Source organism: Luteimonas sp. 9C (assembly GCF_902506295.1).
Classification (GTDB): domain Bacteria; phylum Pseudomonadota; class Gammaproteobacteria; order Xanthomonadales; family Xanthomonadaceae; genus Luteimonas.
Genome location: NZ_LR733312.1, coordinates 2,559,761 through 2,614,965, shown reverse-complemented (window position 1 = coordinate 2,614,965; position 55,205 = coordinate 2,559,761). Strand labels below are relative to the sequence as shown.

Genomic DNA, 55,205 nt, shown 5'->3' with positions numbered 1-55,205 from the left:
GCATCGGCCGACAACACCGCGTCGCGGGCACGGAAGAAGGACGGCTGGAACGTCACACCGACGCGGTCGCGGGCGGTCGGATCGGCGCCGGCCTCAAGGAAGCGCACCACCCAGCCGGTCGCGTTGATGCGCGCGGCCTTGTGCAGCAGGGTTGCGCCGAAGGCGTCGGTCGCGTCCGCGCGCGCGCCGGCCTCGAGCAGCAGCCGGATGTTCTCGTCGTTGCGCGCTTCGAGCGCATTGAACAGCGGTGTCTCGCCGTTCTTGGTGTTGGGTGTGTCGGCGGACGCGCCCCCGGCCAGCAACGCCTTGAGATAGCTGGCGTCGTCCTGCATCGCCGCCAGATGCACGGCGGTGTTGCCGTTGGCGGCGCCGGTGGTGGCGTCTGCACCAGCCTCGAGCAGCGCCTGGAACGCCCGTCGGTCGCCGCGCAGGATCGCGGCCTGCAGCAGGGGCGAACCCTGCGCGTCCTTGGCGTTGGGATTGGCGCCATCGGCGATCAGGCGTCCGATCTCGGCGGCATCGCCCGCGCTCGCGGCGCGCGACAGCGCGGAAGCGGCGGGATCGGTGGCGTGGTCCTGGGTCATGCTCGTTCCTTGTCTGGCGCAGGCGCCGCTGGCAGCCAGTGCCAACACGATGCAGGCGATGATCCGCCACTGCGGAAATGGCGCGATCGAAGCGACACCCATCATGTCGAGGCCTCCGAAGCGGTACAAGCCATCAGCCTAGCCCGACCGGCAGTCGGGCGTCGTGACAGGGCGCGGGAATCCCGGGCGCAACTGCAGCCCCGAATCGCGGCACTCAACGGAACCAGTTGACCGGGTTGAGGTTTTCGCCGGCCCAGCGCGCGCCATCGGACAGACGATCACCGGTCCAGCTGGCGGCATCGCCGACCGCGCGTGCGCCATCGGCAATGCGGTTGCCGGTCCAGGTCACGCCATCGACCACGCGGTCGCCGACCCACTGGGCGCCGTCACCGGCGCGATCGATGACCCACTCGGCGCCATCACCGACCTTGTCCAGACCCCACTGCGCGCCGTCGCCGACGGTATCGGCCACGGTGTCGACCGCGCGGCCGGTCCATTCGACGCCACTAGCGACGGCATCGAACGGCGCATCGAACCCGGTGCGGTCGCCGAGATCCCGCAACACGCTGCCGCCGAGGTTGGCGACGTTCTCGACCACATCACCGGCGGTGCCCAGGGTATTGGAGATCGCATCGCCACCGAGGCCGACCACACCGTCGACCACGTCACCGGCGATGCTGAAGGTGCCGCCGACATAGCGGCCATTGCCGTAGTCGTTCTGCACCGCGTCGGTGATGCCGCTGACAGCTTCGGTCACCGTCGAGCGCCCATCGGAATAGAGCCCGCCGATGCCGTTGGCCAGCGATCCGATCTGGTTGAGGTTGTGCTCGCCGATGTTCTCGATCGTGCCGAGCACGAGGCCCAGATTGGTACCGGAGCGGTCGGCCGGCGCTTGCGCCTCGTGCTGGCGCAGCGCTTCGACGTAGGACGGGTTGTCGCCACCGCCGCCGTGCAGGCCGAGCATGTCGAAGCGGCCCATGCCTTCCGGCGGCGCGACGCGCAGCTCGGTGCCGACCGCGTTCGGCGGCGAAATCGGCAGGACGGCGATCGGCAGATCCTGCTGCGCGAGGGTCAGCGGATCGCCATCGACGACGTAGCGGCGGATCTGGCCGCTGTCGGCGATCTCGCCGCGCGCGGCATTCGGATTGAAGCCCAGACCCGCCAGCGTGTTGTTGCTCAGGCCGGACGCGTTGAAGGTCACGCCCGGTACGTCGGTCGCCAGCATCGCAGCCGAGGCGAGACCGCCACCCAGCGAGTGGCCGGTGATCGCGACGTTGCCTGTCCCGAAGGTGTCCACCGCGATGTTCGCCAGCTCCATGGCCTGCGAATACTGCGCGGTCTGCATGCCCAGACCCTGGCCGCCGTTCGCGCGCGAATCGCCGCCCGCGCCCAGGCCCCAGCTGTCGGTGCCGCGATAGGCGACGACGTACTGGCCGTCGGCGTTCTGGTAGATCGCCGCATCGAAACCGGTCTGCGCGTCGTGCAGCGCGTCCGGCGAGATCGGAATCTGGTTGCCCTGCGCATCCACGAGATGCGTGCCGTCGGCGCTGGGTTCGAGACGGTTCCATCCGGCGGCCTGCAGATCGGCCTCGGCCGCGGTGCCGGTGACGCCGTCGGGGCCGGTCAGCGTGTAGCTGTCGTTCGCCATCAGGGCGAACTGCAGGTCCTGCCCGGGTTGCGGCGTCGTGCCGCGGACCGAACCGGCGAAGCTGCCATCGCCGCGCGGGAAGCCTGCGCTGGTGTCGACATTCGCAGGCGTGCGCGGTACCAGCGCGGCAGAGGTCTGCAGCGCGGGGTCGAGCGCGAAATCACGGAACGGATCGACCGGATTGCTGTTGCCGGATACCGGGGACAGGCTCATGGCGCGCACCTACGGAAGCGAATGTCCCGACAATAGGTGGCCCGGACGGCGCCGGACAGCTGGTGCGGACCCTAGGTGATCGCGCGGGTGTTCAGGGCGACGGCAGACTCAGCCCGTCGCGGCGACGTTCGCTTCCAGCGGCACGCCGTTGGCCTTGAGCCAGGCGACGATCTCGCGCCGCTCGGCGCGGGCGCGGTCATTGAGCAGGTGCGCCGGGAAACCGAAGTACTCGTGCTGGAAGGTCACACCGCGCGAATTCTCCGCCTGCGGCCGGGCGCCCTTGCGCAGCAGGGCGAGGATCGCCGCGCCGCCGTTGGTGCGGCCGGCGACATGCAGCGGCGTGTCACCGTTGCGATCGGCGAGGTTGGGATCGGCGCCGGCGTCGAGCAGTACCTCGGCCTGGCCGACGGTCGGCGACAGCAGCGCCTGCATCAGCGGCGTGGCGCCGGTGTGCGGGTTGGCAGCGTCGACATCGCCGCCCTTGGCGATCACCGCACGCAGGATCGCCGGATCGCCGGAGAATGCCGCCGCATGCACCGGCGTATCGCCCCGCGCGTTGACACGGTCGGGATCGGCGCCGCCATCGAGCAGCGCCGCCACGCTGGTCGCGCGGCGCTGGCGGATCGCTTCCATCAGCAGCGTCTCGCCATCGCTGCCCGGCGTGTCGGGCGCGACATGTTCGAGCTGTCGGCGGATCTCGGCGGCATCGCCGCGGCGGACGGCATCGGCCAGTGGCGCCGTCGTCGGCGAATTGAATGCGTCGTTGCTCATGGACGGCTGTGCACACCCTGCGGCGCAGAGGAGAAGGAGGGTCGAAGACAGGGCACGGAGGCGGATCATGTCAGCGCCCGATCATACGCACGGCACATGCGTGGTCCGTGAGTCTCAGCGGCCGAACAGGCCACCGACGAAGTTCGTCGCGCCCTGCGCCACCCAGCCCGCGCCATCGGCCAAGGTCTCGGTCACCTGGCCGGTCACGTCGGTGGTGAATTCGGCCACATCGCCGGCGCCATCGATCACGGTCGACAGCGCGCTGCCGCCCCAGCCACCGACGTTGCGATCGACCACGCCGGCCAGCTGGTCGGCATAGCCGTCGATGGTGTCTCCGGCGGAATTGAACGCGCCTTCGGCGAAGTCACCGGCCAGACTGACGCCGCCCTGCACGTACTGGCCGTTGGCGAATTCGTTGGCGACCACGGTGTCGACGTCGGTCGCGAAGTCATGCACGTTGCGGGCGTAGTCGTCCTTGGTCGCATCGGGCAGCAGGTTCTGCAGATCACGGCCGGTGGACGACGGATTCTGGTAGCCCGCCTGCCATGGCTGCGCGTCGATCATGCCAGCGGTCAGCGCATTGGGGCTGTGGCTGATGCCGGCATAGGCGACGTTGCCGATCAGGCCCGCCAGCGGCATCACGGCACCGGTCAGCGGATGCCGGGCGATTTCCACACCGGTGTTGATCGCATCACTCTGCGACTGTGAGAAGCCTTCGATCGGTCCGTAGTTGGAGAACATGCTGTTCGCGTCGGCCGCGGCCGGGTTGACCACGATCTGCGTGCCCAGCGCATCCGGCGCGACGATGCCGGTCACCCAGCTGTCCTGCGCATTGGTCAGTGCATCGCTGGACAGCGAATAGGCGCGGATCTGGCCGCCTTCGGCGCTGTCGCGGGCGGACTGCGGATCGATGCCCATGCGGTCGAGCGTGTTGGGATGGATGCCCGACGCATCGAACGTGACGGCGGAAATGCCGCTGGCCAGCGCGCCCACACTGGCGAGACCACCGCCTTGCGAATGGCCGGTGATCGCGAGATTGGAGGAATTGGCGCCGTTGTCGCCGAACACGTTCGCGAACTCGCGCGCGGTATTCACCGCGGTGAGACTGAACTTGTCGCCGTCGTTGGTCTCGTAGCCGAGACCCTGGCGGAAATTGTTGTCCCAGTCCGCGCCGCCTTCGGCCGTGCCGCGATAGGACAGCACGTAGTTGCCGGCGCCGTCGGTGTAGACCTCGGCGCGGAACTCCTGATCGTTGGTCGGCACTGCATCGTTGGCGCCGAGGTACTGCAGACGCCAGGCCTGTGGATCGGCGACGCCCAAGTCCATCAGCTGCTGGTCGCTGACCGCATCCCAGCCTGGCGGCGGCGCACCGCGCGTGCCGTAGACGGCCGTGGCGAGCTGCGACAGCGTGACGTCGAAGGGCTGCGCCTGCGTGCCGCTGGCGACTTCGTCGAGGGTGCTGCCTGCGGGAATCGCATACGGGCTGGTGCCGCCCTGCCCTTGGCCCTGTTGCGGCGCGGTGCCCGGCGCCTGGACCTGCGGGTGATAGCTGGTGTCCGGGCGGTACGGGCCGTTCTGCGGCGGGGGCAGCGGCGAGCCGTATGACTGGAGCGGCGTCTGTTGCGGACGCCAGGTGTCCTGGAGACCACCGATGCCATCGCCAATGGTCAGGGACATGTCCGTGCTCCACCCGGGGATATCGAGGCATTCACGCTATCCCGGACAGCGGGGATTGCCATCTAGGGCCGATCCTAGGGCGTCCGGCCCGTCTGGATCCGACCGGGGACCCGCGCTGCTCGCCCGCGCACGCGCGACGGGCGCACGCTGTCGCCACTCCGCTGCGAACGCGCGGTGCTCGCGCACGTGTCTTTCCCGCCCGCATGTGATGCGGACAGATCGCCTTCCGACGGGACATGCGCTTCGGACAACCCGCACGCACACGGTGCAGTCGCCGTCGTCGGTGCCGGATGTCCCTGCATGACCCAGGGCGTCATCGCTCCATGGCGTCGCGCCGATGCGGCGCGAATCCGGGAGGCCCGTCTGCCCGCTTTCAGTCCGTCCCGGGGTCCAGCCGCACCTGATGCGCCTGCAGCCACGCGACGACCGCCTCGCGCTGCGCACGCGCCGCCGCGTTGAGGCGGGCGTCGGGCGTCTTGAAGAAGAAGCGCTGGAAGGTGGCGCCCTGGCTGTTTTTCGCCAGCGGATCGGCGCCGGCATCCAGCAGGGCCAGCACGTGATCGCCGGCATTGATCATCGCGGCCTTGTGCAGCGGCGTGTTGCCGGTGCGATCCGCCGCGCCCGGATTCGCGCCCGCCGCGAGCAGCATGCGGAATTGCGCGTCGGTGCGCGGACCGGTCGCGCCGGCCAGAGGCGTGGCGTTGGTCTCGCCATGCCGGGCATCGGGATCGCCGCGGCGATCGAGCACGATCCGCAAATAGTCCGGATCGTCTGCGATCGCGGCGCCGTGCACGGCCGTCGCACCGCCAAGGCCGGGGGCGTTCGGATCGGCGCCGGCATCGAGCAGCGCCTTCAGCGCATCCTTGGCCTGCGCCAGCATCGCGATCTGCAGCAGGTTCACGTCCTGCTCGCCGCGCGCATTGGGATCGGCGCCGGCCTGCACCTGGGCGCGCACGGCCTGGGCATCGTCGGCGGCGACGGCATCGGCCAGCGCACCTGCGCGGGCATCGGTGAAAGCGGCTCGAGCGTCCATGGCGTCTCCACTGCAGGCGGCGCCGGACAGCATCAGCAACAGGCTCAGGACTGCGGCGCGCATGCCGGCATTCTCACACAGCGGCCATGGGCATCCGGACGTCACGGATCAGATCAGTTCGCCCACGGCTGCTGCTGCGACAGCGCCTCGATCACCACGTCCTGCATGTGCTTGGCGATGCTGTGGGAGACGATCGACACCGGATTGAAACGGTCGAAGCCGGTCAGCGGCGATGGATCATCGAGCACGATCTCGTGACCGGGTGCATCGGGAATGGCGTTGACGCCCCAGATGTCCTGCTGCGCGGTGGTCAGGGCTTCGCCATCGACGTTGTAGCGGCGGATCTGCCCGTCGGCGGCGTCGGCCTTGGCGATCGCGGGATCCAGGCCCAGGCCTTCGATGGTGCGGTCGTGCACGCCGGAGGCGTTGAAGGTCACCGCGGCGCCGTCGACGGCCATCGCCGCGGTGGCGGCCAGCCCCCCGCCGAGCGAATGTCCGGTGATCGCCAGATCGTCGCCGTAGGCGGCCGACGCCAGCTGCGCCAGCTGCACCGCCTCGTCGTACTGCTCGGATTCCCAACCCAAGCCCTGGCGGAAGTTCGCCGCCGTCCAGTCCTTCAGATCGTTCGAGCCTGCGAACGCCAGCACGTGGTTGCCGTCGCCATCGGTGTAGATGCCGGCCCGGAATCCGCTTTCCGGATTCTCCAGCAACGCCGGATCGATACCCGCCGCCATCAGGTCCACATCGCTGACCCGGCTCCAGTCACCGACCTGCTGCACGGACGGGTCGTAGACCGCGGTCGAAATCTGCATCAGGTCCAGGTCGATCGCCCTGGATTCCTGACCGCGCACTTGGCTGTCGAACGACGCCGCATTCGCGGCATTGCCGCCTGCGGCGAACAGCGCACCGAGTTGCGGGTGATAGCCCGGTTCGAGCTGGTAGCTGCCGGTCGGGATCGACGGCGTGGTCTGCGGCTGCGTGCGCATCGCATCCATCGACGAAACTGCCTGCAGAGTGGATTGCGCGACATTCGACGACTGGACGCTGAAGCTCATGACCATCTCCGCAGGACCGATGGATCCACCCTAGGCATACACGGCGCGCGTCGACAGCTGGGGTGGACCCCAGTTCGACAGGCGCTCGTATTCATTCCAAGCAGAGCGCTCGTCCGATTGCCTGACATCACACGGCACGGGTGCACCACCGTTGAGCAGTGAGTAGGCCTGGCGGGCCCCGACCCTTCCTCGCCTATCGCTCGGGTCCGCAAGCCTCTTGCGTCGATATCTCGGCACCCGGTCGTCCCGCCCTAGTCTGCTCAGACACTGCAGTTTCAAAGTCCTGGCCGGTAGATGCTCGGGAGAATGCTTCTAACGCAGCCCGCAGTGCGTCCGGATCGCCTTGGCGCGCGACGGTCAGCAGGGCATCAAGCGGCGTTCCTGCTGGCTGCGCATTCTCAGGAACGGACCGCGCAGATGCCTGTGCATGTACTGCGCGATCAAGCGCGTTATGCGTCAATGGACCAACCACACCATCCGTCTGCAACCCGTGTTCCGTCTGAAACGTGCGCACTGCCTCCGCCGTGCGAGGTCCGAATACGCCGTCTGCCTCCAGGGGCGCTCCACGGCTGTCACTGAATCCCAGTGCGGCCAGTCCGGCTTGCAGTTCACGGACACCTTGGCCACGCTGGCCTTCACGCACCAGTTCGGAGGCAGCTCCAACCTCCGCTTCTGCTGGAGCTGATTGCATATGCGAATCGGATTGCGCGCCCGTACGGTCGAAGTTGAATTCCGCTTCGACAAATTTCGTGTACCTATCGAGCAACGGCATCACCTTGTCTTCTGACAGACGGAGACCGCCGTAGTCCCGGACCGGGCCATCGTGGTGGTACTTGTAGATGTAGATCCCCCCCTGTCCACGCCTGTCTGCGAGTTCACGGTTGTCAATGAAATGGGAGACCAAGGCGCGTGCTTGCGCGTCTGCATCGAAGCGATTCGCCGTGCCGAGGCCGTATGCCTCGCCGGTGTCGTCGATGAACTGTCCCACCCCCGAGGCAGACGTCGTGCCGGCCGCAGCGTCGGGATTGAAACCGGATTCCACACGCGCGATGGCGAGCACGTGGGCGGTTTCCCGTGCGCTGAGACCCGCCTCTTTCGATCTTGCAACCAGTAGATCGATCACGTGCGACTGTGTTTCCGGACTGGCATCGCCCCAGATCCGGGAGTTGCCGGAAACTCGCTCCTGGGTGTCATCAATCGGCTCCGGGTAATGACTTCGGGGATGAAGCTGTGAAGCCCTGTAGGGGGCACCCTTGGGTTGAATCATGTCGTGATAGATGTTCGGCATCCTTGCCACTCCTTCCCGGGGTTTGGAATCTGTCAATCAGTTTGGTTCTGCCGCGCTTGCGTTGTCGCCTTGACCTCGCAAGCTTGGGCCCTCCACATCCAGGGGCCTTGGACGCGGCGCGTGCTGAATCTTGGGTTGATGCAAGTCGAGCTGCTTCGAGACCTGCGTATAGCCTTCGTTATTGGGATACAGCGACCCCGCACTGCCGAGCATCGCCGGCTGGCTCTGATTCAACGGAACTCCGTCGGCGTCGTAGATGAAGAACCATTCGCAGATGTTGCATCCGATCAGCGGCTCGCCGTATTCAACAACCAGGTATTCGCCACCTCTCGTTGAGCGAGCACACCCCATCCCGACAGGGACGTAGTCAGCCATGCCCTCCGGTTTGGGCAGCGTCTGTGGCCGCGATCCATGAGTCCGTTCGATGACCGCCGCATCGCCATCCCCAACGAGGGAAAAGCGATGGTCGCCGCACTGCAATTCGAAATGCGCGGCGGGTCGTTCCGTCTCGGGTGCCGGTACCCGGCCTCCAGAAGCCACGCCCCCTTTTGGGGAGGCCGAGGCCGGACCTCGTTCTGAACATGCGAGTGCAAGTGGCAGCATCAAGAACGTCAATGATCGGTGTGCCGTTTTCATACATGTCCTTGGTCGGTCGCGCCTGCGCCGATGTGTCAATGCAATGTTGGCGCGGTTGGAAGCGTTTGAGGATCGAAGTCGGAGAATCCGATTTCTCCGAAATCCGCGACGGTCAGCTCTGCCTGCTTCTGAGCGCCGGTCTGGGTGTCCGTCACGCCGCGGACCACTTGCTCGAGCTGCCAGGTCGCTCGCTCCGGTGCATACCGGAAAACGTAGACGCTGAACCAACGCTCGCGTGACCCGCCGGCCACCGCCAGGGTCACGGTGCCCGCCTCGATCCGGGCGTAGGCGTACGGGTCACCCGTCATGCCGCCGCAGCGCTCGCACGGCACGATGCGCGCGTTCTCTGCCGCCTTCCGCAGTTGACCCGATGCATCACGGGTCAGCAGAACGACCATGCGCGCAGGACCCTCGCCGAGCGGTTGCGTGTCCGGAGTCGCTGGCGAGAACACGATCAGTGCGTCGGACGTACCGCGCCCTGTCAGGTCGCCATGCACGGTATCCACGAGGGTTGCGCCCTGCGGAAGGAAGGCGGCCGGATCATTCGCGCCCGACGTTGCACTGGTTGGCGATACATGGGTTTGCGGCGGATGCGTGCGCGACGCATCCGCAGGTGTTGCATCACCTTCTGCGGCCTGTGTCGAGACCGGACCCTCCTGGGCGGCACATCCGAAAAGAAGGACGGAAGAGAACAGCGCAGACATGCTGGGCACATACATCGACGATTCCTTGCAGAAACCTGGCGTTTTAATGGCAGCGGGGGCGATCTCAGATCGACTCGTCGACCACGCGCTGCAGTTGCCAACACGGTGACTGGCCGAAGAGATAGCGCTGCTGGTCGCTGGTATCGGGCGTGCGGATGCGCACTTCCGTCCGACCTTCTGCGGTTGGCGCGATGTCGTAGACGCGACCGCGACCGCCCAGCAGATCCAGGCGCGGCATCACCGGCCAGACCACGTCCGCCAATGCGACTTCCTGCACGACCCGACGCGGCTCCGGCCCAGCCGCGGTGTCGTAACGCTCGACGACGAGCGGATTCGACGTGGTCAGTTCCTGGAACGCGATCTCTCGACCGAAGCGTTCGATGAAGGCGTCGAAGTTCTCGATCGGACAGGCGGCTGCCGGTTCCGCCTGCGTTGCGGCGGCTGGCGGGCCTGCCGGATTCGAAGCGGGCGCGCAGGCCGCAAGTACGAGCGCAAGGCTGACGAGTACGACGCGATGTGCGCGCAGAGGGCTCGAGATCGTGCCGATGCTGCACGCTGGATCCGGATGACTTTCGACCCTGCATCCTGGATCGATGCGGCCGAATTCCGGTTTCGGTCCGCGCACAGCAGTGGTGCGCCGCTTCGAGGCTTTCTTCGAGACCGCACGAGTTCCGGCCCCTGGATTTCTCGCATCCATTTTTGTCTGCACTCCTCTGGCGTCGTCACGACCGCAAGCGCGACGTCGTCGCCCTGGCCGTTGAGCATCGACGATTCCCGCCGTCGAAACGCGCGAAAGGGTTCTCAGTTCGGCAGACGCGCGTGTCGGCGACTGTCGCGACGGCATGTCCGACAAGCCCGGACGCGGCCGCGTCACGCCGGTGCGCAGCGTTACTTCACCGTCTGCGGCTCGAACAGCAGATCCTGGTAGTCGTAGCTGAAATCCGCGGTCGGCGAGATGGCCTGCATGCGGATCTGCGCGACCTTGCCTTCCGCGTCCAGCGCGAAGGCGACCGACGCGGGTTCGATCGCCGCATCGTCCCAGGCCACCCGGAAGGTGTCGTACTGCCAGTGGGTCAGCGTGCCCACCATGCCGGGCGTCTGGCGGAAGTCGATCCGCAGCCTGCCGCCCGTCTCGGTGATGGCGATCGGGCCGTACCAGGCGTCGGCGTAGGGCCCGACGTAGCCCGCTGGCGACAGCGATGGCCGCGTTGCCCTGCGGACCTGCGCGCCGGTCGCGTCCAGCGCGGCCAGGCCGTCGGCGAGGCGCGCCTGGTTCCAGGTGGCGAATGCCGCGACCCAGTCGCGGGGCTCGAAGCCGAGGTAATGGTCGAGCAGCTCGAAACCCAGCCCCCGCAGGACGTCGACGTCTTCGGAATTGATCTGCAGCGAGATGCCGAGGTTCCGCTCGGGCACCAGCACGGTGAAGGCCAGCACGCCGAACACCGCGCCGCCGTGCTGGATGACTTTGATGCCGCGGTAGTCCTGCACGTTCCAGCCCAGCGCATAGCCGGAGAACTGGGGGGTGATGTCGGTGATCGGCGCCGGGTAAGGGCGGATCGGTACAGGTACCTGCGGCGTCCACATCTCGTGCGCCGAAGCTTCGCTGTACAGCCGGCCGCGATCGTCCGGCAGCGCGCCGAGCGCGAGCTGCACCTGCAGCCAGCGCGCGAAGTCCTGCGCGCTCCAGGACAACCCGCCCGCGGCGGCACCGACCTGGCCCAGGCCTTCCCGCTCGGGCAGCAGCTGTTGTGGGCCGAGGCCGCGCAGGCGCGGATCCAGGCGCGCGTGCGGCTGCGCGCGGTTCTCGGTCGCGAAGCGATCGTCCTCGTGACTGGTCGCGGTGCGCATCTGCAACGGCGCGAAGATGCGCTCGCGCACGAAGGTTTCCCAGTCCTGTCCGCTGACCGCTGCCACCACTTCGCCGGCGACGATGTAGAGGATGTTGTCGTAGGCGTAACCGCTGCGGAAACTCGTGGCCGGCGGGATGTGCCGCAGTGCGCGCACGATGTCGGCGCGGCTGCGCGATGTGCGGGGAATGAACAGCAGGTCGCCCGCGCCGAGGCCCAGGCCACTGCGGTGCAGCAGCAGATCGCGCACCGTCATCTCGCGCGTGACCCAGGGATCGTACATGCGGAAATCGGGCATATGATCGATGACCCGGTCGTCCCAGCCGAGCTTGCCGTCGTCGACGAGGATCGCGAGCGCCGCCGCCGTCACCGCCTTGCCGGTCGAACCGGTCGGGAAGATCGTGTCGGCGTCCACCCGCTCCGGCGCGCCGAGCCGGCGCACGCCATAGCCTTTGGCGTGCACGATCTCGCCGTCCTCGACGATCGCGATCGCCATGCCCGGCACGTCGCGGGATAGCATCGCGGCTTCGACCCGCGCATCGAAACCGGCAGGCGGCGCCGCAACGGCGGTGAGGACGCACAGCGACAGAAACACTCCGGCGATGGCCGGCAGAGGGTTCGGCATGACAGCGTCTCCCGTCCTCGCGGACGTCTCGTTCAAGGCAGGGGGGTCACGTCGATCGACCTGCGGCGCCACAGCAGCCATACGCCCCATGTCATCAGCGGCATGACGTAAATCGCCAGGAAATACCAGGTCAGCGTGCCGTAGCCCTTGGCGATCAGGTCGACCAGGCCCACGGCCGTGGCGGCATACACCGCGATCAGCATGACGCCGACCGCAAGCGCCGGCCGCAGCGCGCGCGGCATCGGACGCTGCCGCTCCGCCCATGTGTTGGCGACACGTTCGTTGAGGGCGTGCAACAGCGCGACGCCGGTGTCCACCAGCGTCAGCATCACCGCGATCTGGAACACCCACTCGAACCACGGCGCCTGCAATTTCGCCAGCAGGAACGCCGACGGCAGGGCCTCGGCGCCGATCTCCCGGTAGTAGCCCATCATCGCGATGTAGAACACCACGCCCGGCAGCATGCCCAGTGGTCCTGCCAGCGCGCCGGCGGCGAGCGCTTCGCGGCGACGGCCGAAGTGGCGCACGCAGAACAGCACCGCGGGAATGGTGGCGACGTTGTAGCCGGCGTAGGTCACGCCGGCCTTGAACCACCCGGCCTCGACCGGCACCGACGCAAAGTTCGTCCCGATGCGGTCGCCGAATGCCACCACCGCCCAGATCACGAACGCCACGTAGACCAGATACAGATAGCCGACCGAGGCGACCAGGAATTTTTCGATCGCCGCGGTGCCGCAGAACAGCAGCGCGCCCGTGGCGGCGATCATCGCCAGCGAGCCCGCCACCTTCGGCAGGCCGAACAGGCTGAAGGCGATCTCGCCGGCGGCCGCGCCCATGACCGCAAGGATCACCAGCATCAGCAGCACGTAGCCGATCTCGAACGCGAACCAGCCGCGGCCCAGCAGCACCTTGAAGAACGCGCGGTAATCCCAGGCGCGGGCGACGCGGGCCAGCTCGAAGCTGACCATCAGCACGCCGCTCCACACCAGCATGCTGACCATCATGCCGAGCAGGCCGCCCCAGGGGCCGGCCGGCAGGAAGAACTCGACCAGTTCGCGCCCGGTCGCATACCCGCCGGCGATCACCGCCGCCTGGAACACGAAGCCCGGCAACAGGTAACGCTGGAACCAGCTGGCCCGGCCCGTCATGCGAGACAGGCGTCGACCAGGCGATCGAAGGCCGCGCCGCCGCGGACCGGATCGGCGACCGGCAGGCCCAGCCGGGCAGCAGTGGATGCGATCGCGTCCTGCGCGTCCGCATCGTCGAGCGACGCGGTGTTGAGGCTGACGCCCGCGCAGCGGATCGCGGGATTGGTGCGCGCGCCCAGCCGCAGCGCGAGGTCGATGGTCTCCTCGATCGACGGCACCCGGTAATGCGCATGGCCGAGCATGTGGTCGCGTCCGACTGCGTGGCAGACGACGATGACGTCCGGCTGGCTGCCGTGCAACAGCGACAGCGACACGCCCGCATAAGCCGGATGCGACAGCGAGCCCTGACCCTCGACGACGTCCCAGTGCGCCGGATCCGCGTCGGGTGACAGGAATTCCGCCGCGCCCGCCGCGAAGTCCGCGATCACCGCGTCCATCGGCACGCCCGCACCGGCGATCAGGATGCCGGTCTGCCCGCTGGCGCGGAACGTGGCGTCGAGGCCGCGTTCGCGGAACGCGCGGGCCAGCGACAGGGCGGTGTATTTCTTGCCCAGCGCACAGTCGGTGCCCACGGTGAGCAGACGCTTGCCGGTGCGCTTGCGGCCGTTGGCGACGGGCAGCTCCGCCGGCGGTTCGCGCACGTCGACCAGACGCCGGCCATGCACGACCGCGGCGTTGCGCAGCACATCGATGCTGCTCAGCCTGGCATGCATGCCGCCGACGAGGTCGAGCCCGGCCTGCAACGCATCCAGCAGCGAGGGCACCCAGGCCGCTGGAATCCGGCCGCCGGGATTGGCGACGCCGATGACCAGCGCGCGCGCGCCCAGCGCACGGGCCTGCGTGGGCGTCAGCCACGGCAGGCCGGTGCTGACGGTCGCGCCCGGACACGCGAACTCGCCCAGGCAACGGTCGGGTGCCCAGTCGCGCAAACCGAATGCGGTCTTCGCATAGCCGGGTTCGACGATGTCCCCGAGAAACAGCAGATACGGCTGCGGCAACGCCTCGGGAGCGTGCGGCGCGACGGCGGCAATGGACATGGGGCCGGGTCCGGTCGGCTCAGAACCGGACGTCGAATTCGACGCCGAACGTCCGCGGCTGGATCGGCACCGCGGCCAGGTACGCCAGCGTGCCGCTGAGCGCGCCGGCCGCCGGCGTCATCGACGAGTAGCCGCCTTCGCCGGTGACGTTGCTGACGTAGGCACGCAGCTCCCAGCGCTCGCGCCCGACGCCGGCGTAGAGGTCGAGCGCGCGGTAGCTGTCGAGCCGCAGCGGCGCGGTCACCTCTTCCTGCAACACCGTGGACGGGTCGCCCGGCGCGGTGACGCGCTGGCGCTCGGTGGTGTCGCTCAGGCGATCGCCGGTGAAGCGCAGCACGCCGCCCACCTGGCCGGACAGGCCCTGCGATGTCGTGAACGCGTACTCGGCGGTCGCCGCCCACGACAATGTGGGCACGTAGGGCATGCGATCGCCGGCCAGACCAGTGTTGAGCACGACGTCGAACGCGCCCTGCGGGATGACCGTGGCTTCGAAATCGTTCTTCACCCGCGCCTTGGTGTAGGCCGCATTGAGACCGAGCGACAGGGCCTCGGTGGCGCGGAACTGGGACGCCAGCTCCAGACCTTCGCTGCTCGCCTCGCCGCCGTTGACCAGGCCGCCGATGCCGTTGAACGACGAGGCCACCTGGATGTCGTCCCAGTCGATGCGGAATGCCGACACGTCGACCTGCACGCGGCGGTCCGCGGTCTGGGATTTCAGGCCGACCTCGTAGCTGGCCAGCATCGAGGAATCCACGCTCGGCGGAATCCCCGGCAGCGCGACGTTCGGGCCGCCGGGCTGGTAGCCGGTGGCGACGCGTGCGTACAGCATCGTGTCGTCGGCGAGCTTGAACTGCGGGCTCAGGCTCCAGGTGAACACGTCCTCGCGCGACGCACCCGGCGCATCGCCGATCGGCGCCAGGATGCCCTCGCTGACGTTCTGGCTGAACCACTGGTCGTTGCGCGCCTGGCGCAGGCCGGCGTCGATCTTGAAGCGCTCGCCGAACCGCCACGAGGCGTTGGCGAACAGCGCGACTTCCTTGTAGGTACTCGGCAGGTCGATCACCGCGAGGGTGCCGAACATCGCGTCGAAAGGCGCCGGCAGCGGCGACCCGTCGCGCTGGCCCAGCGCGGCGACCTGGCGCTGCTGCGCGTCTTCCTTGGTGTAGAACACGCCCGCCATCCACTCGAAGCGGCCGCCGGTCTTGGAGCTGAAGCGGAACTCCTGGGTCACCTTGTCGAGGTCGAAGGTGTAACGCACGTTGGAGCTGCCGGGCTCGGGGAACCCCAGCAGCAGGTCGGCCACCTCGCCGAACTGCACCGTGGTGTCGATCTGGTCGAGGGTCTCGGTGTTCGACCAGCCGGTCGCGGACACGAGATCGGCCCAGCCCAGATCCCAGTTCACGCTGAGCGAGGTCAGCGTGAGTTCCTTGGTGAACGGCTGCCGCTGCCAGTTCCGGCCTTCGAATTCGCCACCGAGGGGCGCGTAGGAATCGGGCGCGAGGGCGACCACGGCCCGGTCGTCGGCCTCGATGCGCTGGTGCAGGACCGCAAGGTCCACGTCGACCGCGTCGCCGTCCCAGGCCAGCGCCGCACGCCCGCCGATCTGCTCGCTGTCGTTGATGTCGCGACGGCCGTCGACGGCGTTGTCGGTGTAGCCCGGCAGGCCGTTGCGCGCGAAGCTCAGGCGCAGGCCGAGGCGGTCTTCCTGCAGCGGCACGCCGACGCCGATGCGGCCGTTCCAGTCCTGCCCGCCGTCCGAGACCGAGCGCAGGCCCACGCCGGCACGGAACTCGCGGTTGACCGGGTCCGGCGGGCGGGTGACGTACTTGAGCAGGCCGCCGATCGCGCCGGCGCCGTACAGCGTGCCCTGCGGTCCGCGCAGGACTTCGACACGGCTGATGTCGTAGGGCAGCAGGTCCAGCATCAGCGAGCCGGCGCTCTGGTAGATGCCGCTCGAGCCGACCGGTACCTCGTCGATGTAGGTCGCCACCGTCGCGCCCGACGACAGCGTCGAGATGCCGCGCAGCGAGACCGAGGTCAGGCCGGGCGTGCCGCTGCTCTGCACCTGCATGCCGGGAATCAGCGCGGCGTAGTCGGTCAGCGAACTCGCGGACATGTTCTCCAGCTGGCGTTCGCCGATGACGCTGATCGACGCGCCGACGTCGCGGACGTTCTCCACGCGCTTGTTCGCGGTGACCACCACCGAATCGAGGGTCACCGCCTCCTCCGCGGCCGTCGGGGGACGTTCCTGGGCCAGCGCGGATCCAGCGGCGGCGCAGGCCAGCGTGCTGGCGATGGCGAGCGACAACGGTGAGCGGAACCACGGACGTGCGGATCGGAACGCGTGCATCGGTTGTCTCCCCAGACGATTATCCTGATCAGGGATCATGATCCTAATCAGAGAATTGTCAACACGGTTGGAGAAGCCGGTAGAAAGCCGGGGCCCGACGGCTCACGGCGTGCCCGCCGCCCCGCCCTGCCAGCCCGGCCCGCGGACGACGCGCCCCGGTGTGGCGCCCGTATGCGCGCCATCGCGCAGCACCTGGACGCCATTGACGAAGACGTCGCCGACGCCGCTGGCGAACTGCTGCGGGGCGTCGTAGGTGGCGTGATCGATGATCGTCGCCGGGTCGAACACCACGATGTCGGCATAGCAGCCGGGTTGCAGACAGCCACGCTGTTCCAGCTTCCAGTTCGCGGCCGGCAGTCCGGTCAGGCGGTGGATGCCCTCCTCCAGCGGCATCAGGCCGCGGTCGCGCACGTAGTGCCCCAGGAAGCGCGCGACGTTGCCGTAGGCCCGCGGATGCGTGCTGGATTTGAGGAACACGCCCTCGGGCGCCGACGATTCGGCGTCCGATCCCAGGCTGACCCACGGCTGCTTCAGGCCGAGCTCGACGTTGTCCTCGCTCATCAAGAAGTAGGCCGTGCCGATCCGGGAATCGTCCTCGATGATCAGATCGATCGCGGTGTCCTCGGGCGAGGTGCCGCGCTCGCGCGCAACGTCGGCGAGGCTGCGCCCGCTCAGCGGCTTGAGCGCCGGATTGTGGAAGTCGAGCAGCAGCAGGCGGTCGTCGGCGCCGGCCAGCAGCCGCAGGTTTTCCCAGTCGACGTCCGGATTGCGCATGTCGGCGAGCACGCGTGCGCGGATCGCAGGGTCGCGCAGCCGCGCGATCATCGCGTCGTGGCCGCCGGCCTGGACCCACGGCGGCAGGCTCGCGGTCAGGCCGGTGCCGCCGGCGGTGTAGGCATACATGTCGGCGCTGACCTGCAGGCCTTCGGCGCGCGCTTCGTCGATCCGGGCGATGGCCTGCGCCATCTTCGGCCAGTTCTTCTCGCCCGCGGCCTTGAGGTGGTACACCCCGGCGCGTTGTCCGGTGGCGCGCGCGATGGCGATGGTCTCGTCGAGCGCCTCGAGAAAGCGGTCGGCCTCGCTGCGCATGTGCGAGACATAGCCGCCGCCCGATTCGGCCGCGGCCTGCGCCAGGGCGACCAGTTCGGTGGTGTCGGCGAACGTCGCCGGTGGATAGATCAGGGAACTGCCGACGCCGAGCGCACCTTCGCGCATTGCCGCGCGCACCACGTCCTGCATGCCGGCGAGCTGCGCGGGGGTCGGGGTGACGTCGTCTTCGCCGAGTTCGTGGATGCGTACCGTGGTCGCACCGACGAACGAGGCGACGTTCGGCGTGATGCCGCGCTGCTCGAGGAACTCGAGATATCCGCCGAACGAGGTCCACGGCATGTCGTAGCGGAGGTCGCCCTGCTGCTTGAGCGCGTCGGCCTTCATGCGCGCGTTGACCGGTCCCATCGACCAGCCTTCGCCGAAGATCTCCAGCGTGATGCCCTGCCGGGTGTCGCTCATGCCGCGGCCGTCGACGATCAGGGATTCGGTCGCCCAGCTCAGCGTGTTGATGAAGCCCGGGGACACCGCGCGGCCCTGCGCGTCGAGCGTGGTGCCGGCGACGGCGGCGCTGCCCGGCGGCAGCAGCGCCGCGATGCGGTCGCCGCGTACGGCCACGTCGACGCGCTGCGGCGGTGCGCCGGTGCCGTCGTAGACCAGGCCGTTGCGGATCAGCAGGTCGTAGGGGGCGGACGCCGCGGTGGATCCGGGCGTCGTGCTGCAACCGGCCAGCGCGAGCGCACACGCGGACGCCAGCAGGACAGGGGTCAGTCGATACATCGTCGGTCTCCAAACATCCGATGCGGACATTCCCGGCTGTCCGCGAACCCGGCGCGCGCGGGTGCGCGCGCCGTCCCATCCCGTTGCCCGCTCACGATGCCAGCGATTCGAACAGACCGATGCCCACGAAGTTGCCGAGCACATAGCCCAGCACGCCCGTGGCGACGGCCGGCACCGCCAGTCGCCGCCAGCCGAACAGCACCGCGAACGCGATCGCGATCGGTGGTCCGCCGATGCAGGCTGAGGACGCGATGACGATCTCGGCGTGGTTGAGCCGGCACAGCCGGGCGCCGGCCAGAATGAAGAGGATGTGGACCGCGAAGATGATCAGCACGTAGGCGAACAAGGCCGGCGCCGCGCCCAGCATCGCGCCGATGTCGGCGCCCGCGCCCAGCAGCGCGAAGAACAGGTACATGAACAGGGTGGCGGCCAGTTCCGGTCCCGCGATCGTGCGCAGCCAGCGCCGGCCGAGCGTGGCGATCGCGACCATCAGCAGGGTGATGTAGAGGATCGCGTAGGCCGATTGCCCCAGCGCGTCCGCGATCGCGGTGCCCGCCGCGCAGGCCAGTGCGGCCAGCCCCAGCGCCAGCGCCAGATCGATGACCGTGGGCACGCGCTGCGCCGTGTCGGCCTGATCGACGGCCTCGGTCAGGCGGTGCGCACGCCATGCGAAGTGGCGGCGGAAGACCGCCCACGACGCCGCTGCTCCGACCATCAGCAGGTAGCCCAGCCCGACCACGTTGTCGATGGCCACGCCCGCGGCCAGCGCGCTCGGGTCGCGGAAGCCGATGGCGTCGGCGACTGCCGCGAAGTTCAACGAGCCGCCGACGTAGGTCGCGCTGAACACTGCGGCGTACTGCGCTTCGAACGGCCCCAGGTCGAGCAGCTGCGCGCCCAGCCACGCGCCGGCCGCCACCCCGACCGCGCCGAACAGGAACGCCACCAGCGTGCGTCCGCCTTCGACCACGATGCTGACCAGGTCGGCGCGCAGCAGGAACAGCGCGATCGCCAGCGGCACCAGATAGGTCCAGATGGCCCCGTAGACCGGCGCCGACGCCGGAATGATCCGGAAGTGGGCCAGCACGATCGCGATCGCGATGACCAGCATCACGCCGGAGACGCGGCGACCGAGCCGTGTCTTCTCGAGCAGCGCGCCGATCGCGGTGATGCCGAAGAACACCGCGAGCAGCGCGAACGCGTTGTCGGCGGGCACCAGCGACGTCGCGCTCGCGGGGCTCATGCGGCGTCCGGCCCCCAGACCTCGTCACCGCACCAGATGTGCCCGTCGGTGTAACGCACCGACGGCGTGCGGTCCTGCCGGAGGAAGATCGGCCCGTCCAGATCCACCACGTCGCAGAACTGCCCCAGCACGAACGCGGGCGCCGCCGCCAGGCTGGTGCCGCACATGTTGCCGACCATGACCTGCTTGCCGAGTGCGCGCGCGCGGCGCGCCATCAGCAGTCCTTCGGTCAGGCCGCCGCACTTGTCGAGCTTGATGTTGATTACGTCGAAGTGGTGGTGGCGCGCTTCGAGCTCGGCGAGATCGAGGATGCTTTCGTCGGCGGCGAACGGCAGCGCGCGCGCGATGCCGTCGAGCTCGTGCTCGCGGTCGCGGACGCAGGGCTGTTCCAGCAACGCCACGCCCGCGTCCAGCAATGCCGGCAGCAGGCCCGGCAGCGATGCGCCGTCGTAGCCCTGGTTGGCGTCGACGCCGATCCACGCCGCCGGACAGCGCGCACGCACCGCGCGCACGCGCGCCGCGTCGAGGTGCGCATCGCCGGTCAGCTTCAGCTTCAGCGCGCGCGCCTGCGTGTAGGCCGCGGCGCGGTCGGCCATGACGGCGGGATCGTCGGCGCCGACGGTGAAGGTGGTCAGCAGCGGCCGCACGCCGTCGAGACCGGCGAGCCGCCACACCGGCACGCCGGCCTGCTGCGCTTCGAGTTCCCACAACGCGGCGTCGAGTGCATTGCGGGCGCCACCGGCGGGCAGCAGCGTGCGCAGCGTCTCGCGATCGAGCCCCGCCTCGATGCGCGGCCGCATCGCCTCCAGCGTGGCCAGCATCGTGTCGGGATGATCGTGCGTGTAGTAGACGCCGGCGGCTTCGCCGCGTCCGACCTGCGCGCCGGCGCGCAACGTCACCACCGTCGCCGGCATCGCCTCGAAGACGTGTCCGGCGATCCGGAACGGCGCCGACAGCGGCAGGGGTTCGTTGTGCAGCTCGAGTTCGACCGGCTGGGCAGTCACGCGGGTTCCTCGTCGAGGCAGGGGCGAACGCACCAGCGGCGGATGCCGCCGGTGCGTCGGGTCGTCAGTAGTTCGCGCCGAAGCCGATGACGTGATGGGCGAAGCCGATCCACAGCAGGAACAGGCAGGCCAGCGCCAGCAGCACGGCCCACAGCCTGGCCAGCACGCGACGCCGGCCGCGCAGCACCTGCCAGGCGTTCCAGACCGCGACCGCCGCGCCGAGCGGCAGCACCACGGTGGCGAACAGCCGCACGGCGATGATCAGGACATCGGTGTCCGGGCTGGTCATCGCGAGGTTACTCAGCATTCCTACCACCAGCGCCAGGGCGGCGCCGGTCGCCAGCAGGACCAGCAGCGCGGCGATCCGCACCAGGCGATGCGCGCGGGCATCAGTGCCGGCCAGCCGGTAGGGCGCGCCGTAGTAACGACGCACCAGCGCCGAGACCGGCCAGGCCAGGACCGTCAGCAGCAGCACGACGAGGCTGGCGACCAGCAGCGGCATCGACAGTGCGCGCCAGGCCGAGATGCGCTCGAACACCATGATCGGCGCATACGGCTCCATGGTGAAGCGCACCACCCGACCGTCGACGACGTCGGCCGCCAGGCGGTCCGTGCTGTCGCGGTCCTGCCACACGTAGGGTGCGATCTCGCGCCACTGCTTGGGTGCGCCGCTCGCGCCCGTCGCCATCGCCACGGTGATCGTGCCGTCGGCGTTGGCGACCACCTTGACCGGGCCCAGCATGTTGGCCAGCGAGACGAAGTTGCTGTCCGGCCGGCGGCTGCTCGTGTACGTGCCGGCGATCTGCTGCGCATGCGCCTTGGCGTCGGCCTCCGGCACGCCGGGCGTCCGCGCGGGCGTGCCCGGCAGATAGCGGTCGGCGAAGCCGCGCGACAGCGCGTTGCGGATGTGGCCGGTGGCGCCGTCGCGGCCGGAACTGTTCATCGACACGAACAGGCCGATGCCGTCGTCGAGGAACAGCTGCAGGTCGCTGTGGAACCACTGCGTGTCGCCGCCATGCGAGATCGCACGATGGCCGTTGACCGAGGTTTCGTAGAACCCCAGCATCATGCGGTTGAGCGGGCCGATCGAGGCCTGCGCGGTCGAATGCATCTGGCGCGCGGTGTCCGCGCGCAGGATCCGCGCATCGCCCAGTGCCCCGTCCTGCAGGTGCGCGATCATGAAACGGCCCATGTCGGCGCCGGTGGAGGCTAGGCTGCCGGCCGGCGCCAGGCTGATGAATTCGTAGGGCTTGGCCTCGCCGTCGGAGGCCGTCGCATAGCCCTTCGACATGTTCGCCAGCAACGGCGCCCGCAGCGGCTGGCGGAAGCTCGAACGGTCCATGCCGAGCGGCTGGAAGATGTGGCGCTCGATGTAGTCGTCGAAGGATTCACCCGACACGCGCTCGACGATGTAGCCGGCCAGCGCGGTCGCATAGTTCGAATAGGCGGGCGTGGCACCGGGCACGTGGATGCGTTCGGGCACCCAGTACTTGAGGGCGTCGCCGAGCGGCGTGATCTCGTCGGGATCGGCGGTGATCAGCGCGCGGATCTGTTCTTCGAAGCCGGTGGTGTGGGTCATCGCCTGGCGCAGCGTGACCGGCGTGCCGTCGCGCGCCGGGATCTCGAAATCGAGGTACTGGTTGACGTCGGCGTCGAGGTCCAGCTTGCCCTGCTCGACCAGCTGCATCACCGCCGTCCAGGTGAAGAGCTTGGACACCGAGCCCGGGCGGAACAGCGTGGCGGCAGGATCGACCGGCGTGCGCGCGGCGACGTCGGCGTGGCCGTAGCCCTTCTGCACCAGCACCTCGCCGTCCTTGACCACCACGACGACGGCACCGGCGATGTCGCCCGCGGCCAGCGCGTAGGGCACGAAGCCGTCCAGCCAGGCTTCGGCATCCGCGGCCGTCAGCGCAGGCGCGCCGTCCGGTGTGACCATTGCCGGGGCCACCGCGCCGGCAGCGTCGACCGGGGCCGCGGCAGGCGCGGTGGGCACGCTCACGGGCGCAGGCGGAATCGTCGGGTCCTGCGCCGCGGCGACGGCCAGGCCCGTCATGCACAGCCCAGCCAACAGGAAGGTTCGAATCACGCGCATCGCACTGCCCCGGTTTGTCCTGATTGGCGATAGTGATCCTAATCAGAGAATTGTCAACCGTGCCGGAAGTCCCCATATCGGCCGCTGGCGCAGGGCGACAGATGCCGCGGCGCCTTTCCACCGGTCGCCCGCTGAGGCGATGATGATCCCGAAACGAACACGAACGGACCCCAGACGGATGACAGCGCAACACCCCACCATCGGCCACCTGCTGCGCTCGCTGCGCGCGCGCAAAGGCTGGACGCTCAAGCAGATGAGCGCGCATTCGGGCATCCCGCTGTCGACGCTGTCCAAGGTCGAGCACGACCGGCTGACGTTGACCTACGACAAGCTGCTGCAGCTCAGCCAGCGCCTGCAGCTGCGCATGTCGGAGCTGTTCGCCGAGGAAGACGCCGCGCCCGAGCCGCCGGTCACCGCGCGACGCAGCATCGGCCGCGTCGACGATGCGATCCGCATCACCACGCCGAACTACGACTACTACTACCTGTGCCCGGAACTGCGCCGCAAACGCATGATCCCGGTGCTGACCCGCGTGCGGGCGAAGACCATCGCCGAGTTCGGCGCTCTCGTGCACCACTCCGGCGAGGAGTACATCCACGTGCTCGAAGGCCGCATGGAAGTGCACACCGAGTTCTACGATCCGATCGTGCTCGAGACCGGCGAAGGCGTGTACATCGACTCGAACATGGGCCATGCCTACATCGCCGCCGAGGGCTGCGACGAGGTGCTGCTGCTGGGCGTGTGCTCGAGCGCCGACGAGCAGCTGATGGAATCCCTGCTCACGCTGCATGCCGAAGAGGGCGCTGCGCAGCAAGCACCTGCGCGCCCCGAGACAGCCGCCGCGCCGCCCAGGCGCGTGGCCAGGAAGCCGGCGAAGCCCCCCGCCAAGCGCTGACCGCGCGCCGCGGCGTGGCCGTCGGCGCCAGCACGTCGGCCAAGCGCAGGCGGTATCGTGTGCGCTCACCAGAACCGGGAATCCCGATGTCTCGATCCACTCCGGGCGTCCGCGTCCGCCTGCTTCCCGTCCTGTTGCTGATCGCCGTGCCGGTCCTGCCCGCCCTCGCCGCGGACCGCATCACCGGCCAGCCCTTCGCGACGCGCAGCGAGGTGCACGCACCGCACGCGATGGCCGCGACCTCGCATCCGCTCGCCACCCAGATCGCGCTCGACACGATGAAGGCCGGCGGCAGCGCGGTCGATGCGGCGATCGCGGCCAATGCCGCGCTGGGACTGATGGAGCCGACCGGCAACGGCATCGGCGGCGACCTGTTCGCGATCGTCTGGGATCCGAAGACGAAACGTCTCTACGGTTATGACGGCTCGGGCCGCTCGCCGCAGTCGCTGACCCTGGCCGAGTTCCAGCGCCGTGGCCTGACCGACATTCCGCCGCACGGGCCACTGCCGGTCACCGTGCCGGGCGCGGTCGACGGCTGGTTCGCGCTGCATGGCCGCTTCGGCACGCGCCCGATGGCCGACAACCTGGCACCTGCGATCCGCTACGCGCGCGAAGGCCATCCCGTGCACGAAGTCATCGCCTACTACTGGGACCGTTCCGTGCCGCGCCTGGGCAAGTGGCCGGGCTTCACCGAACAGTTCACGATTCAGGGCCGCGCGCCGCGCAGTGGCGAGACCTGGCGCAATCCGAACCTCGCGAACACGCTGCAGGCGATCGCCGACGGGGGCCGCGACGCGTTCTACAAGGGCGACATCGCACGCACCATCGGCGACTACTTCGCCGCGAACGACGGCTTCCTGTCCTACGACGACCTGGCCGCGCACACCGGCAACTGGGTCGAGCCGGTGTCGACGACGTATCGCGGTGTCGAACTGTGGGAACTGCCGCCGAGCGGACAGGGCATCGCCGCGCTGCAGATCCTCAACCTGCTGGAACCCTACGACCTGAAGTCCTACGGCTTCGGCAGTCCCGAGCACGTGCATCTGTTCGTCGAGGCCAAGAAGCTGGCGTTCGCCGACCGCGCGCGCTGGTACGCCGATCCGGCCTTCCATCCGGCGCCGGTCGAGCGCCTGATTTCCAAGGACTACGCCCGCGAGCGTGGCGCGCTGATCTCGATGGCCACCGCGCTGCGCGAGGTGCAGCCGGGCACGCCGAAGCAGCTCGACGAAGGCGACACGATCTACCTGACGACGGCCGACGCCGACGGCATGATGGTCTCGCTGATCCAGTCCAACTACCGCGGCATGGGCAGCGGCATGGCGCCGCCGGGCCTGGGCTTCATCCTGCAGGATCGCGGCGAACAGTTCGTCCTGCGCGAGGATCATCCCAACGGCTACGCGCCGGGCAAGCGCCCGTTCCACACCATCATTCCCGCATTCGCGACGAAGGACGGCGCGCCGTGGCTGAGCTTCGGCGTGATGGGCGGCGCGATGCAGCCGCAGGGCCATGTGCAGATCCTGATCAACATGCTCGACTTCGGCATGAACCTGCAGGAAGCCGGCGACGCGCCGCGCATCCAGCACGACGGCTCGACCGAGCCCGCCGGCCAGAACACTGCGATGACCGACGGCGGCGAAGTGGATCTGGAGACCGGCTTTCCGTACGAGACCGTGCGCGCGCTGATGCAGAAAGGCCACTCGGTGCGCTTCTCGCACGGCCCCTACGGCGGCTACCAGGCCATCATGAAGAACCCCTACGGCGGCTGGACCGGCGCCAGCGAATCGCGCAAGGACGGGCAGGCCGCAGGCTACTGACCTAGTGCCTGCGCGCGGGTCGTCTCGCCACCGCATGCACGGGGCGGGACGACAGGCGGCGATGGCGCGCGGCGGGACGGGTGCTGATCGCGGTCGCGCGCGTCGCACGGGCGCGACCACGCCAGGCACGCGTCACTGCGGATGATCCGCCGCTCACTCGCGCGCGTGTCGAGCGAGCCCCGACCGCTGCGCCGGGCATCACCTCCCGATCGACGTCAGGCAAACCACGATCGACAGCGCGGCGCGTGTCTGCACGCCTGCGCCTCGCGCAGTCGCGACCTCGGGCGGACCACCGGCGCCGGTATGCTGGGCGCCTCTTTCCGGCCAGGCATCCGCATGATCCGTCCCGTTCTCGCGGTTGCGTGTGCGCTTGCACTGCTCGTCCCCGTCGCGCACGCGCAGGCGCCGTACGCGCGCTTCGACGACGCGCCCGTCGCGCAACAACAGGACACGACGGCCGATGCCGCATGGCGCAGCTGGTCGCATCGCAGCGCAGCCGCCCTGGCCGCCACCGGACAGCCGCGCGAACTGGCGTTCGCAGCCGTGCTGCGCGGGCTTGCCGATGCGCCTCCGGAACAGGCCGACACCGACACGCCTTCGCAGCCCGCAACGCCGGACGCACAGGCCAGCGCCTGGCGCCGCGACGCCGCAGCGCGCGCCGGCAGCGATGTCCTCGCCAACGCCCTGCTGGCGTACAGCGCCGATGAAGCGACGCGTCTGCGCGCCGCGCAGCGCTGGCTCGGCGCCGAACCCCAGAATCTCGCGCCGCTGCTGATGCGTGGCGGCGGCGTCGACGCGTTGCTCGCCGATGCGCGCGTCGCGACGCGATTCGAACTCGGCATGCTCGACCAGGTGCGCTGGATGCAGGCCGCACTGCTGCGCACACCGCCGACGCCGGCAGAGCGCATCGCACTCGCCGAGGCCGGCGACTTCGTGCCGACCGAACAGGCCGCGATCACCGCGATGGGGCTGTGGGCCGCGGTCGCAGTCCCCGGCCTCGACCCGCTGATGCAGGGCTGCACTGCCGAGATGGCCGCCGCGAATGCCACCCGCGCGCGCGACTGCCGCCATGTCGCCGACCTCATGGCCGACGCTTCGGATACCCAGCTCGGCGAGATGCTCGGCCTGGCCCTGCTCGAACGCCTGGCCACCACGCAGGCCGAACGTGCCGGCGCGCAGGACCGGCGCCGCGCGTTCGACTGGCGAATGCTCGAATGGGGCCGCGCCAACGCGGCCCTGCCGCGCGACGGCGCCGGTCAGTTCGTGCGGTTTCTCGCCGACCCGTCGGTCCGCACCGAGGCTGATCTCACCGCACGCGCGCTGCAGGCTGCCGGCATTCCACTCGACCCGCCTGCGGGCTGGCAGCCGCCGCGCTGAGGCATCCGGCCGCGCCGTCCGCGGCGCCGCATCCCCTGTTCAGCGCAATCGCGCAGGCGCACACTCGCGCCAGCGTCGGCGCCGCGCCGCCGCACGGGGACGGAGAGATTCGATGCGGAACATGCACACGGCTTGCGGCCTGCTGGCCGCGGCGCTGCTCGTCTGCGCCAGCGGCCCGGTCGCCGCGCAGGGCCACAGCCGCTTCACCCTCGGCGCGGGTTTCACGCCCGATCCGCAGACCGGGACCGGCGAGACCGGCGGCGCCACGCAGGCCACGCGGTTCGGACCGCAGTGCAGCGGCGTCATCGATGCCAGCCCCGATCACACCATCCAGGTGACCTCGCCGCTCGACCTGCGTCTGTCGGTCGAGAGCACCACCGACTCCACACTGGTCGTCGTCGGACCCGCCGGCGTGTTCTGCGACGACGACAGCGCCGGCCAGCTCGATGCACAGGTCGACGCGCGGCTCACGCCCGGCGAGTACGCCGTCTACGTGGGGCATATCGAACAGCCCGGCCGCTACACGCTGACCCTCACCGAAGGCAGCGGCGTCGCCGCGACCGGCGACGGGCAGTACGCGAACTTCACGCTCGGCGCCGGCTTCACCCCCGATCCGCAGACCGGCACCGGCGAGACCGGCGGCGGTGTCGAGGCCAGCCGCTACGGCGCGCACTGCGCCGGCATGATCGATTCCACGCCCGACCATCGCCTGACGATCACTTCGACCGTCACGTTGCGCCTGGCCGTCAGCAGCACGACCGATTCCAGTCTCGTCGTGACCGGACCGGGCAAGGTGCTGTGCGACGACGACGGCGCCGGCGCGCTCGACGCCGCGGTCGTCGATACCTTCCGCCCCGGCGAGTACGAGATCTACGTCGGCCATCTCGGCCAGGCCGGGACGTACCGGCTGGAGATCAGCGAGACGGAGTGAGCGCGTGGCCGCGGACAGCGGACGTTCTGACCGATGCATTCGGGGTCGCTTCCCGCAACACGCGACCTCCGCGTTCGGAAGAGAAGTTGAACGTGTAGCGCAGCCGGATCGGGACCGCATCGACTTCGACGCCATCGCTCTCGCAGCGGGGGTCCGAATCCGGGTCGATGCCGGTGGGGAACGTGCAGATTGCGGCGCCCAGGTAGCGCCAGCTGCGCAGCGTCGCGGTGATCGCATCGACGAATGGGATCGCGGCCGTATCGGCGGGATCCGCACACTCGATGTCCTCACGATCGGCCCCGATGTCCTCGACCACGCCGTCGGCGCCCACGACGAAACCGACGCACAGCCGCAGCTCGCCCTCGAGACGCGCGCCTTCCGGGAACGGCGGGTCTGGATCATGGATCGGCGCGGCCATCAGAAAGCGCTGATTCGATTCGACCGCGTGCACCTGCGCCATCGGCGGCAACACCATGGCGCGTTCCACCTGTTTGATGCGATGACTGCACGCGGCAAGTGCCGTGAGCACGCATACCGCAATTCCGACGTGTGCAGTGTATCGGGTCTTCATCCGGACTCCTGCCATTCGATACCTGAGTTCGCGCCGCCCCTCAATCCGCCGGCACCGTCCGTTCGCGCGCCCAGCTGCGCAGGGCGTCGACCTGCTCGCGCATCATCACCGACAGCGGGCGGGTGTCGCGCAGCGATTCGACGAGCATGGCTTGCGACAGCGGCGCGCCCACGGCGTGGGCCGCGTACAGCGCGGCGACGATGGCCTGTTCGATCTCGGCGCCGGAGAACCCGTCGGCCTCGATCGCGAGGAGCGGCAGGTCGAAGTCCGCGACATCGAAGCCGCGACGTGCGAGGTGCACGGCGAACACCTCGGCGCGCACGTCCGCGCCGGGCAGATCGACGAAGAAGGTCTCGTCGAAACGGCCTTTGCGCAGCAGTTCCGGCGGCAGGTCGTGGACCTGGTTGGCAGTCGCGACCAGGAACACCTTCGACTTGCGCTCCGCCATCCAGGTCAGCAGGAAGCCGAGCACGCGGCGCGACACGCCGCCGTCGCTGTCGCCGCTGGAGGCCAGGCCCTTCTCGATCTCGTCGATCCACAGTACGCAGGGCGCGAGCTGTTCGGTCGAGGCGATCGCGTCGCGCAGGTTGCGCTCGGTCTCGCCGTGGTACTTGTCGTAGAGCGTCCCGAAATCCAGCCGCACCAGCGGCACGCCGAAACCACCGGCGATGGCCTTGGCCAGCAGCGACTTGCCGCAGCCCTGCACGCCGAGCAGCAACACACCCTTGGGCGGATCGAGACCGGGCGGCGCGTCGCCTTCGACGAACACGCGGCGTCGCTGCTCGACCCAGCGCTTGAGCCGGCGCGCACCGGCGACATCGGCGAAGCCGGCGGTGTCGTATTCGTAATGCAGATGCCCGCTCTTGTTGAGCAGTTCGAACTTGAGTTTGGCCAGCGCCGGCAGGTCGTCGTGCGCGAGCGCGCCGTCGGCGTGGATCAGCTGACGGGTGATCCGGCGCGCGTCGCCCAGCGACAGGCCCTGCAGGTTGCGTACGATCTGGCGCACCGCATCGGCGTCGGCCTCGACGCGCCGGCCGCCGTGCTCCTGCTGATAGGCGGTGGCTTCCTCGCGCACCAGTTTCAGCAGCGCATCGGCATCGGGCAGGCGCGGGCGGAAGCGCACGGCCATGGTGTCGAGATCCGCCGGCAGTTCGACCTTGTGGCCGACCAGCACGATCACGTGCGGCAGGCAATGGCGGCGCTGTACCAGGTCGCGCAGCTGGCGCTGGGTGCCGGCGTAGCCGAGATAGGGATGGAAATCGAGCAGCAGGTAGATGCCGCGCTGGTCGGCGTCGCGGATCGCGGCCAGCGTGTTGCTGGCATCGGCGGCGGTGTCGGTCTCCGATTCGCCGTCCAGATCGACGCGGCGCAGGCCCTCGGTGATCGTCCAGCGGTACAGCGCGCGCCAGACCTGCACCAGCGACTGCCGGAACAGCTCGACCGCGCGCGGCTCGTCGGGCGTCTCGACGACGATCAACGGCGTATTGGCCCGGATCAGCGCGGCCAGGTCCTGCAGTTCACTCATGGGCGCGGCGCGCTCGCATTCGGGGAGGTCGATGTTAAACGTGCGGCGACGACCTGCGGTCGCGGGCGCCGCACGGCCGGTGTACGCTCGATGCGAACCGACCCGGAGACTGCGATGAAGACGGTACTGGTGGCCAGCTCCAAGGGCGGCGTCGGCAAGACCACGATCGCCACCCATCTCGCCGCGCACGCCGCGCTGGCCGGCGAGTCGACGGTGCTGGTCGATGCCGATCCGCAGCAGTCATCGACGCGCTGGGCCGAGCGCCGCGCCGGGCTCGAGGCCGCCGTGTTGCCGGTCGACGGCAGCGCGCGGCACAAGAAGGTGCTGGCCTCGATTCCCGACGGCGCGACGCGGCTGGTGATCGACGCACCCGCGGGCGCGATGGCCGACGACCTCGATGCGTATCTGGAGACCGCCGATGCGATCGTCGTGCCGGTGCTGCCGTCGGCGCTCGACATCGATGCGACCGTCGGCTTCCTCAACACGCTGGCCAAGCATCCGCGCGTGCGTCGTGGCCAGACCCGCGTGGGCCTGGTCGCCAACCGCCTGCGTCCGCACACCAACGCCTCGCAGCAGGCGCTCGCGCTGCTGGCGCAGTGGCCGTATCCGGTGATCGCGCAACTGCGCGACAGCCAGGCCTACGTGATGCTGGTCGGACTGGGCAAGAGCCTGTTCGATTACCATTCGGCGCAGGTGCGCGATCACCAGGACGACTGGGCATCCCTGCTCAAATGGGTCCGGAAGTAGCCGGTCCGCCGGCGCGTTCACCGCATCCGAACGCGTCGCCCGTCATGAAGTCACCAAACGAGGCTGCCGACCGCACATGCGCGAACTGATTCTGCTCCGCCACGCACACGCCGATCCCGCCCTGCCCGGGCAGGCCGATATCGACCGCCCCCTGTCGGCCGAAGGTCTGGCCGAAGCGGAGGCAGCGGGCCGCTGGCTGCGCGAGAAGGGCCTGACCCCCGACTGCGTGCTCTGCTCGCCCGCGCGCCGCACCCGCGAAACGCTCGAGGCGGTGCTCGCGGCGATCGGTTACGTCGACCAGCGCCTGGAACAGGGCATCTACGAGGCCACGCCCGGCGCGCTGGCGACGCTGCTCGACGAGCATCGCGACACCGGCCGCCTGCTGCTGGTCGGTCACAACCCGGGCCTGGAGCGTCTGGCCGCGCTGCTGCACAGCGGCCAGACCGGCGAATACCGGGGCATGCCGCCCGCGGGCATCGCGGTGCTGACCCTGCCCACGGGCGCCGCGGTCGAGCCTGCCGTCGCCGAGCTCTCGGCGTTCTGGTGGCCATAGGCGCGCAGGCGCCTGCTTCGTCCCACGCCGCTTCGCCCATGGTCCACGCTGCCGGCCTGCTGCTGCGTACGCTGGCAGGCCTGTGTCTGTCGTCGGTCTGCGTCGCATCCGCATGGGCCACGGCGGACGCGCCCGGCCAGTCGCTGGTGCTCGATACGAAGCGCTCGGAGATCGGCTTCAATCTCAGGACGCGCTGGGGCCAGCAGCTCGCGGGCCGCTTCGACGACTGGCGCGGCGACATCGCCGTGCTCGGTGACGGCCGCCATCAGGTGCGGCTGATCCTGGACGCGGGCAGTGTCGAAATCATCGACAGCCGCGCCTATACGCGCGTCACCCGCGGGCCGGGCGTGTTCGACGCCGCACGCTTTCCGGAAGTCCGCTTCGTGTCCGACCCCTACCCCGCCACGCTGGCCCGCGATGGCGGCGAGATGACCGGCATCCTCAGCATCCGGGGCGTGCAGCGCCGCGAGACCTTCCGGATCGCGGCGGCCGAATGCGCGCGGCCGGGGCTCGATTGCGACGTCATCGGCGAAGGCGACGTGCGCCGCAGCCAGTACGCAATGGATCGCTGGAGCTATGCGCTCGCCGACCAGGTGCGCTTCACGCTGCGGATCCGCGCACTGGACGCACGTTGATGCACGCGATCACCCGCACCCTGCTGCTCGCGTTGACGCTGGCGACCGCGGCCTGCACCACGCTGTCGCCGGCCAAGCGCGACGCCGCCGCGCACATCGCGGTCGAAGCCCGCTCCACCGAGGTCACCTGCGCACGCGCGGACGCCTGCGCGGCGCCGTCGCCGCTGCGCGATCTCGCCACGCAGGCCGTGGCACGCAGCACGCCGGCCGCGCCGCGGCACTACGCGCTGCTGCTCGAATACGGCCAGGACGCGCTGCTCGCGCGGCTGGACCTGATCCGCGGCGCGCAGCGCACGATCGACGTGCAGACCTACATCTTCGACGAGGACGACGCCGGTCACCTCGTGCTCGAGGAACTGCTGTCGGCCGCGCGGCGTGGCGTGCAGGTGCGGTTGCTGGTCGACCAGCTGGCGGCGATGCGCACGGTCGAGACCCTGACCGCACTTGCCGGCGCGCACACCAACTTCGAGATGCGGGTCTACAACCCGGTGCTGGGACGTGCGCGCATCAGCTATCCGCAGTACGCACTGGCCGCGGCGTGCTGCTGGCGCCGGCTCAACCAGCGCATGCACAGCAAGGCACTGCTGATCGACGGCATGGTGGGGATCACCGGCGGACGCAACTACCAGGACGATTACTTCGACTGGAGCGACAGCTTCAACTTCCGCGACCGTGACGTGCTGATCGCCGGCCCTGTGGTCGAGGCGATGGAGGAGAACTTCGTCGCGTTCTGGCACGCGCCGCTGAGCACGCCCGTCGAACAGCTGACCGATGTGGGTCGACACCTGCTGCGCAGCGGCGTGCCGCCAGTGTCGTTCCAGGATTACGAACGGCCGCGGCGGGTCGAGGCGATCCTCGAAGACGCCGGCGATGCGACGCTGGTGCGCGAGCGCCTGGTCGACGCCGCGCTGCCGGTCGGCCCGGTCGAGTTCATCGGCGACCTGCCCTCCAAGCACCGCCGCAACCGCGAGGCGGCGAAGGCCGCGAGCGCTTCGACCCCGCGCCTGCGCGAACTGATCGAATCGGCGCAGGACGAAGTGCTGCTGCAGACGCCCTATCTCGTGCTGTCGAAGCCGGCCGAACAGATGTTCTCCGATCTGCACGCGCGCTCCGACGCGCCGCAGGTGGTGGTGTCGACCAACAGCCTGGCGGCGACCGATTCGTTCATCACCTACGCGCTGTCGTACAAGTACAAGCGCCGCCATCTGCGCGACTTCGGGTTCCACATCTACGAGTACAAACCGTTTCCGGAAGATGCGCCGATCGATCTCGAGGTCACCGGCGCGGTGGGCATTTCGTGGAACGCCGACGGCAGCGTCAACATCGACGAAAGTGGCGTCGAGGGCGTCGCGACGACGCGCGAGGACATCATCGCCGCGCGGCCGGCCAGCGCCCCGCCGCTGACGCGCGAGTATTCGGCGCTGCGGTATGCGGGCATCGGCGTGAACCGGCGCGTGCCGCTCGACCGCACGGGCCTGCGCATGGGTCTGCACGCGAAGTCGCTGGTGGTCGATGCGCGCATCGGCGTGGTCGGCACGCACAACTTCGACCCGCGTGGCGACAACCTCAACACTGAAAGCGCCGTGGTCATCGACGACGCGCGCTTCGCGCAGCGCCTGGCGGACAGCATCCGCCGCGACATGTCGCCGGAGAACGCCTGGACGATCGCGCGACGCGACCCGCCGCCCGTGTTCTCGGGCGTCGACTACTCGATGGCCAAGGTGTCCGAGCGCTTGCCGATCTTCGACCTGTGGCCGACGCGCTACGCGACCAGTTTCGAGTTCCAGCCCGGGCCGGACTGCCCGGCGCCACTCGCGCCGGATGCACCGGGCTTCCGCGAGTGCTACGTCGCGGTCGGTGATTTTCCCCAGGTCAGCCTGGGCTTCCGGAGTCTGCTGACCCGCATCTTCACCGCGTTCGGCGCGGGCCTGGTGCCGATCCTCTGATCCGCCCGGACGCTGCAGCGCGGCGGCACCCGCCCCCGTGCGCCAGCCGCATCTCTCCACGGCCGCACTGACCCGCGGCGGCGCCCTGACGCCGTCGCCGCTCGGCTGAGCGCCCGCTGGCCTGCCCGAGCGTGTCCGGTGGGTCGCGGTCACGTGCCGCCCTGCCCGCCGTCCTGGATATCGAAGCCGGATCGCAGGTTCGGCATTAAATGAACAAACACTGAACATAAATGATGAATTCGCGGGATATGACTTCTTGCACGTGGTGTTATCGAACAGTGGTGTTGTAGTCTACCAACACACCGAAGCACAACGACCCCGAGGACACCGCCATGCAGACCCAGACCACCGCCGCCGCCCGCAACGCCAACGCCGCACTCGTCCGCCCGTTCGGCCTCGGCTACGGCCGCAGCAGCAGCTACGGCGCACCGCGCAGCTACAGCAGCGCTCCGGCGCCCGCCCGTTTCCGCGTCGCCTGATCCCACCGCACCCATCTCACCAGGAATTCCGCCATGTCCCGTCTGCACGCCATCGTCCATGCCGCCGCGCACCTCGCCCCGCCCGTCGACCGTCATCCGCCCCGCCAGTTCGGTCTCGGCTACGGCCACAGCAGCGGCTACGGCACCCCCCGCAGCTACGCCGCCGCGTCGGTCCCCGCGCGCTTCCGCGTCGCCTGATCCACACCCCGTCCATTCCGGAGATCCGCCATGACCCGCATGCACGCCATCGTCGAAGCCGCCGCCCACCTCGTCCCCGCGGTCGCCGCCCGTCCCGTCCGCCAGGCCGGTACCGGCTACGGCACCAGCAGCAGCTACGGCACCCCGCGCAGCTATGTCACCAACGCCGGGCCCGCGCGCTTCCGCGTCGCCTGATCCGCGATCGCCCGATCGCCACCCGGCGCCTGAAGCGTTCCGTCGATCCTCAGGAGTTCCGCCATGTTCCGCATCCACCGCAGCACCGACGCCGCCGTCCCGACCTGCCTCGCCGCGCCTGCGCGGTTCCATGTCCAGGTCCGCACCGCGCACCGTCCCGACGACATCCCGTTCCGGCTCGAAGTCCGCGACAGCGCCATGCCAGCGCGTTTCCACATCGCCTGACCGGCATCGCCGATCGACCACGGCCCACTGCGACCGGTACGCGCGCCATCGCGACGCGCCATCCCGCCGGTCGCGCTGCGCGGCGTCGCGCAACGGCCTAAGCTGCCGGGTTTCCCCCGGAGCCTTCTGCGCATGTTCCGCAGCGACACCACGCTCGACCAGCTCAACGCGATGTCCGCCGATACGGCGATTGCCGCGCTGGGCATCGTCTTCACCGAAATCGGCCCCGACTTCCTGCGCGCCACCATGCCCGTCGACGCACGCACCCATCAGCCGTTCGGACTGCTGCACGGCGGCGCGTCCGCGCTGCTGGCCGAAACGCTCGGCAGCAGCGCCGGCGGTCTGTCCGCGCCCGAGGGCTGCGGGGTCGTCGGCATCGAGATCAACGCCAACCATCTGCGCGGCGTGCGCGCCGGTCTGGTGACCGGCACCGCGCGTCCGCTGCATGTCGGTCGCAGTACCCAGGTGTGGGAAATCCGCATCGAGGATGCCAAGGACAAGCTGGTGTGCATCTCGCGCCTCACGCTCGCGGTCGTGCCGAAGCCGTGAGTCCATCCGCGCAGCGCGCCGTGCCGCGTTTGGGTATCGTGCACCGATGAGTTCCTCTTCCGTTCGCGCCGACGCCGGCGACACGCCGGCGCGCGTGTTGCGTTACTGCGTGCGCGTGCCGGTGCTGGTCTGGCACCTGGGCATCCATCTGCCGATCCTGCTGCTGTCGATGCTGCCGCCGATCGGCCGGCGCCGGCTGCGCAGCGGCGAGCGCATCGACCACCGCATGATCCGCTGGTGGCAGGGCGCCCTGATGGCGATCTTCGGCTTCCGCCTCTCGCGCACCGGCACGCCGCTGCCGGGTGCGGTGCTGTTCGTCGCCAACCACGTGAGCTGGGTCGACATCGTGGCGCTGCACAGCCAGCGCATGGTCGGCTTCGTCGCCAAGCGCGAGATCGCCGCCTGGCCGGTGGTCGGCTGGCTGGCCGCACGCGGCGAGACCATCTTCCACCAACGGGGCAGTACCGAATCGCTGGGCGGTGTGCTGGACGAGATGGTGGCGCGGCTGCGCGATGGACGTCCGGTCGCGGTGTTTCCCGAAGGCCGCACGCGCGATGGCGATACGGTCGGCCCGTTCCATGCACGCATCTTCCTGGCGGCGGTCGAAGCCGACGTCGCGGTGCAGCCGGTGGCGCTGCGGTACGGGCGCCACGGGTCGGCGCAGACCATCGTCGCCTTCGGTCCGCGCGAATCGTTCTTCGCCAACTTCGTGCGCCTGCTGGGCGAGCCCGCGCGCGATGCGGAGGTGATGTTCCTCGAACCGATCCTGCCCGGCAATGCGGAGGGCCGCCGGCATCTCGCCGAGGTGTCGCGCACCCGCATCGTCGCGGCGCTGGATGCACGGGCGTGAATCCCGCGCGTCCGTCGCCGGAGACGGATGCGGCGCCGGCCGCCGATGGCATGCGCGTGGGCGGCAGCGATTACGCGCCGCCGTTCTGGCTGCGCAATCCCCACCTGCAGACGGCGCTGGGCAGCAGCCAGTGGCGCCGACGGCGCGGTGCGCAGGCCCTCGCCGCGACCGGCGCGGTGACCACCGAGCATCTCGTCGACGGCGGTGAAGGCGTCCGCCTGCATGGCCTGCACAGCGTGGTGCCCGGGCGCACGCCGCGTGGCCTCGTGCTGCTGCTGCATGGCTGGGAAGGCAGCAGCGAATCTAGCTACATGCGCCAGACCGCCGCGCAGATGCTGGCGCTCGGCTATGCGGTGTTCCGGCTGAATTTCCGCGACCACGGCGACAGCCACCACCTCAACGAAGCGATCTTCCACTCCAACCGCATCGACGAAGTGGTGCACGCGGCGGTCGACATCGCCGCCCGCTTCGATCCGCGGCCGATGCTCGCGGCGGGCTATTCGCTGGGCGGGAATTTCGCGCTGCGGCTGGCGCTGCGCGCGCCGGCGGCCGGCCTGCAGCTGGCCGGCATCGCCGCGGTCTGCCCGGTAATCGACCCGGCGCGCACGATGCTGCAGATGGAGCAGGGTCACTACCAGCTCTATCTGCGCCATTTCGAACGCACCTGGCGCGCCTCGCTGCGACGCAAGCGCGACCTGTTCCCCGACCATCTCGACGTCGACGACGCCACGCTGCGCCTGGGGCTGCGCGATCTCACCGACTGGCTGGTGCGCACGCACACCGATTTCGGCACGCTCGACGACTATTTCGACGGCTACTCGGTGGCCGGCGATCGCCTGTCGGCGCTGCAGGTCCCGGTCGACATCCTGATGGCGGCGGACGACCCGGTGATTCCACTCGACGCCTTCCACGCACTCGCGCTGCCCGCGCACGCGCGGCTGGAGATCAGCCGCTGGGGCGGACATTGCGGCTTTCTGCTCGACCGCCATCTCGACGGGTTCGCCGAGCGTTGGGTGGCCGCGCGCCTGGATGCGCACGCCGATGCGGCGCGGACGTCGCCGACGCGCACGCGGCTGGCGACGGCGCTCCCTGCACAGGCCCACGCGCCGGGCGACTGAGCCGGGTGCGGCCGCTGTTCCGGCGCAGCCGCGACCGCCGCACGTCCAGCCTGCGTCACCCCGCCCGCTACAATGCCCGGCCTTGCCGTTCGTCGGCTTCGCGCCCGGATATCCAGCATGTCGCAACCGATCTACCAAGCCCTGCGCCGCGGCGCGAACACGGAAGCCGCCACCCTCGCCCGCCAGGCGATGGCCGCCGGGCAGACGGATATCCAGACGCTGAGCGCCGCCGCGCTCGCGTTCCGTGCGGTGGGCGAGCGCGAGGCCGCGCTGAAGACGGTCGATGCGGCGATCGCGCAGATGCCCGATGACGCGGAGCTGCACTTCCTGCGGGCCGGCATGCTGCTCGACACCCAAGACGTGTCCGGCGCGCAGGCCGCGTTGGCGCAGACGGTGGCGCTCGATCCCAACCAGTTCGGCGCGTATGTCGTGCAGGCGCAGATGGCGATCGGCCGCAAGGATCTCGACGAAGCCGAGCGGCAGACGAAGCTGGCCGCGCGCGTCGCGCCCGAACATCCCTGGACGCTGATGCTCGAAGGCGTGCTCGCCTCGCGCCGCAACGACCACGACCGCGCGCTGAAACTGCTGTCCGCGGCCTCGAAGGGCGCGCCGGACGATCTGCAGGTGATCAGCGCGCTGGCATTCGCGTATCTCGCCAAGGGGCACTTCGCGTTCGCCGAGCAGTCGTTCCGCCGCCTGATCGAGAAGACCGGCCAGGTGCAGCTGCACGGCCTGCTCGCCCAGATCCTGCTGCAGCAGGGGCGCCCGGCCGACGCGGCCGACGAGCTCGCCGTGCTGCTGGCCGACCCGGCCCACGCGACCCCCTCGCTGCAGGCCTTCGCCGGCGAACTCGAGCTGCAGGCCAAGCGCTTCGACCGTGCGAAGCCGCTGCTGCAGGCGGCCTTCGCCGCGCACCCCGATTCCCGCCGCGCCACCAACGGCGTGCTGCTGTTGTGGGAAGCGACCGGCAACACCGACGAGACCCGCACCACGCTCGACGACGCGCTGGCGCAGCATCCGCAGTGGGATCACCTGTGGATCGCCCGCCTGGCGATGGAGGCATTCGGCGACGAGGCCGCCGCTGCGGTCGTCGCGCGCTGGAACGCGGCGCGTCCCGACCATCTACCGGCCCTGCAGGCGCAGCTCGCGCTGGAATCGGGCACCGGCGCGCACGACGCCTCGGAAGCGACCGCGCGCAGGATCGCCACCATCGAGCCCGGCCACGGCCAGGCCAACGAACTGATCTACAGGCGCCTGCTGGACCGCGAGCCCGCGGCGGCCATCACGTTCGTCGAAGGTCTGCTGCCGGCTGCCAGCGCCCAGGCGCGCCCGCTGCTGCAGCGCTGGATCGGCATGGCCCAGGACGCGGCGGATCGACCCGCGGAGGCGATCGCCACGTGGAGCGCGGTGACCGCCGAGGCCACGGCGCAGGCGGGACCGCCGCCGGTGCCGACCGCCGCGCCGGCGCAGTGGCCCGAGCTGGCCAGCGCCGAGGGCGCACGGGCGCCCGCCGTGTTCCTCTACGGCGCGCCGGGCGCGCAGGTCGACCGCATCGCCAACGTGCTGCAGCGCGCGCTGCCGGAGTTCCGCAGCGACCGGTTCTCGTCCGCGGTCCAGGATCCGTTCCAGGACACCAACGTGCCCGCGCGTCTTGCCGAGGGCGTGTTCACCGCCGAACAGGTCGCCGACGGCTGGCGCGGGCAGCTGCCCGCGCGCGGCATCGGCGCCGATGGCGCGGTGATCGACTGGATTCCGTTCTGGGACAACGCCTGGCTGCTGGCGCTGCGCCCGCAACTGCCGCAGGCGCGTCTGCTGTTCGCGCTGCGCGATCCGCGCGACATGCTGCTCGAGTGGCTGGCCTTCGGCGCGCCGATGGCGATGCGGGTCACCGATGCCGACGACGCCGCGCGGTGGCTGGCCACGCACCTGGCGCAGATCGCCGACATCATCGAGCAGGATCTGTTTCCGCACACCGTCGTGCGCACGGATGCGCCGGGCGAGGATCTCGAGCGTCTGGCCGCGCGGTTTGCAGAAGCACTCGGCGTGCCCGCGTTCCCGACCCCGCCGCGCGAGCTGCTGGGCCCCGACCGCATTCCGGCCGGGCGCTGGCTCGCGTATCGCGAGGCGCTGGCCGCACCGTTCGCCACGCTGACGCCGGTCGCGGTGCGCCTGGGCTACCGTCAGGACTGATCCTCTTTTTTGCGGAGACACCATGCGACTCCACAGCGACAGTTTCGAACACGGTCAGCCGATCGCGGCCACGTTCGCCGTCGGCACCGCCGACGGCTTCGGCGGCAACCGCAATCCGCATCTCGCCTGGGACGACGTGCCCGCCGGCACGCAGTCCTTCGCGCTGCTGTGCCTGGATCCCGACGCGCCGACCGATCCGTCACTCGTCGGCAAGGCCGGCGTCGAGATTCCGGTCGAACACCCGCGCGGCTCCTTCGTGCACTGGGCGGTCGTCGATCTGCCGGCCGGCCTGCGCACGATCGCCGAAGGCAGCGCCAGCGATGGCGTGACCCAGGGCGGCAAGCGCCGGCCGCCGGGTCCCGACGGCGCCCGCCAGGGCCTCAACGACTACACCGGCTGGTTCGCCGGCGACAAGGATCTGGCCGGCGACTGGTTCGGCTACGACGGCCCGTATCCGCCGCCGAACGACCTGCGCACGCACCGCTACTTCTTCCGGCTGTTCGCGCTCGACGTCGCGACGCTCGACGTGCCCGAGCGCTTCACCGCGAACGACGTGCTGCGTGCGGTGCAGGGCCACGTGCTGGCCGAAACCACGACCTGGGGCAGCTACGCGCTGCATCCGGAGGCGGCCAAGCCCTGATCCTGGTCGGCGTTGCGACTGCTATCGTCGCCGTCACGTCGCATGAAACGGATCGCTCCTCTCCCACCGGGAGAGGGGCGGTGTGCGGGCAGCAGGTCGCCGCCAGGACCGACTGCCGCGCGTCAGCGCGCCACGCGCTCCGACTCCACCACCATGTCCAGCACATACGCCTGCGACGGCGCATCGGCCGGTGGGTCGGTCACGTCGAACCGCTGCACGCGCAGCACGGTGCGCACGCCGTCCTCGAACGTGAAGCCTTCGATGTCCTGGTACATCGGAGCCCACTCGGCATCGCCCGGCGAACGCACGCCTTCGTCGTCGTACTGCACCTCGCGCGTCTGCAGGCAGCGATGGTCGGGCATCAGCGGGTGGCTGCAGGCCATGCGCTCGGGGGCGACCTCGAGGAACACCGTCTCGCCGTCGCCGCCGTAACGGGTGGCGGGCGTCGGCGCGCCTTCGAACGCGAGCACATCGCCGGTCTGCAGGTGCAACGTGAGCCGGGGCGGCGTGCCGGCGGTCAGCGCGACGCGGTGCGTGCCGGGCAGGCGCTGGCCGATCTCGCGCTCACGCGCGGTCAGCTGCGGATCGGTGCAGGCCATCAGCGTCGAGATCACCTGGTCGACGGTCAGACGGTCGTCGTCCAGCGTCACGTTCGCACCCATGTGGTTGCAGGCATTCGACACGCGCAGGCCGCCGTCGGCGAAGTCCAGCTGCAGGGCGTCGCCCTCGCCGTCGAGCAACGCGTCGATGCGGGCGCCGCGACCGGTGGTCGCCTCGAGCAGACGCCAGTGGTAGGCCTCGAGCGTGGCCGCATGATCGGCCGGCGCCGCATCCGGAATGGCGTCGGCAGCGGCCTGCGCCGGCGCCGCGTCCGCAGGGTTCGGCGGCGTGGAGCCGCCGCAGGCGGCCAGGGCAAGCGGCAACAGCAACATCAGGGGGCGGCGCATCGGCGTCTCCTCGGTGCGGAACGGACCAGCCAGCGTAACGGGCGGCGGCGGAAGGCCTCGTGTGGGCGGTGCGCGACGCGATGTCGATTTCCGGCATCCGGCAACGTCGTACCCGTGACACCGCCCGCCGGCGGCCCTGCGAGGACACCCCGATGCGTATCGATCCCTACCTGTATTTCGACGGCCGCTGCGCGGAGGCCCTACAGGCCTATGCCGCGCTGCTGGGCGGCGCGCTCATGCTGATGTCCTATGCCGACGGGCCGCCACCGCCGGACGGCGCGGTGCCGGCACCCGAGCGGATCATGTACGGCCATCTGCCGATCGGCGCGCAATTCCTGATGGCCTCCGACGTGCCGCCGGGCATGCCGCTGCCGGCCGCGCCGCACGCGTTCGTCAATCTGGGCGTGGACACCGACGCGGATGCCGAGCGCATCTTCGCCGCGCTGTCCGAAGGCGGCGACGTGCGTGTCGCGATGACGGACACCTTCTTCGCGCACCGGTTCGGCATGGTCGTCGACCGCTTCGGCACCGGCTGGATGGTCATGCGTTCGAAACAGGGCTGCTGAGTCGTCCGCCTCGTCCACTGCACAGGAACCCCGCCATGCACCGTCCCCAGATCTACGTGAATCTCCCGGTCGAAGACCTCGACCGCAGCGTGCGGTTCTTCACCGCGCTCGGCTTCGCCTTCGACCCGCGGTTCACCGACGACAACGCGACCGCGATGATCATCGGCGAAGACAGCTTCGTCATGCTGCTGGTCCGCCCGTTCTTCCAGACCTTCACCCGCAAGCCGCTGGGGGCGCCGGCCCATGTCGGCGCGATCATCGCGCTGTCGCAGCCCGACCGCGCCTCGGTCGATGCGATCGTCTCGCGGGCGCGTGCCGCCGGCGGCACGGTGCCCGGCGCGCCGGTCGACCACGGCTTCATGTACCAGCACGCGTTCGAGGATCCCGACGGACAGCTGTGGGAAGTGATGTACATGGATCCGGCCGCGTTCTCCGCGGCGTGAGCGCGGCCCCGTGCACGTCGCCGCCGCGCGTTGCACGCCAGCGCCGCAGTGCGGCTTGCCCGGCGGGGTGCGGGATGCTGTCATCGGCGCCCATGGACACGGCCGCCCTGCACCGCACGATCGAGACGCTCTGGCGCGACGAGGTGCCGAAGATCATCGGCGGCCTGATGCGCGTGGTGCGCGATCTCGACCTCGCCGAGGAGCTCGCCCAGGACGCCCTGGTCGCCGCGCTCGAACGCTGGCCGCGGGACGGCCTGCCCGACAATCCGGGCGCGTGGCTGATGACCACCGCGCGTAACCGCGGCATCGACCGTCTGCGACGTGGCCAGCGCCTCGACGCGCACCACGCCGAACTCGCACGCGAGATCGAGCAGGCGCAGCGCGAATCCGATGCGCGCGCGCAGGACACACTCGACGACGTGATCGGCGACGACGTGCTGCGGCTGATGTTCGTCGCCTGCCATCCCGCGCTGACGCTCGAATCGCAGGTGGCGCTGACGCTGCGCCTGGTCGGCGGCCTGACCACGGACGAGATCGCGCGTGCGTTTCTGGTGCCCGAAGCGACGATCGCCCAGCGCATCGTCCGCGCCAAGAAGACCATCGCGAACGCCGGCACACCGTTCGAAGTGCCGCAGCGCGCCGATCTGCCGGCGCGCCTGTCGGCGGTCCTGCATGTGCTGTATCTGGTGTTCAACGAAGGTCATGCCGCGAGCAGCGGCGACGACTGGGCGCGGCCGGACCTGTGCGCCGACGCCCTGCGGCTGGCGCGCGTGCTGGCGACGCTGATGCCGCGCGAAGCCGACGTGCATGCGCTGCTGGCACTGATGGCGCTGCAGGCCTCGCGGCTCGCTGCACGTACCGATGCCAACGGTCGGCCGGTGCTGTTGCCCGACCAGGACCGCACGCGCTGGGATCGTGGACTGATCGACACCGGCCTCGCGTCGCTGGCGCGGGCACGGACCGCGCGCGGCCCCGCGCCGCCGGGCGGCTATGAACTGCAGGCCGCCATCGCCGCCTGCCACGCGCGCGCGTCCGGCGCCGGAGAGACCGACTGGGCGCGCATCGCAGCGCTCTACGGACATCTGCTGGCGCTGACCGGATCGCCGGTGGTGGCGCTCAACCGCGCGGTCGCGATCGGCATGGCCGCAGGGCCCGCCGCGGCATTGCCGCTGGTCGACGCCCTGGCGGACGACGACACGCTGGCCGGCTACCACCTGCTGCCGGGCGTGCGCGGCGACCTGCTGGCGAAACTCGGGCGGCACGCGGAGGCGGCGGATGCGTTCGAACGCGCGGCCTCGCTGGCGCGCAATCCACGCGAGCGGGACTGGCTCGGTACGCGTGCGACGGAATGTCGGACGAAGGAGTCCGCTTGAGCCCTCCCCCGCGTGCGGGGGAGGGTTGGGTGGGGCGAACGTTCCGCACGCGTCGAAGTGATCCGGGCGACACGTCGATCCATCGCTCGATCCTGATATCGCCAGCGCTGACGGATTGCCCCCACCCCACCCTCCCCCGTAGACGGGGGAGGGCTTCAGAGCGCTCAATCCCGCAGATGCACCGGCGACCGCCGCGGCCAGGCCGCCAGCAGCGCCCACAGCCCGCCGACACCGGCGACCCAGGTCGCGACCGGCAGGCCGACGAAACTCGGGCCACCCGCTTCCAGCGCGTACAGCACCGCAGCGACGATCAGCAGGCCGACGCCGAGGATCGCGGCGACCATGCGCTTCTGCATGCCCTGCATCGTCGCGGTGAGCGCGGCGAGATCGTCGGAACGCATGCGCAGTTCGTGGCGGCCTTCGACCTGCTGCTTGAGCCAGCCGTGCAGCAGGCGCGGCATGTCCGGCGCCTGGGTGATCAGTTCCGGCAGACGGTCGCGGAATTCACGGCCGAGTCGCTGCGGGCTGTAACGCTCGACGAGGATGCGTTCGAGCACCGGCCGGGCGACGGCCCAGATGTCGAGCTTGGGATCGAGCAGACGACCGATGCCCTCGATGCTCAGCAACGTCTTCTGCAGCAGGATCAACTGCGGCTGCAGGGTCAGCTGGTAGCGCTGCGCGGTGCGGAACAGCTTGCCGAGCACTTCGCCGAGCGAGATCTCCGACAGCGGCCGGGTGAAGTACGGCTCGCAGACCGAACGCACGGCGGCTTCGAGTTCGTCGATGCGGATGTGCCCGGGCATCCAGCCGGCCTGGATGTGCAGCTCGGCGATGCGCCGGTAGTCCTGGCGGAAGATCGCCATGAAGTTCTCGGCGAGGTAGTACTGATCCTCGCGCGAGAGCTGGCCCATGATCCCGAAATCCAGCGCGATGAAGCGCGGATTGGTCTTGCGGTCCGGAGCCACCCAGATGTTGCCGGCGTGCGCATCGGCGTGGAAGAAGTTGTCGCGGAACACCTGCGTGTAGAACACGCGCACGCCCTTGGCCGCGAGCGCCTTGCGGTCGATGCCGGCGGCGTCGAGCGCGACGATGTCGTCGCTGGGAATGCCGTGCACGCGCTCCAGCGTGAGTACGCGCTGCGTCGTGCGTTCCCACACAGGCGCCGGCACGTAGAGATCCTGCGAGCCGGTCCAGAACCGGCGCAGCACCGAGGCGTTCGCTCCTTCGCGCTGCAGGTCGAGTTCGGCGGCCAGCGTGTTCTCGATCTCGGCCACGACTTCGCGCGGGCGGATCTTGTCGGCGTTGGGATGGGTGCGGTCGACCAGCGCGGCGAGATTCTTCAGCAGCGCAACGTCGGCGGCGATCTGCTTCTCGATGGTGGGGCGCAGCACCTTGACCACGACCTCGCGGCGCGGATTGCGGTCGTCGGCGGGCAGCGTCGCCGCATGCACCTGGGCGATCGAGGCCGACGCGAGCGGCGTGGTGTCGAAGGCCTCGAACGCCTGCGCGATCGGCATGCCGAGCTCGCGCTCGATGATCGCCTGCGCCTGGGCGCCGTCGAACGGCAGTACGCGGTCCTGCAGCAGGGCGAGATCGTCGACGATGTCGGGCGGCACGAGATCGCGACGGGTCGAAAGGATCTGCCCGAACTTGACGAAGATCGGCCCGAGTTCCTGCAACGCCAGACGCAGGCGCGCCCCACGCGACTGCGCGGCGATGTCGGCCGAGGCCCGCGGCACGAACGGGCGCGCGAGCTTGAGCCAGCGCTCGGCCGGCGTGCCGTCGAAGAGATCGTCGAGGCGATAGCGCAACAGCACGCGGCCGATGCGCGAGGCACGCAACACGCCCTTCATGCGGACGGACCGCGCGACAGGCGCGCCACACGCGCCGCGAGCCGCTCGACATCGTCGCGCAGCACGTCGACGTCGTCGTTGAAGGCCTCGAGTTCGTCGCGGCCGAGCACGTCGCGCGATTCCTCGGTCACGTAGTCCACCGCGCTCTCGGTCAGCGTGCGCCCCAGGCCCTGCGCCTGCTGCAGCGCGCTCGCGAACGCATTCGCGACCTGCACGCCGATGACCTCGCCGAATACCGCCACGAACGGCTTCTGCCAGTCGGGATCGAACCGCCCCGCGAGCGTCTGCAACCGGCGCGCGAGCTCGGCGTCGCCCGAGACCCGCACCTTGCCGATCGGCGGTGCATCGTCGCGGCGCAGGAACGGCAGTTGCGACAGCACGCCGGCGATCGTCGTGCGCACGGCGAGATCGGGTTCGACGGCCTCGTCGACCGGACCGACCCGCAGGCGCTCGCCGTCGACGCGCAGTTCCAGCGCCAGTGGGGGCGAGGCGAGGGTCAGCGCGATGCGCTGCCCGTCGAGTCCGGCGAGCGCGGCGCGCGTGTCGGCATCCAGCGCGAGCGCCTGGTTGAGCGCGGTCTCGAGCGCGCGTCCGGCGATCGGCTTGAGCGCCGCGAAGGGAGAGGGTAGGAGTCCGGCCATGGCCGCATTGTAGCGGCCGATTCCGCACGGCCGGCGTCATCGCGCATGCGCACCCGACATGTGCGTCGGGTGCCCGCGGCACACAGCAAAACGCCCGCCGAAAGGGCGGGCGTTTCGCGTCACATCGAGGTGCGGGCGTTACGGTCGACGGCCACGCAGCATCGAGATCACCGCCAGAATCAGGAACACGACGAAGAGAATCCAGGCGATGTTGGTGGCGGCGCCTGCGACACCACTGAAGCCGAGGACACCGGCGATGATGGCGACGACAAGAAAGATAACGGCATAACGAAGCATGGGTGGTCTCCTGATTCCCGTGAGCGGTTCGGGGGCCACCCTATGCCCGCCGGAGTCGCGATCAGGTGACGGTCAGGAAGCGGTCCAAGAATTTTTCAGGCGAATGAGTCCCTCGTGAAGGGACACGTGCGGCACGTAGCCGAAGTCTCGGGTGGCCGGCGCCATGTCGTACCAGTGCGTGGTGCTCAACTGCTCGGCGAGAAACCGCGTCATCGGCGGCTCGCCCTTCAGACGCAGCAGCGGCCAGACCGATTCGCAGATTGCGCCGATCGCATACGCCGCGCCGAACGGAATCGTCTTCGTGACCTGCGGCGCGCCGGCGGCGGCCAGCAACGCGTTGACGATCTCGCGCACCGGCGTCGGCTCGCCGTTGCTGATGAAGTACGCGCGACCCGCGCAGGCGGCGCCCGGCGCCAGATGCGCGAAGGCATCGAAATGCGCCTGCGCGGCGTTGTCGATGTACGTGGTGTCGATGCGGTTCTCGCCGTCGCCGACGAAGCGCAGCCGGCCGGCCCGCGCGCGCTCGGCCAGGCGCGGCAGCAGTTGCTGGTCGCCCGGCCCCCAGATCAGCCGCGGACGCAGCGCGACCGTGGCGAGGTCCGGGCCGTTCGCCGCCAGCACCGCCTGCTCGGCGATCTTCTTGGTGGTCGCGTACGGCGCCTTGAAGTCCTCGCCGTAGGGCACGGTCTCGGCGGTGCCGCCTTCGACCGGGTGCGTGGCCCGATGGGTCACGCTGGGCGTGGAGGTGTAGACCAGCCGGCCGATGCCATGCGCGCGGCAGGCATCGAGCACGTTCTGCGTGCCGACGACGTTGGCCTGGTGATAGCTCTCAAAGCTGCCCCAGGCGCCGGCCTTGGCCGCGTTGTGGAAGATCGCGTCCATGCCCCGGGCCGCGTGCCGTACCGCATCCCCGTCGGCGAGGTCACCGCGGATCTGGTGCACGCCGATCGCGTCGAGCTCGGGGTAGTGGCCGCGGTTGAAGCTGGTGACGGCATGGCCGCGTTCGACCAGGCCGCGGCACAGCGCCTGGCCGAGGAAACCGCCGCCGCCGGTGACGAGAAGATTCATGCGAGGTCCTGTGTGCGTTTCGCCGCCCACACGGCGAGCGTCTCGCGGCCGATCTTGGCGTTGTGGCGGATATCGACCGGGAAGCCGGGATGGAACAGCACGCGCTCGATGCGCCCGGTGTGGACGAAGCCTTCGCCGATGTGGCGCAGCTCGTCGGCGATGCGCGCCTGTTTGGTCTTCGCGACACCGGCTTCCAGCTCCACGCACAGCACCGGCGTCTGCGTGTTCTTCGGGCCGACACCGACCAGCGCGGTGCGTCGCACCTCCGCGTGCACGTTGAACACCGGCTCGACCTGTTCGGTGCACAAGGTGCCGGTGGCCGTGACCACGCGATGTCCCTTGCGGCCGCAGAACCACAGCCGGCCTTCGGCATCGAAATACCCGAGATCGCCCATGCGATGCACGATGCGCGTGCTGCCGTCGGGCAGCGTTTCGGTGATCTTCGCCAGGCGCGTCTGCGCGTCGCGGTTGAAATAGGTATCGGTGGCGCTGGGCCCGGCGACGGTGATCTCGCCGACCTGGGCGCCGGGCACGCACAGCGCGTCGGACCAGGAGGGAATCGCGTCGTCGTCGACCCGGATGATGCGCACCACGTTCTGCGGCACCGGGCGGCCGACGCAGGTACCGGCGCCGTGCTCGGTGCGCGAGCGCAGGTCGAGCAGCTCGCGGCCTTCGATGACCGCGACCGGCAGGCATTCAGTCGCGCCGTAGGGCGTCCAGAAGCGGGCGTCGTCCGGCAGCAGGTCGAGGATCTTCGCGACCGTGTCCGGCGGCACCGGCGCGCCGGCCGAGGTCACGCGGCGCAAGGTGGGCAGCGGCTGGCCGTATTTCGCGAGCACGCCCATCAACGCGGGGGAACCGAACAGCTGGTCGACGCCGAAGCGGTCGATCGCCGCATGCAGCTTGCGCGGATCGGCCTTGGCCGGCTGCGTGGGATCCATGTCCGGAATGATCGAGGTCAGCCCCAGCGCGGGATCGAACAGGGCGAACGGCGGGAACGTCGGCAGGTCGATGCCGCCGGCGCCGATGCCGAACGCGTCGCGCAGCATGTCGATCTGCGCGGCGAAATGCCGATGCCGGTAGACCACGCCCTTGGGCACGCCGGTCGAGCCGCTGGTGAAGAGGATCGCCGCGACATCGTCGCCGGCCGTCGCCGCGAGTTGCGGGCCTGCGCCGGCACCCGCGCGTTCCACGTCCGCCAGCGTCGCGTCGCTGAGCACCGCCCAGCGCCCGGTGGTGATGCGCACGCGCGCCGACGTCGCCCAGCGCAGCAGCACGCGCGCGAACTGCGCCAGCGGAATGCCGATGAAGGCTTCGGCGCCGGCTTCGTCGAGACACTGCTTCAGCGCGCGCCTGTCGATGCCCGGATCGACCAGCACCGGCACCGCCCCGGCCTTGAACAGGGCGAACATCAACAGGAAGAACTCGGGCGTCGGCCGCACCATCAGCACCGTGCGCGTGTCGCGGACGATGCCGCGTGCGGCGAGGCCGGCGGCGATCGCGTCGCTGCGGCGGTCGAGCGCGCCGTAGGTCAAAGCCTGTGCGTCGCCGTAACGGCCATCCGGCCCGGGACAACGCATCGCGATGCGGTCGGGCGCGGCCTGCGCCAGCTGCGGCAAGGCGGCGGCGATGTTGACCGTGGCGGCCCGGGAAGCGGTGTCGTCGTCCATCGCGCAGAGGATACCGGCGCGCGCCGGCCGCGGCGGCTACGATGGCGGCCTCACGATTCGAGACCCTGCCATGCGCGCGACTTCCGGCCGTCCGTTCCTGTTCCGCAACCAGGTCGCCCTGCTGATGCTCGCGCTGCTGGTGCTGCTGCCCGGCTGCGCCAGCACCCGCAAGCAGGGCACGGCGCTCGAACGCGCGCAGTACGCGTGGACCGGCGCGGTGCGCTGGAACGACATGAAGACCGCCTGGCAGCTGGTCGACCCCGACTACCGCACCGCGCACCCGGTCAGCGAGCTCGATTTCGCCCGCTACGAGCAGGTGCAGGTCACCGGCTACCGCGAGACCAGCGCCACCGCGGGTGCGGACGAGGCGATGCGCGAGATCCAGATCGGCGTGATCAACCGCCACACCATGGCCGAGCGCACCGTGCGCTACACCGAGCGCTGGCGCTGGGACGCGGCCGCCGGCACCTGGTGGATCGTCGACGGACTGCCGGACTTCTGGGCCGGCGAATGAGCCCCCCGGGGGCGCCCCGGCCGGCCGCCGCCGGGCGGCCGCGGTGGTGTGCGACAATCGCCGCCCGCCGACGCACCGCGATCCATCCGTGAATTTCGAAGAACTTCTGGCCTTCCTGGGCCGCAACCAGATGCTGTCGCTGATCCTCGCCGCATTGACGGTGGCGATCGTCGCCAACGAGATCTCGCGGCTGTTCCGCGGCTTCAAGGTCCTGCGCCCGGCCGAGCTGACCGTGCTGGTCAACCGCGACAACGCGCTGGTCGTCGACCTGCGCCCCGCCGCCGACTTCGGCAAAGGCCACATCCCGGGCTCGAAGAACGTGCAGATGAGCCAGTTCGACCCCGAGAGCAAACAGCTCGCGCCCGCCAAGGCGTTGCCGGTCGTGCTGGTCTGCAAGACCGGCAGCACCGCCAGCGATGCCGCCAAGCGCCTGAAGAAGGCCGGCTTCGAGAACGTCTACGTGCTCGACGGCGGCATCGGCGGCTGGCTGCAGGCCGATCTGCCACTGGCCAAGGGCCGCGGCTGAGCGCAGCGGCACCGCCCGACCGGACTGCCATAATCGGCGATCCGTTTCATCCCACCTCTTTCCGCTGGAGTCGATCCACATGTCCGAAGAACAGGCCAACACCGGTGCCAATGGCGCCGCCCCCGCGCAGCCGGCAGGCGCGCAGTTCAGCGTCGAGAAGATCTACGTCAAGGACGTCTCGTTCGAGTCGCCCAAGTCCCCGGCGATCTTCAGCGAGCAGGCCCAGCCGCAGCTCAACATGAATCTCAACCAGAGCGTGCAGCGCGTCGGCGACAACGCGTTCGAAGTCGTGCTGGCGATCACCCTGACCTGCACCACGGGCGAGGACAACGCGAATACGGTGTACGTGGCCGAAGTGAAGCAGGCGGGCGTGTTCGGCCTGGCCGGTTTCGACGGCAACACCCTCGACGCGCTGCTCGGCACCCAGTGCCCGAACGTGCTGTACCCGTATGCGCGCCAGCTGATCGGCGAGCTGATCCAGGCCGGCGGCTTCCCGCCGTTCCTGCTGCAGCCGATCAACTTCGACGCGCTCTATGCCGAAGGCCTGCGTCAGCGCAGCCAGTCGGGCAACGAGCAGCCGACGACCGACCAGATCGGCAACGCCTGAGCGTGACCGGAGCTAAGCCCGCGGTTGCGGTGCTGGGCGCGGGCTCCTGGGGGACCGCGCTCGCCTCGGTGATCGCACGTAACGGGCATCCCACCACGTTGTGGGGCCGTAACGCCGACCAGATCGAGGCGATCGACCAGCGCCACGAGAACCCGCGCTACCTGCCGGGCATCCCGCTGCCGCACAACCTGCGCGCGACCACCGATCTGGCCCATGCCCTCGACGGCGTCGGTCTGATCCTGGTCGTGGTGCCGTCGCATGCCTTCGCCGAAACCCTGGAACTGCTCGCACCGCTGCGCCCCGAGGGCGTGGGCGTGTCGTGGGCGACCAAGGGCTTCGAACCCGGCTCGGGCCGGTTCCTGCATGAAGTCGCGGGCGCCGTGGTCGGCGAGGACGTGCCGCTGGCCGTCGTCACCGGCCCGTCGTTCGCCAAGGAAGTCGCGTCCGGCCTGCCGACCGCGATCACCGTGCAGTCCGACGACGCCGACTTCGCGCAGACCGTCGCCGACGTGCTGCACGGCCCGACGTTCCGCGCCTATACCGGCACCGACATGCGCGGCGCCGAACTCGGCGGCGCGATGAAGAACGTGCTGGCCGTGGCCACCGGCGCGGCCGACGGCATGGAGCTGGGCCTCAACGCCCGCACCGGCCTGATCACCCGTGGCCTCAACGAGATGCTGCGCCTCAACCAGGCGATCGGCGGCCGTGCGGAAACCCTGATGGGTCTCGCCGGTCTCGGCGATCTGGTGCTGACCTGTTCCGGGGACCTGTCGCGCAACCGCCGGCTGGGTCTGGCGCTGGGTCGTGGCGAGAAGCTCGAAGACGCGGTCCGCGCGATCGGCCAGGTGGTCGAATCGGTGCAGACCGCCGACGAAGTCATGCGCCTGGCCGAGCGCCATGGCATCGAACTGCCGATCTCGAGCAACGTCCGCGCCGTGCTGCACGGCGACATCACTCCGGCCGAGGGTCTGGACCGGCTGATGGCACGCGAGCAGAAGCCCGAGTTCGAATAAGGAGCTCGGGCCGAAGGCCCGACCTGAGCCCCTCTCCCTCCGGGGCGAAGCGGCGCGTTTGCGAGCCACAGGTTCGTGCGTCGAGTGAACGCCCTCGCGTCAGCGCGAGGGGACCCTCCGCAACGCGGATGGTGGGTGAGGGCCGCACGGACCAGCCGCTCTCCCGGAGACGCGACAACATTCGCGCTCCTGAGGCGCCACGCAGATCTGGTCGTCATCCCGACGGCTCGCAGCAAGCACGCCCGGACGTGCCTCTCAGCAGCGCGAAGCGCTGGTCGTCCAGCGACGTCTCGGCAAGCGCGGACTCGTCGTGTTACCAAACCTTCCGCGAACGCCTCAAGTCATCGGCTCCCGGCCTCACCAGACATTCGTCTGTTGAAAGCCGCCAGGATGACGGGGACTACATCGGCCACTCGGCGCCATCGCCACAAAAAAAGAACCCGGCCATTGCTGGCCGGGTTCTGGCGATGTCCGGGAGAGAGAGGCGCCGGGGAAGCGCTGGGGACCGGACACCGCGGGGGAGCGGTGCTGTGCTTACCAGGTCAGACGCGGACCCACGAACCACTGGGTGTCGCCACCCTGGATCAGCTTGATGTCGCCGGCGAGGCCGAAGTTCGGATTGAACTTCCACTGCGCGCCGAGGCGGCCGTAGAACGCGCTGTCGAAGCCGCCGTCGAGATCCTCGTAGCCGGCCAGTGCATAGCCTTCCAGCGCCGGCAGAAGCGCGGCGCGCGCGCCGACCTCGACGGAGTACCCGTCGGCCTCGAGTCCGCGGCCGAAATCGAGCGTCTGGTAGGCCACGCGGGTCAGCAGGTCGGTGCGCGGCGAGACTTCATGGTGATAGCCGACGCCCAGACGCCACTGGTCGCGGTCGAGCGGGATGTTGTCGATGCGCTCGCGGGTGTAGTCGCCGAAGGCATGGAAATTCGGGAGGAACGCAGCGGAACCGCGCAGCGACCAGCCATCGGAATCAGCGCTCGGGTTGACCGGCGCGAGGTCGGACTTGCTGGCCGAGTAACCGCCTTCGACGTAGTTGTAGGAGAGACCTTCGGCGGCATTCGCGGCGCAGGGAAGCGCGGCGGCGAGGGATGCGATGGTCAGGAAGCGCTTCATGCGGGGTCTCTCTCCGGCCGGACCCTGCAAGGGGTCCAGCGCGCAACGGTGTTCGAAAATGCCGGCCCGGGTGACGGGGAGGGGATGCGCTTCAAGGGGGAGGGGAAGCACGGCCACCCGGGCCGGTGTGGAGATTCTCGACATATGCGCGCAACCGGCGCTGAATATTGAACTGCGAAGTACAGGAACTTTTGCGGCCCGTTCAGGTCGTCGCGTAACCGTTTCCAGCGAAGTCACGCGCGCCGGCTGGCACCACGTCACGCGCCGCCCGCGAAGCCCTGCTGGCGCCAGGCTTCGAACACCACGACCGCGACCGCGTTCGACAGGTTGAGGCTGCGGTTGCCCGGCCGCATCGGCAGGCGCAGGCGCTGGCCATCGGGCACGCGGTCGAGCACGTCGTCCGGGAGGCCGCGGGTCTCGCTGCCGAACAGGAAGGCATCGCCCGGCGCGAAGGCCGGCGCGTCGAAGCGCACGCTGTTGCGCGTGCTCAGCGCGAACAGGCGCGTGGGCTGCACGACGGCGAGTGCGGCGTCGAGATCGTCATGGACCTGCAGCGTCGCGTACTCGTGGTAGTCGAGACCGGCCCGGCGCAGGTTGCGGTCGTCGAGGTCGAAGCCCAGCGGCCGCACCAGATGCAGCCGCGCGCCGGTGTTGGCGCACAGGCGGATCACGTTGCCGGTGTTGGGCGGAATCTCGGGGGTGTGCAGGATGACGTCGAACATGGACGGGGCCGGCGTGCGGGCCCGCCATTGTCGGTCACCAAGGCAGCGCCGCGCCGGTCCAGTCGAGGAACCGGCCGCTGTTGTCCGGGCCCAGACCGTCGATGACCATGCGCAGGCCGGCGACCGAATCCTCGGGCACTTCGGCCGCCTGTGCGCCGCCCATGTCGGTGCGCACCCAGCCCGGATGCAGGGCGACGACGACGATGCCGCGCTCGCGCAGGGCGTGGGCCAGCTGGACGGTCGCCATGTTCAGCGCCGCCTTGCTGATCGCGTAGCTCGGCGTGCCGAAGCGGGCGGTATTGGCGATCGAACCGAGCTGCGAGGACAGGTTGGCGACACGGGCGCCGTCGACGAGTAGCGGCGCCAGCGCCTGGGTCAGCAGCAGCGGGCCGGTCACGTTGGTCCGCAGGCTGTCGTCGAGGGTCTCGGCGCGCAGCGTGCCGAAGCGCTCGCCGCTGTGCAGGACGCCGGCGTTGTTGATCAGCACGCCGATGCGCGCATCCTCGCCGGCGGCCAGCGGCCATTCGCGCACCAGTTCGTCGCGCGAGCGGGCATCGCCGACGTCGAGCGGCAGCACCTTGAGATGGCCGGGATGTTCGGCAGCCAGGTTGTTGAGCGCGGTCGCCTTGCCGGGCTGGCGGCAGGTCGCGACGACGCGTGCGCCGTCGGCCAGCAGCTGGCGGACGAATTCGAGGCCGAGGCCACGGTTGGCGCCGGTGACGAGGGTCCAGGTGGTCATGCGGGTGCCTCGGGAGGACAGGCGCTCGATGCTAGCGCTCGGGTTGTGACGAGTGGCGGATTCGGTCGTCGAGCCTTCCCCCACGCCGCGGGGGGGGGTGAGAGCGATCCGCTTGCGCGGCACTGCCGCGCGGATCGATTGAACGACCGGCGCGCTGCGCCGGGCCGGACGGGTCGGGTGGGGGCGAATCCTCCGATCATCGGGATCCCGACCCGGGCACGCACGGGCCGCCCGCAATCAGGCATTACCTCATCGGTTCGTTCGCCCCCGTCCCGGCCTTCCACCCGTAAAGGGCGCAATGCCCCGCATGCGGGGGAAGGAACGGATCCGGAGCGCCCCGACCATGACCTGCGGCCCGTGCCGAGGACACAGCGGCTGGCTAGGATGCGGGTCCAACTCCGCCCGATTCCAAGGACCGGCATGTCCGTCGACCGCCTCCGTACCGCCCCGTCCCGCCCGCGCGCGGCCCTGCTCGCGCTCGCCACCGGCCTTGCCCTGTCCGGCATCGCCGCCGCGCCGATGGCGTGGGCCGCGCCCCCGGCCGAAGCCGCCGGGGTCGACATCCCGTACGAGACCTTCACCCTGCCCAACGGCCTGCGCGTGGTGGTGCACACCGACCGCAAGGCGCCGATCGTCGCGGTCAACATCTGGTACCACGTGGGCAGCAAGGACGAGCCCGCCGGCCGCAGCGGCTTCGCGCACCTGTTCGAGCATCTGATGTTCCAGGCCAGCGAGAACCACGACGGCGAGTTCTTCGATCCCTTCAAGCAGGTCGGGGTGACCGACCAGAACGGCACCACCAACACCGACCGCACGAACTATTTCCAGAACGTGCCGACCACCGCGCTCGACATGGCGCTGTGGATGGAATCCGACCGCATGGGCCATCTGCTCGG

54 protein-coding genes (2 of these 54 running past the window's edge) are annotated in these 55,205 nt (G+C 69.8%); 25 read left to right on the top strand and 29 right to left on the bottom strand.

Annotation, left to right across the window (positions count from 1 at the left end; genetic code table 11):
- From CURTO8I2_RS11950 to CURTO8I2_RS11865, 18 genes are all read right to left on the bottom strand, one after another.
- A protein-coding gene (locus tag CURTO8I2_RS11950; RefSeq protein WP_159681287.1) for an ankyrin repeat domain-containing protein crosses the window boundary here: on the bottom strand, positions 1 to 584 show its 5' portion. It extends 70 nt beyond the left edge of the window; only the first 584 of its 654 coding nucleotides appear in the window; it begins with the start codon at positions 582 to 584; the stop codon falls past the left edge of the window.
- A gap of 214 nt (positions 585 to 798) precedes the next feature.
- Positions 799 to 2,445: an Mbeg1-like protein gene (locus tag CURTO8I2_RS11945; RefSeq protein WP_159681286.1), complete on the bottom strand. Its 1,647-nt coding sequence runs from the start codon at positions 2,443 to 2,445 to the stop codon at positions 799 to 801.
- A gap of 108 nt (positions 2,446 to 2,553) precedes the next feature.
- Positions 2,554 to 3,216, bottom strand: a complete 663-nt coding sequence (locus tag CURTO8I2_RS11940) for an ankyrin repeat domain-containing protein (RefSeq protein ID WP_159681285.1) — start codon at positions 3,214 to 3,216, stop codon at positions 2,554 to 2,556.
- Positions 3,217 to 3,330: 114 nt separating this feature from the next.
- The gene (locus tag CURTO8I2_RS11935) at positions 3,331 to 4,893 is read right to left on the bottom strand and encodes an Mbeg1-like protein (RefSeq protein ID WP_159681284.1); all 1,563 of its coding nucleotides are present in this window, start codon (positions 4,891 to 4,893) and stop codon (positions 3,331 to 3,333) included.
- 373 nt (positions 4,894 to 5,266) lie between these two features.
- On the bottom strand, positions 5,267 to 5,989 hold the full coding sequence (locus CURTO8I2_RS11930; protein WP_159681283.1) for an ankyrin repeat domain-containing protein: 723 nt from the start codon (positions 5,987 to 5,989) through the stop codon (positions 5,267 to 5,269).
- Positions 5,990 to 6,039: 50 nt separating this feature from the next.
- A complete protein-coding gene (locus CURTO8I2_RS11925; RefSeq protein WP_159681282.1) occupies positions 6,040 to 6,981 on the bottom strand; it encodes a DUF2974 domain-containing protein in 942 nt (313 codons plus the stop codon).
- Between the two features lie 193 nt (positions 6,982 to 7,174).
- Complete coding sequence (locus CURTO8I2_RS11920) at positions 7,175 to 8,269, bottom strand: peptidoglycan-binding protein (RefSeq protein ID WP_159681281.1); 1,095 nt, start codon at positions 8,267 to 8,269, stop codon at positions 7,175 to 7,177.
- Between the two features lie 36 nt (positions 8,270 to 8,305).
- Entirely contained in the window at positions 8,306 to 8,644 is a 339-nt protein-coding gene (locus tag CURTO8I2_RS11915; RefSeq protein WP_159681280.1) for a hypothetical protein, read from the bottom strand.
- Between the two features lie 296 nt (positions 8,645 to 8,940).
- Positions 8,941 to 9,624, bottom strand: a complete 684-nt coding sequence (locus CURTO8I2_RS11910; protein WP_236551093.1) for a hypothetical protein — start codon at positions 9,622 to 9,624, stop codon at positions 8,941 to 8,943.
- 49 nt (positions 9,625 to 9,673) lie between these two features.
- A complete protein-coding gene (locus CURTO8I2_RS15465; RefSeq protein ID WP_236551092.1) occupies positions 9,674 to 10,453 on the bottom strand; it encodes a hypothetical protein in 780 nt (259 codons plus the stop codon).
- Positions 10,454 to 10,497: 44 nt separating this feature from the next.
- Entirely contained in the window at positions 10,498 to 12,081 is a 1,584-nt protein-coding gene (locus CURTO8I2_RS11900) for a serine hydrolase (protein ID WP_159681279.1), read from the bottom strand.
- Between the two features lie 32 nt (positions 12,082 to 12,113).
- On the bottom strand, positions 12,114 to 13,229 hold the full coding sequence (locus tag CURTO8I2_RS11895; RefSeq protein WP_159681278.1) for a hypothetical protein: 1,116 nt from the start codon (positions 13,227 to 13,229) through the stop codon (positions 12,114 to 12,116).
- Positions 13,226 to 14,266 (bottom strand): DUF1611 domain-containing protein, encoded by a 1,041-nt coding sequence (locus CURTO8I2_RS11890; protein ID WP_159681277.1) that lies wholly within the window; start codon positions 14,264 to 14,266, stop codon positions 13,226 to 13,228. The genes CURTO8I2_RS11895 and CURTO8I2_RS11890 overlap by 4 nt, the downstream gene beginning before the upstream one ends.
- Before the next feature lie 19 nt (positions 14,267 to 14,285).
- Positions 14,286 to 16,616 carry a TonB-dependent receptor gene (locus tag CURTO8I2_RS11885; RefSeq protein ID WP_159681276.1) on the bottom strand — a complete coding sequence of 777 codons (2,331 nt, stop codon included), beginning with the start codon at positions 16,614 to 16,616 and terminating at the stop codon, positions 14,286 to 14,288.
- Positions 16,617 to 16,718: 102 nt separating this feature from the next.
- Positions 16,719 to 18,443, bottom strand: coding sequence for a D-aminoacylase (locus CURTO8I2_RS11880; RefSeq protein ID WP_159681275.1), 1,725 nt, complete (start codon positions 18,441 to 18,443; stop codon positions 16,719 to 16,721).
- A gap of 91 nt (positions 18,444 to 18,534) precedes the next feature.
- Positions 18,535 to 19,683, bottom strand: a complete 1,149-nt coding sequence (locus CURTO8I2_RS11875) for a DUF819 family protein (RefSeq protein WP_201295507.1) — start codon at positions 19,681 to 19,683, stop codon at positions 18,535 to 18,537.
- The gene (locus CURTO8I2_RS11870) at positions 19,680 to 20,687 is read right to left on the bottom strand and encodes a dipeptide epimerase (protein ID WP_159681274.1); all 1,008 of its coding nucleotides are present in this window, start codon (positions 20,685 to 20,687) and stop codon (positions 19,680 to 19,682) included. Before CURTO8I2_RS11870 ends, CURTO8I2_RS11875 begins: the two co-directional genes overlap by 4 nt.
- 64 nt (positions 20,688 to 20,751) lie before the next feature.
- Positions 20,752 to 22,740: a serine hydrolase domain-containing protein gene (locus CURTO8I2_RS11865; protein WP_201295506.1), complete on the bottom strand. Its 1,989-nt coding sequence runs from the start codon at positions 22,738 to 22,740 to the stop codon at positions 20,752 to 20,754.
- Between the two features lie 217 nt (positions 22,741 to 22,957).
- Here CURTO8I2_RS11865 and CURTO8I2_RS11860 point away from each other — a divergent pair, with 217 nt between their 5' ends.
- From CURTO8I2_RS11860 to CURTO8I2_RS11845, 4 genes are all read left to right on the top strand, one after another.
- The gene (locus tag CURTO8I2_RS11860) at positions 22,958 to 23,674 is read left to right on the top strand and encodes an XRE family transcriptional regulator (RefSeq protein WP_159681272.1); all 717 of its coding nucleotides are present in this window, start codon (positions 22,958 to 22,960) and stop codon (positions 23,672 to 23,674) included.
- Positions 23,675 to 23,760: 86 nt separating this feature from the next.
- Complete coding sequence (gene ggt, locus CURTO8I2_RS11855; RefSeq protein ID WP_159681271.1) at positions 23,761 to 25,488, top strand: gamma-glutamyltransferase; 1,728 nt, start codon at positions 23,761 to 23,763, stop codon at positions 25,486 to 25,488.
- Between the two features lie 336 nt (positions 25,489 to 25,824).
- Positions 25,825 to 26,865 (top strand): hypothetical protein, encoded by a 1,041-nt coding sequence (locus CURTO8I2_RS11850; RefSeq protein ID WP_159681270.1) that lies wholly within the window; start codon positions 25,825 to 25,827, stop codon positions 26,863 to 26,865.
- Between the two features lie 112 nt (positions 26,866 to 26,977).
- The gene (locus CURTO8I2_RS11845; protein WP_159681269.1) at positions 26,978 to 27,796 is read left to right on the top strand and encodes a hypothetical protein; all 819 of its coding nucleotides are present in this window, start codon (positions 26,978 to 26,980) and stop codon (positions 27,794 to 27,796) included.
- Here the strand turns inward: CURTO8I2_RS11845 and CURTO8I2_RS11840 are convergent.
- Both CURTO8I2_RS11840 and CURTO8I2_RS11835 read right to left on the bottom strand, forming a co-directional pair.
- Positions 27,780 to 28,271 carry a hypothetical protein gene (locus CURTO8I2_RS11840; RefSeq protein WP_159681268.1) on the bottom strand — a complete coding sequence of 164 codons (492 nt, stop codon included), beginning with the start codon at positions 28,269 to 28,271 and terminating at the stop codon, positions 27,780 to 27,782. The genes CURTO8I2_RS11845 and CURTO8I2_RS11840 overlap by 17 nt on opposite strands.
- A gap of 136 nt (positions 28,272 to 28,407) precedes the next feature.
- Positions 28,408 to 29,892, bottom strand: a complete 1,485-nt coding sequence (locus tag CURTO8I2_RS11835) for an AAA family ATPase (protein WP_159681267.1) — start codon at positions 29,890 to 29,892, stop codon at positions 28,408 to 28,410.
- 114 nt (positions 29,893 to 30,006) lie between these two features.
- On the opposite strand from CURTO8I2_RS11835, the gene CURTO8I2_RS11830 reads away from it, so the two are divergent.
- The 13 genes from CURTO8I2_RS11830 to CURTO8I2_RS11770 all read left to right on the top strand — a co-directional run bounded on the left by CURTO8I2_RS11830 (position 30,007) and on the right by CURTO8I2_RS11770 (position 40,217).
- Entirely contained in the window at positions 30,007 to 30,639 is a 633-nt protein-coding gene (locus CURTO8I2_RS11830; RefSeq protein WP_159681266.1) for a ParA family protein, read from the top strand.
- A 76-nt stretch (positions 30,640 to 30,715) separates the two neighbouring features.
- Entirely contained in the window at positions 30,716 to 31,192 is a 477-nt protein-coding gene (locus CURTO8I2_RS11825) for a histidine phosphatase family protein (RefSeq protein ID WP_159681265.1), read from the top strand.
- Between the two features lie 38 nt (positions 31,193 to 31,230).
- Positions 31,231 to 31,827 (top strand): YceI family protein, encoded by a 597-nt coding sequence (locus CURTO8I2_RS11820; protein ID WP_159681264.1) that lies wholly within the window; start codon positions 31,231 to 31,233, stop codon positions 31,825 to 31,827.
- Entirely contained in the window at positions 31,827 to 33,773 is a 1,947-nt protein-coding gene (locus CURTO8I2_RS11815) for a phospholipase D family protein (RefSeq protein ID WP_159681263.1), read from the top strand. The genes CURTO8I2_RS11820 and CURTO8I2_RS11815 overlap by 1 nt, the downstream gene beginning before the upstream one ends.
- A 332-nt stretch (positions 33,774 to 34,105) precedes the next feature.
- A complete protein-coding gene (locus tag CURTO8I2_RS11810) occupies positions 34,106 to 34,252 on the top strand; it encodes a hypothetical protein (RefSeq protein WP_159681262.1) in 147 nt (48 codons plus the stop codon).
- A 33-nt stretch (positions 34,253 to 34,285) separates the two neighbouring features.
- On the top strand, positions 34,286 to 34,450 hold the full coding sequence (locus tag CURTO8I2_RS11805) for a hypothetical protein (RefSeq protein ID WP_159681261.1): 165 nt from the start codon (positions 34,286 to 34,288) through the stop codon (positions 34,448 to 34,450).
- Between the two features lie 30 nt (positions 34,451 to 34,480).
- Positions 34,481 to 34,645, top strand: a complete 165-nt coding sequence (locus tag CURTO8I2_RS11800) for a hypothetical protein (RefSeq protein ID WP_159681260.1) — start codon at positions 34,481 to 34,483, stop codon at positions 34,643 to 34,645.
- A 63-nt stretch (positions 34,646 to 34,708) separates the two neighbouring features.
- The gene (locus CURTO8I2_RS11795) at positions 34,709 to 34,870 is read left to right on the top strand and encodes a hypothetical protein (RefSeq protein WP_159681259.1); all 162 of its coding nucleotides are present in this window, start codon (positions 34,709 to 34,711) and stop codon (positions 34,868 to 34,870) included.
- Between the two features lie 132 nt (positions 34,871 to 35,002).
- Entirely contained in the window at positions 35,003 to 35,419 is a 417-nt protein-coding gene (locus CURTO8I2_RS11790) for a hotdog fold thioesterase (protein ID WP_159681258.1), read from the top strand.
- Positions 35,420 to 35,465: 46 nt separating this feature from the next.
- Positions 35,466 to 36,269 (top strand): lysophospholipid acyltransferase family protein, encoded by an 804-nt coding sequence (locus CURTO8I2_RS11785; protein ID WP_159681257.1) that lies wholly within the window; start codon positions 35,466 to 35,468, stop codon positions 36,267 to 36,269.
- A gap of 56 nt (positions 36,270 to 36,325) precedes the next feature.
- Positions 36,326 to 37,387, top strand: coding sequence for an alpha/beta fold hydrolase (locus CURTO8I2_RS11780; RefSeq protein WP_159681675.1), 1,062 nt, complete (start codon positions 36,326 to 36,328; stop codon positions 37,385 to 37,387).
- A gap of 117 nt (positions 37,388 to 37,504) precedes the next feature.
- Positions 37,505 to 39,577, top strand: coding sequence for a tetratricopeptide repeat protein (locus tag CURTO8I2_RS11775; RefSeq protein WP_159681256.1), 2,073 nt, complete (start codon positions 37,505 to 37,507; stop codon positions 39,575 to 39,577).
- A 22-nt stretch (positions 39,578 to 39,599) separates the two neighbouring features.
- Complete coding sequence (locus CURTO8I2_RS11770) at positions 39,600 to 40,217, top strand: YbhB/YbcL family Raf kinase inhibitor-like protein (RefSeq protein WP_159681255.1); 618 nt, start codon at positions 39,600 to 39,602, stop codon at positions 40,215 to 40,217.
- 122 nt (positions 40,218 to 40,339) lie between these two features.
- Here the strand turns inward: CURTO8I2_RS11770 and CURTO8I2_RS11765 are convergent, their stop codons facing one another.
- Entirely contained in the window at positions 40,340 to 41,164 is an 825-nt protein-coding gene (locus CURTO8I2_RS11765) for an META and DUF4377 domain-containing protein (protein ID WP_159681254.1), read from the bottom strand.
- Positions 41,165 to 41,316: 152 nt separating this feature from the next.
- On the opposite strand from CURTO8I2_RS11765, the gene CURTO8I2_RS11760 reads away from it, so the two are divergent.
- The 3 genes from CURTO8I2_RS11760 to CURTO8I2_RS11750 all read left to right on the top strand — a co-directional run bounded on the left by CURTO8I2_RS11760 (position 41,317) and on the right by CURTO8I2_RS11750 (position 43,546).
- On the top strand, positions 41,317 to 41,730 hold the full coding sequence (locus tag CURTO8I2_RS11760; RefSeq protein ID WP_159681253.1) for a VOC family protein: 414 nt from the start codon (positions 41,317 to 41,319) through the stop codon (positions 41,728 to 41,730).
- A 35-nt stretch (positions 41,731 to 41,765) separates the two neighbouring features.
- Entirely contained in the window at positions 41,766 to 42,173 is a 408-nt protein-coding gene (locus CURTO8I2_RS11755) for a VOC family protein (RefSeq protein WP_159681252.1), read from the top strand.
- 92 nt (positions 42,174 to 42,265) lie between these two features.
- On the top strand, positions 42,266 to 43,546 hold the full coding sequence (locus CURTO8I2_RS11750) for an RNA polymerase sigma factor (protein WP_159681251.1): 1,281 nt from the start codon (positions 42,266 to 42,268) through the stop codon (positions 43,544 to 43,546).
- 164 nt (positions 43,547 to 43,710) lie between these two features.
- Here the strand turns inward: CURTO8I2_RS11750 and ubiB are convergent, their stop codons facing one another.
- The 5 genes from ubiB to oleC form a co-directional block, all read right to left on the bottom strand.
- Positions 43,711 to 45,399, bottom strand: coding sequence for a ubiquinone biosynthesis regulatory protein kinase UbiB (gene ubiB, locus CURTO8I2_RS11745; RefSeq protein WP_159681250.1), 1,689 nt, complete (start codon positions 45,397 to 45,399; stop codon positions 43,711 to 43,713).
- Positions 45,396 to 46,040: an SCP2 sterol-binding domain-containing protein gene (locus tag CURTO8I2_RS11740; RefSeq protein WP_159681249.1), complete on the bottom strand. Its 645-nt coding sequence runs from the start codon at positions 46,038 to 46,040 to the stop codon at positions 45,396 to 45,398. Before CURTO8I2_RS11740 ends, ubiB begins: the two co-directional genes overlap by 4 nt.
- 138 nt (positions 46,041 to 46,178) lie before the next feature.
- On the bottom strand, positions 46,179 to 46,337 hold the full coding sequence (locus CURTO8I2_RS11735) for a DUF1328 domain-containing protein (RefSeq protein WP_159681248.1): 159 nt from the start codon (positions 46,335 to 46,337) through the stop codon (positions 46,179 to 46,181).
- A 72-nt stretch (positions 46,338 to 46,409) separates the two neighbouring features.
- The gene (oleD, locus tag CURTO8I2_RS11730; protein ID WP_159681247.1) at positions 46,410 to 47,405 is read right to left on the bottom strand and encodes a 2-alkyl-3-oxoalkanoate reductase; all 996 of its coding nucleotides are present in this window, start codon (positions 47,403 to 47,405) and stop codon (positions 46,410 to 46,412) included.
- Positions 47,402 to 49,075, bottom strand: coding sequence for an olefin beta-lactone synthetase (oleC, locus tag CURTO8I2_RS11725; protein ID WP_159681246.1), 1,674 nt, complete (start codon positions 49,073 to 49,075; stop codon positions 47,402 to 47,404). Before oleC ends, oleD begins: the two co-directional genes overlap by 4 nt.
- Positions 49,076 to 49,145: 70 nt before the next feature.
- Here oleC and CURTO8I2_RS11720 point away from each other — a divergent pair, with 70 nt between their 5' ends.
- From CURTO8I2_RS11720 to CURTO8I2_RS11705, 4 genes are all read left to right on the top strand, one after another.
- Positions 49,146 to 49,589, top strand: coding sequence for a hypothetical protein (locus CURTO8I2_RS11720; RefSeq protein ID WP_159681245.1), 444 nt, complete (start codon positions 49,146 to 49,148; stop codon positions 49,587 to 49,589).
- Between the two features lie 88 nt (positions 49,590 to 49,677).
- Positions 49,678 to 50,115: a rhodanese-like domain-containing protein gene (locus CURTO8I2_RS11715; RefSeq protein ID WP_159681244.1), complete on the top strand. Its 438-nt coding sequence runs from the start codon at positions 49,678 to 49,680 to the stop codon at positions 50,113 to 50,115.
- A gap of 79 nt (positions 50,116 to 50,194) precedes the next feature.
- Complete coding sequence (secB, locus tag CURTO8I2_RS11710) at positions 50,195 to 50,722, top strand: protein-export chaperone SecB (protein WP_159681243.1); 528 nt, start codon at positions 50,195 to 50,197, stop codon at positions 50,720 to 50,722.
- 2 nt (positions 50,723 to 50,724) lie between these two features.
- Positions 50,725 to 51,735 carry an NAD(P)H-dependent glycerol-3-phosphate dehydrogenase gene (locus CURTO8I2_RS11705; protein WP_159681242.1) on the top strand — a complete coding sequence of 337 codons (1,011 nt, stop codon included), beginning with the start codon at positions 50,725 to 50,727 and terminating at the stop codon, positions 51,733 to 51,735.
- Positions 51,736 to 52,269: 534 nt separating this feature from the next.
- Here the strand turns inward: CURTO8I2_RS11705 and CURTO8I2_RS11700 are convergent.
- The 3 genes from CURTO8I2_RS11700 to CURTO8I2_RS11690 all read right to left on the bottom strand — a co-directional run bounded on the left by CURTO8I2_RS11700 (position 52,270) and on the right by CURTO8I2_RS11690 (position 54,309).
- Positions 52,270 to 52,848 carry a diffusible signal factor-reguated Ax21 faimly protein gene (locus CURTO8I2_RS11700; RefSeq protein WP_159681241.1) on the bottom strand — a complete coding sequence of 193 codons (579 nt, stop codon included), beginning with the start codon at positions 52,846 to 52,848 and terminating at the stop codon, positions 52,270 to 52,272.
- A gap of 257 nt (positions 52,849 to 53,105) precedes the next feature.
- Positions 53,106 to 53,570 (bottom strand): tRNA (cytidine(34)-2'-O)-methyltransferase, encoded by a 465-nt coding sequence (locus CURTO8I2_RS11695; RefSeq protein WP_159681240.1) that lies wholly within the window; start codon positions 53,568 to 53,570, stop codon positions 53,106 to 53,108.
- A gap of 34 nt (positions 53,571 to 53,604) precedes the next feature.
- A complete protein-coding gene (locus tag CURTO8I2_RS11690; RefSeq protein WP_159681239.1) occupies positions 53,605 to 54,309 on the bottom strand; it encodes an SDR family oxidoreductase in 705 nt (234 codons plus the stop codon).
- A gap of 420 nt (positions 54,310 to 54,729) precedes the next feature.
- Between CURTO8I2_RS11690 and CURTO8I2_RS11685 the strand changes: the two genes are divergently transcribed.
- On the top strand, positions 54,730 to 55,205 hold the start of the coding sequence (locus tag CURTO8I2_RS11685; protein WP_159681238.1) for a pitrilysin family protein. It continues 2,395 nt past the right edge of the window; only the first 476 of its 2,871 coding nucleotides appear in the window; it begins with the start codon at positions 54,730 to 54,732; its stop codon lies beyond the right edge, outside the window.

What these genes read in the sequence shown, in the direction of transcription:
- CURTO8I2_RS11945 (WP_159681286.1), bottom strand. Translation starts at nt 2,445, where the DNA reads ATGAGCCTGTCCCCGGTATCCGGCAACAGCAATCCGGTCGATCCGTTC.
- CURTO8I2_RS11940 (WP_159681285.1), bottom strand. Translation starts at nt 3,216, where the DNA reads ATGAGCAACGACGCATTCAATTCGCCGACGACGGCGCCACTGGCCGAT.
- CURTO8I2_RS11935 (WP_159681284.1), bottom strand. Translation starts at nt 4,893, where the DNA reads ATGTCCCTGACCATTGGCGATGGCATCGGTGGTCTCCAGGACACCTGG.
- CURTO8I2_RS11930 (WP_159681283.1), bottom strand. Translation starts at nt 5,989, where the DNA reads ATGCGCGCCGCAGTCCTGAGCCTGTTGCTGATGCTGTCCGGCGCCGCC.
- CURTO8I2_RS11925 (WP_159681282.1), bottom strand. Translation starts at nt 6,981, where the DNA reads ATGAGCTTCAGCGTCCAGTCGTCGAATGTCGCGCAATCCACTCTGCAG.
- CURTO8I2_RS11920 (WP_159681281.1), bottom strand. Translation starts at nt 8,269, where the DNA reads ATGCCGAACATCTATCACGACATGATTCAACCCAAGGGTGCCCCCTAC.
- CURTO8I2_RS11915 (WP_159681280.1), bottom strand. Translation starts at nt 8,644, where the DNA reads ATGGCTGACTACGTCCCTGTCGGGATGGGGTGTGCTCGCTCAACGAGA.
- CURTO8I2_RS11910 (WP_236551093.1), bottom strand. Translation starts at nt 9,624, where the DNA reads ATGTATGTGCCCAGCATGTCTGCGCTGTTCTCTTCCGTCCTTCTTTTC.
- CURTO8I2_RS15465 (WP_236551092.1), bottom strand. Translation starts at nt 10,453, where the DNA reads ATGCCGTCGCGACAGTCGCCGACACGCGCGTCTGCCGAACTGAGAACC.
- CURTO8I2_RS11900 (WP_159681279.1), bottom strand. Translation starts at nt 12,081, where the DNA reads ATGCCGAACCCTCTGCCGGCCATCGCCGGAGTGTTTCTGTCGCTGTGC.
- CURTO8I2_RS11895 (WP_159681278.1), bottom strand. Translation starts at nt 13,229, where the DNA reads ATGACGGGCCGGGCCAGCTGGTTCCAGCGTTACCTGTTGCCGGGCTTC.
- CURTO8I2_RS11890 (WP_159681277.1), bottom strand. Translation starts at nt 14,266, where the DNA reads ATGTCCATTGCCGCCGTCGCGCCGCACGCTCCCGAGGCGTTGCCGCAG.
- CURTO8I2_RS11885 (WP_159681276.1), bottom strand. Translation starts at nt 16,616, where the DNA reads ATGCACGCGTTCCGATCCGCACGTCCGTGGTTCCGCTCACCGTTGTCG.
- CURTO8I2_RS11880 (WP_159681275.1), bottom strand. Translation starts at nt 18,443, where the DNA reads ATGTATCGACTGACCCCTGTCCTGCTGGCGTCCGCGTGTGCGCTCGCG.
- CURTO8I2_RS11875 (WP_201295507.1), bottom strand. Translation starts at nt 19,683, where the DNA reads ATGAGCCCCGCGAGCGCGACGTCGCTGGTGCCCGCCGACAACGCGTTC.
- CURTO8I2_RS11865 (WP_201295506.1), bottom strand. Translation starts at nt 22,740, where the DNA reads ATGACGGGCCTGGCCGTCGCCGCGGCGCAGGACCCGACGATTCCGCCT.
- CURTO8I2_RS11860 (WP_159681272.1), top strand. Translation starts at nt 22,958, where the DNA reads ATGACAGCGCAACACCCCACCATCGGCCACCTGCTGCGCTCGCTGCGC.
- ggt (WP_159681271.1), top strand. Translation starts at nt 23,761, where the DNA reads ATGTCTCGATCCACTCCGGGCGTCCGCGTCCGCCTGCTTCCCGTCCTG.
- CURTO8I2_RS11850 (WP_159681270.1), top strand. Translation starts at nt 25,825, where the DNA reads ATGATCCGTCCCGTTCTCGCGGTTGCGTGTGCGCTTGCACTGCTCGTC.
- CURTO8I2_RS11845 (WP_159681269.1), top strand. Translation starts at nt 26,978, where the DNA reads ATGCGGAACATGCACACGGCTTGCGGCCTGCTGGCCGCGGCGCTGCTC.
- CURTO8I2_RS11840 (WP_159681268.1), bottom strand. Translation starts at nt 28,271, where the DNA reads ATGGTGTTGCCGCCGATGGCGCAGGTGCACGCGGTCGAATCGAATCAG.
- CURTO8I2_RS11835 (WP_159681267.1), bottom strand. Translation starts at nt 29,892, where the DNA reads ATGAGTGAACTGCAGGACCTGGCCGCGCTGATCCGGGCCAATACGCCG.
- CURTO8I2_RS11830 (WP_159681266.1), top strand. Translation starts at nt 30,007, where the DNA reads ATGAAGACGGTACTGGTGGCCAGCTCCAAGGGCGGCGTCGGCAAGACC.
- CURTO8I2_RS11825 (WP_159681265.1), top strand. Translation starts at nt 30,716, where the DNA reads ATGCGCGAACTGATTCTGCTCCGCCACGCACACGCCGATCCCGCCCTG.
- CURTO8I2_RS11820 (WP_159681264.1), top strand. Translation starts at nt 31,231, where the DNA reads ATGGTCCACGCTGCCGGCCTGCTGCTGCGTACGCTGGCAGGCCTGTGT.
- CURTO8I2_RS11815 (WP_159681263.1), top strand. Translation starts at nt 31,827, where the DNA reads ATGCACGCGATCACCCGCACCCTGCTGCTCGCGTTGACGCTGGCGACC.
- CURTO8I2_RS11810 (WP_159681262.1), top strand. Translation starts at nt 34,106, where the DNA reads ATGCAGACCCAGACCACCGCCGCCGCCCGCAACGCCAACGCCGCACTC.
- CURTO8I2_RS11805 (WP_159681261.1), top strand. Translation starts at nt 34,286, where the DNA reads ATGTCCCGTCTGCACGCCATCGTCCATGCCGCCGCGCACCTCGCCCCG.
- CURTO8I2_RS11800 (WP_159681260.1), top strand. Translation starts at nt 34,481, where the DNA reads ATGACCCGCATGCACGCCATCGTCGAAGCCGCCGCCCACCTCGTCCCC.
- CURTO8I2_RS11795 (WP_159681259.1), top strand. Translation starts at nt 34,709, where the DNA reads ATGTTCCGCATCCACCGCAGCACCGACGCCGCCGTCCCGACCTGCCTC.
- CURTO8I2_RS11790 (WP_159681258.1), top strand. Translation starts at nt 35,003, where the DNA reads ATGTTCCGCAGCGACACCACGCTCGACCAGCTCAACGCGATGTCCGCC.
- CURTO8I2_RS11785 (WP_159681257.1), top strand. Translation starts at nt 35,466, where the DNA reads ATGAGTTCCTCTTCCGTTCGCGCCGACGCCGGCGACACGCCGGCGCGC.
- CURTO8I2_RS11775 (WP_159681256.1), top strand. Translation starts at nt 37,505, where the DNA reads ATGTCGCAACCGATCTACCAAGCCCTGCGCCGCGGCGCGAACACGGAA.
- CURTO8I2_RS11770 (WP_159681255.1), top strand. Translation starts at nt 39,600, where the DNA reads ATGCGACTCCACAGCGACAGTTTCGAACACGGTCAGCCGATCGCGGCC.
- CURTO8I2_RS11765 (WP_159681254.1), bottom strand. Translation starts at nt 41,164, where the DNA reads ATGCGCCGCCCCCTGATGTTGCTGTTGCCGCTTGCCCTGGCCGCCTGC.
- CURTO8I2_RS11760 (WP_159681253.1), top strand. Translation starts at nt 41,317, where the DNA reads ATGCGTATCGATCCCTACCTGTATTTCGACGGCCGCTGCGCGGAGGCC.
- CURTO8I2_RS11755 (WP_159681252.1), top strand. Translation starts at nt 41,766, where the DNA reads ATGCACCGTCCCCAGATCTACGTGAATCTCCCGGTCGAAGACCTCGAC.
- CURTO8I2_RS11750 (WP_159681251.1), top strand. Translation starts at nt 42,266, where the DNA reads ATGGACACGGCCGCCCTGCACCGCACGATCGAGACGCTCTGGCGCGAC.
- ubiB (WP_159681250.1), bottom strand. Translation starts at nt 45,399, where the DNA reads ATGAAGGGCGTGTTGCGTGCCTCGCGCATCGGCCGCGTGCTGTTGCGC.
- CURTO8I2_RS11740 (WP_159681249.1), bottom strand. Translation starts at nt 46,040, where the DNA reads ATGGCCGGACTCCTACCCTCTCCCTTCGCGGCGCTCAAGCCGATCGCC.
- CURTO8I2_RS11735 (WP_159681248.1), bottom strand. Translation starts at nt 46,337, where the DNA reads ATGCTTCGTTATGCCGTTATCTTTCTTGTCGTCGCCATCATCGCCGGT.
- oleD (WP_159681247.1), bottom strand. Translation starts at nt 47,405, where the DNA reads ATGAATCTTCTCGTCACCGGCGGCGGCGGTTTCCTCGGCCAGGCGCTG.
- oleC (WP_159681246.1), bottom strand. Translation starts at nt 49,075, where the DNA reads ATGGACGACGACACCGCTTCCCGGGCCGCCACGGTCAACATCGCCGCC.
- CURTO8I2_RS11720 (WP_159681245.1), top strand. Translation starts at nt 49,146, where the DNA reads ATGCGCGCGACTTCCGGCCGTCCGTTCCTGTTCCGCAACCAGGTCGCC.
- secB (WP_159681243.1), top strand. Translation starts at nt 50,195, where the DNA reads ATGTCCGAAGAACAGGCCAACACCGGTGCCAATGGCGCCGCCCCCGCG.
- CURTO8I2_RS11700 (WP_159681241.1), bottom strand. Translation starts at nt 52,848, where the DNA reads ATGAAGCGCTTCCTGACCATCGCATCCCTCGCCGCCGCGCTTCCCTGC.
- CURTO8I2_RS11695 (WP_159681240.1), bottom strand. Translation starts at nt 53,570, where the DNA reads ATGTTCGACGTCATCCTGCACACCCCCGAGATTCCGCCCAACACCGGC.
- CURTO8I2_RS11690 (WP_159681239.1), bottom strand. Translation starts at nt 54,309, where the DNA reads ATGACCACCTGGACCCTCGTCACCGGCGCCAACCGTGGCCTCGGCCTC.